The organism is Chryseobacterium sp. SC28 (assembly GCF_003932955.1).
Taxonomy (GTDB): domain Bacteria; phylum Bacteroidota; class Bacteroidia; order Flavobacteriales; family Weeksellaceae; genus Epilithonimonas.
This window is the reverse complement of sequence record NZ_QOVY01000010.1, coordinates 57,672-98,696: the sequence shown is the minus strand read 5'-3', so window position 1 is coordinate 98,696 and position 41,025 is coordinate 57,672. Positions and strand designations below refer to the sequence as shown.

Here is a 41,025-nt window from a genome sequence, read left to right as displayed (position 1 = left end):
ATATGTACTTTTGCTCATCGTTATTTGATTTTTGCAACTCAAAATTACGATAAGTTTTTAGAAGCCATTAATTTGGCTTCTTTTTTTATCTGGTTTTTATCGGACAACAGTGATTTTTTTTAATAATATTAATTTTGTATCTTCACTTCAATAATTTGAAATCGAGAATGAAGTTCGCTTCATTATTATCCGACAAAAATGTAATAATTTTTAAAGGTTCTAATTTGTATAACCTTCAATAAAATGCAAATTTAGCAAACAATATTAAAGGATGAACACAAAAGACATCAACTTATCCGCAGAACTTAAAAAATATTTTGGATTTTCTAAATTTAAAGGTCAGCAAGAGCAGATCATCACCGAACTTTTGAACGGCAAAGATATATTTGTGCTGATGCCCACCGGCGGCGGGAAATCGCTCTGTTACCAACTCCCCGCATTGATTTCGGACGGCACCGCCATCGTGGTTTCTCCTCTCATTGCCCTGATGAAAAATCAAGTCGATGCCGTAAACGGGCTCTCTTCGGACGAAGGTGTGGCACACGTCCTCAATTCGTCATTGAATAAAACGCAAACCAAACAAGTGATGGAAGACATCACCACCGGCAAAACCAAACTGCTCTATGTGGCGCCGGAATCCCTCATCAAAGAAGAATATGTAGAGTTCTTGAAAGACATCAAAATATCGTTCGTGGCCATAGATGAGGCGCATTGCATCTCGGAATGGGGACACGATTTCCGCCCGGAATACCGCAACCTCAAAGGCATCATCGATAAAATAGCTGATGTGCCTGTGATTGCGCTTACCGCCACCGCAACCCCGAAAGTACAAGACGACATCCAGAAAACCTTGGGGATGAATAATGCCTTGGTTTTCAAGGAAAGTTTCAACCGACCCAATTTATTCTACGAGGTTCGCCCGAAGGTAAACGTGGACAAAGAAATCGTGAGATTTATTCATCAGCACAAGGGGAAATCTGGCATCGTCTATTGCCTCAGCCGAAGAAAAGTGGAAGAGTTTTCGCAGCTTTTGCAGGTCAACGGGATTAATGCTTTGCCTTATCATGCCGGTCTGGATCAGAAAACCAGAGTGCTGCACCAAGATAAATTCCTGATGGAAGAAGCGGATGTGATTGTGGCGACCATCGCTTTTGGAATGGGTATTGACAAACCCGATGTGCGATTCGTGATTCATTACGATATTCCGAAGTCTTTGGAAAGCTATTACCAAGAAACCGGCCGCGCCGGAAGAGACGGCGGAGAAGGCTATTGCCTGGCTTTTTACGATCCGAAAGATATTGAAAAACTCGAAAAATTCCTCGCCCAGAAACCTGTTTCCGAAAGAGAAATCGGACTGCAGCTTCTGAATGAAGTCGTAGGCTATGCCGAAACATCGATGAGCAGAAGGCAATATTTGCTTTATTATTTTGGAGAAAAATTTGATCCCGTCAACGGAGAGGGTGCTTTGATGTGCGACAATTCTCAAAATCCGCCAGCTTTGAAAGATGCGACCAAAGATCTGAAAAAAGTTCTTGAAATGATCAAAGAGCTGGGTGAAAAATTCAAAACCAAAGATTTGATTTCCTTAATTACCGGAAAAGAATCTGCCGTTACCAAATCCTACAAACTGGAACAAACGAAATATTTCGGCTTCGGAAAATCGGAAACGGACAACTATTGGAAAACAATCATCAGGCAAGCCACCGTGCAGGATTATCTCAGAAAAGATATAGAAACATACGGCGTTCTCAAAATTTCGGAAAAAGGGCAGGAAATGATCGACGGGACATCCCCACACAGCTTCCTGATCGCAGAAGACAGAGAATATGACCTCGCACAATCCAAAGTAAAAGCAGATAATGAGCAAATCCAAATTCAAGCGGGCGCCGGGCTGGATGAGGCTCTATTTGCCCAATTGAAAGAACTTAGAAAAACGGTGGCAAAAAAACACGGAATCCCGCCGTACACGGTCTTCATGGATCCAAGCTTGGAAGATATGACGGTGCAATATCCCATTTCTGTGGAAGAAATCGCAAAAATCTATGGCGTTGGCGAAGGCAAGGCCAGAAAATATGGCAAAGACTTTGCCGAATTTATCAAAAAATATGTCGAAGAAAACGAGATAGAAAGAATGCAGGATACGGTCATCAAACAAGTGGCCAACAAATCCAGCCACAAAGTTTTCATCATTCAGAATACCGATAAAAAGATCGATCTCGAAGATATCGCACGGGCAAAAAACCTCTCGATGGGCGAGCTGCTCTCCGAAATGGAAAGCATCATCTATCAGGGAACCAAATTGAACATCGATTATTACGTCAACGAAAATTTTGACGAAGACATCGTAGAAGAATTTATGGACTTCATGAAAAATTCCGAAAGCGACAGCATGAAAACGCTTCTCGCAGAGTACGGCGATGACTTGACGGATGAAGAAGTGCGAATCTTGAGGATCAAATTCATCAGCGATGTTGCAAATTAATGTTGATAAGAATACGAATTTGCAAAAAAAAAATCAATTTTGTTGATGCTATTTTGAAAATCGCGCAAAGATTTCCCGGAACTATTATAAAATGAGAAAATCCATTCTTTTCATATTGCCCGATTTGGAAACCGGCGGTGCGGAACGCATCATTACAACTATTGCGAATCATCTTCCCAGAGACAAATTTTCACCGGCTCTCTTGCTATTAAGAAAGGAAGGTGCTTATTTGGATTTTTTGCAGTCTGATGTCGAAGTTATCGATATGAAAACGCCCAGAATTCGGCATTCAATAAAGCCAATTCTTCTGCAAATCAAAAGGCGGAAACCCGATATCGTATTTTCGGGATTTGGGGAAGTGAATGCTTATTTATCGATGTTTATCAAGCTTTTCCCGAAGACAAAATTCGTCGCACGAGAGACGAACGTAGTCTCGCAGCACGTGACAAGAAAAGAAATCAAGTTTTTTTACAATTTTTATAATAATTATGACAAAATTATCGCGCAAAGCAATGATATGCAGCGGGATTTGGTTGATAATTTTGGAATTAAGAATGCGAAATTGGTCAAGATTAATAATCCGGTGGATATAGATTTTATCGAGGAAAAGTTGGCAACCTCGGAAAGGCCTCCGGATTTCTTGCCGCAATACAAACATGTTGTCGCCATCGGAAACTTGTCTCCCAGAAAAGGATTCGACAATCTTCTAAAAGTATTTTCAAGGCTTGCGAATGAGAATATTTTGGTACATATTTTGGGCGACGGGAAAGATAGGGAAATGCTTGGGCAGATGAAAGAATTGCTGGGACTGGAGCACGTCCTGTTTCACGGCAGGCAAAACAATCCTTACCAATATCTGAAATTCGCCGATCTCTTTGTGCTTTGTTCCAGATATGAGGGTTTTCCCAATGTGCTTCTGGAAGCAGGCGCTTGCGGTGTTTATGCTCTGGCAAACCATTGCCCGGGCGGTATAGACGAAATTATTATAGACCAGATTAATGGTGAAATCTGCAACATTGAAGATTACGATAATTTTGCCGAAAAGGTGCAGCAATCCGTTCATACAGATCATAACAAAGATGAGATTAAAACATCGATAAAATCTCGTTTTTCTAAGGATATTATTATGAAAAAATATGAAGATCTACTATGGAACCTGTAGATCTTGGAAAAGTAAAAATAACCCATTGAAACGCCCGATAATGCCGAGAAATTAATTTAGTAATTTCTCTTTTGCCATTTCAAAAACACGCCTGTCTATCGGAAGTGGGAACGGATTTTCGCCCTCGAGAGAAAACCATTCGGTCTTTTCTATGCAAGGATCGAGAATCAGTAGATCTTCTTCATTCAGTATTTCCACCAGATAGTAGATGGTCAGGAGTTGCTCATTATCCCGAAATCGCGACACCAAAAAATCGTCTTGGGTGTAGAAATGCTCGATAACTTTAATCTCGAGATTCAGTTCTTCCCGGAATTCGCGTTTCAGGCATTCCAACGTGCCTTCACCAAATTCCAAACCGCCTCCGGGCAATTTGATCAAGAAGTCGCCTGCATATTCCTCGTGCAAGGCAAGAATCTTGTGACCCTTGATGCACAAGGCATATACCCGAATGTTAATCTTATCTATCATAATTGAGATTTGGAATGACTAAATTATGGAAAATTATTTTTTCCAAGCATTTATCATTTCTCTTTTTCCGGGAGGACCCTGTTTTTTTTCCACATCGAAGCCTAGGCTCATCAGGTTTCTTCGGACGCTTCCTTTTGAGGAGTAAGTAGTTAGCAGTGCTCCTGATCTCATTTTTGAAGCGACGATCTCGAGCAATTCCGTTTCCCAAAGATTGGGCTGGACTCGCGCACCAAAGCAGTCGAAATATACCAGATCAATAGGTGGCAGTGCGGTGAATTTTAGATCGAAAAAATCTTTTTTTAATTTGGTCAGAGAAAAATCAGGGCTCAATTTTTCGGCCATTTCCCAAGGAAGTTCGTGGATTTTTACAGCCAACTCTTTCACGACATCATTCGAAAATAATTCTGCATAGCATAATTCTGCTGCTTCGTGAGAAAAAATCGGATATTTTTCGACGCCAAAATAATTGATTTCTCGATTATTAATATTTCGCAAATATTCATCAATTGTTACCAAAACATTAAGACCTGTTCCAAAACCGAGTTCTAAAATATTAATTTCGCAATCTTGAATCAAATTAAATCCATTCTTAATAAAGACATGTTTTGCTTCTTGCAATGCCCCGTGAGTCGAATGGTAAGTTTCTGATAAATCATTGATTAATAATGTCTTACTACCATCATTGGTGGTGATTAATTTCCTTTCCAAAATATTTTTTCACAAATTTAAACTATATTTTGATTATTAAATAATTATTATATATTTGTAATACCTCAATTAAAATTTTAAAAATGATAATTCAAAAATCTACCAACCCTAGAATTTCCACCTTCGATCCGCAAAATTTTACATTTGGCACTACTTTCATAGATCATATGGTCATTTGCGAATATGAGAACGGGAAATGGGGGGATCTTCGCTTGATTCCGTATGGTCCCATCGGTTTTACCCCAGCGATGATGGGGGTCAATTACGGACAAGCGTGCTTTGAGGGCATGAAGGCATATAAGGACAATGATGGTCAGGTATTCCTTTTCCGGCCTGAAAAGAATTTTGAAAGGATTAACAAATCCGCAAAAAGATTAGCAATTCCCGAGATTTCCAGAGAAATGTTTATGGATGGGCTAAAGGCATTGGTAGATATCGACAGAGACTGGATACCGCAAGGAGAAGGAATGTCGCTCTACATAAGACCGGTTCTGTTCGCAACCGAAGAGGCGCTGAAAGCAAGAATCGCAAACAAATTTATGTTTGCCATTGTGGCGACGCCGGCCAACAGTTACTACACGGCTCCTGTTTCCGTAAAAATTTCCGATCATTACTCAAGAGCCGCAAACGGCGGAGTGGGTGCCGCGAAAGCTGCCGGAAATTACGCAGCTTCGTTCTATCCCACGAAATTGGCCATCGAAGAAGGCTATGATCAAATCATCTGGACAGACGACTGCACGCACCAATATTTCGAAGAAAGCGGTACGATGAATGTTTTTGTGAGAATAAACGACACGATTTATACGCCGAAAACTTCGGAAAAAATCTTGGACGGCGTTACGCGAGACAGCTTTATAAAACTTGCTGAAAGACGAGGTATCGAGGTTGTGGTTGGCGATATTAAAGTGGCAGACGTGATCGATGCTCAAAGAATTGGTACGCTGAAAGAAGTTTGGGGCGTTGGCACAGCCGTCGTCACAAGCATTTTCGCGGGTTTAGGTTATGGTGCAGAACATTTGGATTTGCCGCGTCTTTCGGATGAAGAGAGTTTTGCGGCTCTTCTGAAGAATGATCTGGTGAATATCCAGACCAATAAAGCCGAAGATCCTTTCGGATGGCGGGTCTTGGTAGAAGAAAATGTTTATAGCTTATAGAATTGCATAAATAGTAAAATTGAAAAGCAAAAACCGGAAATTTATCTTCCGGTTTTTATTTTGAATGCAATTAATTCTATGAAAATTCTTAGTTTTGCAAAAGTTTTTTTTGAATAATATCTCATTTATTCAAAATTTTAAAAAATATGAAAAGATTAATTTTTACTTGCTCATTGGCTCTGGCGACCGCTTGTGCTCAGCATAGCCCAACACAGCCCGATACAGATCAATTTATGACAGACAGCGACCTGGAAATTTCCAAAAACAGAACCAAAAATCTCAATACATTGGAACGGACACAAATTCAAGATTGGATGAAGTCGCAAGATGTAAAATACTATCCGATGGGGATGAACTATTGGGTCAACATCGCGGATTTGGACAAGTTGCCTCGCAAAAACAATGGTGACAAAGTGTCTTACCAATATGATATTTACGATTTTGACCGAACTAAATTATATCAAAATCCTCTTGGGAACGATAATGTAGAATTCGGACACTTCAAGGAGATGGATGCCGTAGAAGATGTGATCCGATATTTGCGAAAAGGGCAAGAAGCCGAGATTCTCGTGCCGTCGGTCTTAGCTTATGGCACCTATGGCGACGGCAAAAAAATCAGCAACGATATGCCGCTGATCATAAAAGTAAAAGTATTATAAATCAACGAGTACTGAATACTATGAAAAAAATTTTAGCATTTTCTATAACATTATTAACTTTATTAAATTGTAAAACATTGGAAATAGACAAAGAAGTTTATAAAAGTCTGCCCGACGGACTCTACGGAAATTTCGTAACCAGCAAAGGCGAAATTCTGGTAAAATTCGAAGATGAGAAATCTCCCGTCACAGTAGCTAATTTTGTGGGGCTAGCAGAAGGAAAAATTGAAAACAAAGCCAAGAAAAAAGGTGAGCCTTTCTACGACGGCACGATTTTCCACAGAGTCATCAAGGATTTTATGATCCAAGGAGGCGACCCAACAGGTACAGGAATGGGGGATCCCGGATATAAATTTGCTGATGAAAAGAACGATCTGAAACATACGGGAAAAGGGATTTTATCGATGGCGAATTCTGGACCGAATACCAACGGCTCGCAGTTCTTTATTACAGAAATTGCCACTCCGTGGCTCGACGGTAAACATACCATCTTCGGAAAAGTGGTGAAAGGGGATGCGGTAATCGATTCTATCGCCAACGTAGAAAAAGGACCTCAAGACAAACCAAAAACCGATGTTGTTTTGACAAAAGTGGCCATCTTCGGCAAAGGCGATGCCTACAAGCATTACGACGCTGCGAAAATATTCGCCGAAGGCAAAGGCAAAATCGAAGAAAGGAATAAAACATACCTTGCCAAAGCGGAAGCTGAGAAGGCCAAAAAACTGGCCGAATTTGCTGCAAACCAAGAAAAATTGGTGAACGAAATGAAAGCCGGAATGCAATCTACACCATCCGGATTGTTCTACAAAATTACCAAGACAAGTTCTGGCGCCAATCCAACGCCCGGCCAGACTGTGGCTGTTCATTACGCAGGAAAACTGATTAATGGAGAAGAGTTCGACAATTCCTTTAAAAGAAACGCGCCAATTGATTTTCCGGTTGGCGTTGGCCAAGTAATCAAAGGTTGGGACGAGGGCATTTTACTTTTGAAAGAAGGTGAAGCGGCTACTTTGCTCATTCCTCCAGCTTTAGCTTACGGCGAAAGAGGAGCCGGCGGCGTAATTCCGCCCAATGCCTGGTTGGTTTTCGACGTAGAGCTGGTGAAGATTGAAAAATAATATGGTAAAATAAAACCGAAGATAAACTTCGTCGTGATGCTGCGGTAAAAGCTTCTTTATGATTTCTTCATTAGAGATTTTGCCGCAGCTTCTGCGACGTTTGAATAATAATCTGCGGCTATAAAACCATCGATACAACTCAGCGAAATGTAATCAAAAAAAGCAGTTAAGCGTTATGCTTAGGCGTGTCACTCGTTTTCGCACGCATTATTTTTCGCGATATTGCGTAGGCGTCATCCCTACTCTTTTCTTGAAATAGGAACCGAAGAACGAAGCATTGGCAAATTCTAACTGAAGTGCGATCTGGGCAACCGTCATTTCCGAACTTTTCAGCATTGCCTTAGCAGCCATTATGACCATTTCGTCGATCCATTGCAGCACAGATTTTCCACTTGTTTCTTTGATGACTTTTGCAAAATATTTGGGTGTAAGGTACAATTCATCAGCATAGAATTTTACGCTGCGTTTGGTTTTGTAGTGTTCAAAAAGCAAGGTCATAAAGCGCAGATGGATATCCTCTTTCCTATTCTTGGCTTTTGCCGTTTCTGCTATATCGGTGGCGTAAAGCTGCAATATCTGGTAAATAAGTGCATACAGAAAATTCTTGATTACATCTTCTCGGTATGCAATATTCTTTTGATATTGATTGACTATAAGCCGATGGACCGTCAGCAAATCCTCAAATATTTCTCGATCCAGGTACAGACAACTTTGTTCTTCAACTGCCTTGATGATATAAACCAATTGGGTTGACAGCCTGATGTTGGAAATAAAATCAAAGGTAAAAAACAGAAACTCGACCTCCAAGTCCTCACTTTTTTCCAATATCTGTATAATACTGTTGTGCGCAGCAATAATGAGTGTATGCTCATAAACCTCGCGTTCGGTCAGGTTTATTTTGACCTTGGCTGTTCCTTTTACACAAAACACAATAGCAATTCCATCTAAAATATGGGGATAATCAAAATCAAACGAATGATCTTGCAAAACATTCGGATTTTTTGAAACAACGAAATCACTGGTTTCTGCAATGACATTTAAATGAAGCTGTCTGGCAAAGTGTTCTATGGAAATCCTATTGTAATCTTCCTTCTTCATTTCTGTTTCTTGGTATTGATAACTCCAAATATACAAAAAAACGACCTTTTAAACATCATTGAAGAAAAATTGATTTTAAAGATGGTGCTGGTTATTCGGAACTTCGTGCAAACAAATGTTTAATAGCAAAAAATATGAATAAAACAGCGTTTTCCTTAGCAAAAACCATCGGAATATTATCCTTTGCATTGATCCTCTTCTCCTGCTCTTCAAAAGAAGAAAAAAATGAAGTCAAAGCCGTTCCTGTAACTGTGCTGACCATTAAATCCGAAAACCGAATTTATCCACAGGAATACATCGGCATCGTAGAAAGCGAAAATGCAGTAGATGTGAGTTTTTTGGTGGTGGGTACTATTGAACAGCTCTATGCCAATGAAGGACAAAAAATTTCCAAAGGACAATTGTTGGGGCGGCTGAATACCGTTTCTTTCAAAAATGCACACGACCTGACGGTGGCCTCGCTCAAACAAGCAGAAGATGCTTTCAAAAGAATGTCGGCTATGTACAAAAGCAAGAGCTTGCCCGAAATTCAATACATCGATGCCCAAACCAAATTGCAACAAGCCCGATCTAGCGAGGCCATCGCCCGAAAAAATCTTCAGGATTGCAACCTTTATGCTCCGCAGTCGGGCGTCATTGGCAGGCGCTATCTGGAACCCGGAGCCAACGTGATGCCCGGAACACCTGTTTACAATATTATGGACATCAGCAGTGTAAAAATAAAAACAGCCATTCCTGAAGGTGAAATCTCAGGAATCCGCACAGGAAGCAGAAGCCAAGTAAAAATATCTGCTCTAAATAATGAAACATTTGAAGGACAAGTCATCGAAAAGGGAGTGGCCGCTAATCCTGTTTCTCATACTTACGATATAAAAATCAAAATCAACAATACTGCCGGGAAAATAATGCCTGGTATGGTATGCAAAACCTATTTGGATAATGGCAACAATTCTGAAAGGGGGAGCATCATTGTTCCAATAAAAGCGGTACAGGTTGATTTTTCAGGAAAGCGTTTCGTTTGGTTAAAAGATAAGCAAAACAGAGCATTTTATAGAGAAGTAACACTGGGGCATCTGGCGGATAACGGCGTACAAATCATCAGCGGTCTGCAGGAAGGCGACCAATTGATTACCTCTGGTTATCAAAATATTAGTAGAGGAACTTTGGTAAGCGTCAAAAAATAACACCAAGAAAATGGAACAAAAGAAAGAACATACAGGCTTCATAGCCCTCGCAATGAAGTACAACAAAATCGTGCTTCTGCTCGTTAGCACAATGGTAATTTGCGGTATTTTTGCGCTGTACAAAATGCCGAAACAAGAGTTCCCGGTTTTTACCATTCGTCAAGGCGTAGTAGTCGGCGTATATCCTGGTGCAACCTCCTCCGAAGTAGAAGAACAACTTACGAAGCCGTTAGAAAAATTCCTGTTTACATACAAAGAAGTCAAAAAAGCTAAGACATACTCTCAGTCTCGCGACGGCATCGTCTATGTATTTGTAGAACTGAATGATGAAGTAAATAACAAAGATGAAGTCTGGTCCAAAATAAAACACGGACTATCGACTTTTAAGATGCAGTTGCCCTCTGGCGTGTTGGCTTTGATTGCCAACGATGATTTCGGTGACACCTCAGCACTCCTCATTGCGTTGGAATCCGACACCAAAACTTATCGGCAGCTGAAAACCTATTTGGAAACCTTAGAAGACAAGCTCCGCACCGTAGAATCGGTTTCCAATGTACGCCGCTACGGAATGCAGAACGAACAGCTTAGCATTTATGTGGACAAAGAAAAAGTGGCAAGCTACGGCATCAATATTTACAGCCTATACCAAACCTTGTTGACCAAAGGAATGATTGGACCAGCGGGCAAGATCGATAATGATGAAATGGTGATTCCCATTCATATCGCACGGCCGTTTGCTTCCGAACGCGATTTGGAAGAACAAATCGTCTATTCCGATCCACAAGGCAATCACATCCGCCTTAAAGATGTGGCAAAAGTGGTTCGCGAATATCCCGAAGCCACCAGCTACACCATCAGCAATGGCAAAAAATGTGTGATCCTCTCTACCGAAATGCGCGAAGGCTACAACATCGTGCAATACGGTAAAGATGTGGAAGTAATAATGAAAGAATTTGAAAAAAACTTACCCAGCGATGTGAAGGTGTTCCGAATAGCAGACCAGCCGAAGGTGGTAGCGGATTCTATCGATACCTTTCTTAAAGAATTGGCAACAGCCATTATTGCAGTGGTTTTGGTAGTTATGTTCTTATTACCAATCCGAGTGGCAGGTGTAGCTGCTTCCACCATTCCTATTTCTATTTTTATCTCTCTGGCGGTGATGTACCTTTTCGGGATAGAGCTCAACACGGTTACCCTAGCTGCGTTGGTAGTAGTGCTCGGTATGATTGTGGACAATTCTATCGTCATTGTGGACAGCTACCTCGACATGTTGGATCAAGGAATTCCACGTTGGGATGCCGCCATCAGAAGTGCCAATATATATTTTAAGGCCATTCTGTCGGCTACACTGGCTATTGGGATTACGTTCTTCCCATTCCTTTTTACACTTACGGGTCAACTTTACGATTTCGTTTTGTCTTTTCCGTGGACGATACTTATCTCCCTGAGTACCTCCCTTGCTGTGGCCGTTCTGTTCGTTCCGTTCCTGCAATACAAGATTATTACCAAAGGCTTGCATTCCGAACACAACAAAAATCAAAAAAACAGATCGTTTCTCGATTATGTGCAAGATATTTATGATCATCTGTTGAAGAAAGTTTTTCAGTTTCCAAAGATTTCTCTTTCTCTTGGCATCCTATCGGTTTTGGTTGGCGCGGTAATGTTCCTTTTTCTGCCGCTGAAACTAATGCCAATTGCTGAGCGAAATCAGTTTGCTGTAGAGATTTATCTGCCCCAAGGAAGTTCTTTGCATCAAACCGAAAAAATCGCCAATGATTTGAGCCAAATATTGGGCAAAGACCAGCGAATAAAATCCATTACCAGTTTTATCGGCACTGGTTCTCCGCGTTTCCACACCTCTTATGCCCCAAAAATAGGCGGTCCTAACTTTGCACAGTTCATCGTCAATACAGAATCAAACGAAGCCACAGAAGAAATTCTCGATGAATACACTACTCAATATGCTCATTATTACCCCAACGCTTATGTAAAGTTCAAGCAATTGGACTACCAAATTGGGGTGGATGCCGATGTAGAAGTGCGGCTAAGCGGCGACAATATTTCCGATCTGAAAGAAATTGCAGGAAAAGTAGTATCTGAAGCAGGAAAAATGGACGAACCAATTCGTGTTTATACCAACTATGAAGAAATATTGCCTGATGTCCGCGTGGCTTTAGACCCTGTGGAATCTAATCGCTTAGGCATTAGCGAGGGCATCTTGGGCGTAGGATTGGCTTCGCGATTTGGCGGAATGCCCATTACCTCCGTTTGGGAAAATGATTACCAGCTTCCTGTGGTACTGAAATCCAAATGGGAACACAAGGATCCTGTAGCAGGCGATGTGGAAAAAGAATATATTTCGGGACTATTTTCTCCGGCTGTACCACTAAGGCAAGTTGCCAAAATCTCCACCGAATGGAACGAAGGGCAGATTGTTCGCCGCAATGGCGTACGCACCTTGTCGGTTTACATCGATTTGAAACGGGGAGAAAAAGTAAATAAAATGCAGGCCAGAATCGAGGATTTGATGAGCGGTATGGAAGACGAAATCAAAGCTAAAAACATCACAGTTTCTTACGGTGGCGTCAAAGATTCTAATAATGAAATCTTGCCAAAATTGGCAACTGCCTTGATGATGTCTATCGCTATTATATTTTTCATTCTTGTATTCCACTTCAAAAATATAACCTTAGCATCGCTCGTGTTTTCTTCTACTTTGTTCAGCATTTTCGGAACTGCTTTCGGAATCTGGGTGATGGGATTAGATTTCAGCGTCACAGCGATATTGGGCGTGGTAAGTTTGATTGGAATCATTGTCCGAAACGGAATCATTATGTACGATTATATCGAAGAACTGCGCAGCAAAGAAAATATTACCGTCCTTGATGCCTGTATAGATGCGGGAAAACGCAGAATGCGTCCTATATTATTGACTTGTCTGGCAGCATCTATGGGCGTTGTCCCAATGATTATCAGCAATAGTCCACTTTGGGCTCCGATGGGATCTGTTATCTTTTTCGGAACACTCATTTCTATGGTATTCATTCTCACAATGCTTCCGCTTATCTATTGGATGACTTATAAAAATGAAGACGAAAAGAACGTAGCTGTATGATTGCGAAAAACAAAATAGGCATCACCCTTTCGGGGGGTGGCTTCCGCGGCGTTGCTCACCTAGGAATATTGCAGTATATGCGGGAACTGGGCATAGAGCCTGAAGCGGTTTCTGGGGCAAGCGCCGGAGCATTGGTGGGAGCGTTCGTTGCTGCAGGCTATTTGCCCGAGGAGATTTACCATTTTGCCAAAAAAGAACAATTTTTCAATTATACAAGTATTTTGCGAGGCGGCGGATTGAGCACTGATATTTTTGAAAAAATTATTCGCAAGTATATTCCTCACGATAGTTTTGAGGGGCTAAAACTTCCTCTTTATGTGTCAGTTACAGACCTCACGAATGCTCAATCTCTGATTATCAATAGCGGAAGTCTTTCTTTTGCCGTCAAATCCTCTTGCAGTTTTCCCTTGGTTTTTCAGCCAGTTCTTTACGGCGAAGATACCTATCTGTGCGATGGTGGATTGATGAATAATTTTCCGGTGGAATCCATAAGGTCGAGCTGCCAGAAAGTGATTGGCATTAATGTCAATCCACTCAACAAACATCAGGGAAAATTCAGCTATACCGAGATTATAAACAGGATTATTCGCATCGCTACATCGGGTATCACCCGAGACCGAAAGGCAGATTGTGATATTTTCATACAACCCGATGAGTTAAATGACTATGGTCTTTTTGATGTCAGAAAGATAGACGAAATATATCAATTGGGATTCGCACACGCCCAAAAATTAAAGGAAGAATTTATAAACCTTAAAAAAGAGATAAAACAAGAATGAAAAAGATAATCTTAGCTACATTAATGTTCAGTTTTTCCGTTAATCTGTTTGCTCAGAGGCATCTCACGCTGCAACAAAGCAAATCCTTAGCTTTGGGAAACAATGCCAAGGTAAAAAACAGCGGATTGGAACTGGATGCAGCTCGCGAAATAAAGAAAGAAGCTTACACCAACTATTTTCCAAAAGTAAGTGCCACAGCGATGGGAATGCAAGCCTTAGACCCGCTTTTGGAAATGAAACTGCCAGGAGGCAACCTACCCGTGTACGACGGAAACCCCGCCCATTTGCTTACTGCTACGCAATTTGCCTATTTCCCGGCGGTGAATATCGGGTTGTTCAACCAATTGGCTTTGGGCTATCTCAATGTGCTGCAACCTGTCTATGCGGGTGGAAAAATTAAGACGGGCAACAAATTTACCGACTTGAATATAGAAGTGAAACAAAAGCTACAAAAATTGTCTGAGAATGAAGTGCTGCTGAAAACCGAACAACAATACTGGCAAGTCATAGCCATTCAGGAAAAGCAAAAAACACTGGACAGTTATATCAAATTTTTAGATACTCTTTATAATCAGGCCAATACGGCGTATAAAAATGGGATGATTATTAAAAATGACGTTTTGAAAGTAAGCATCAAGCAAAGTGAATTGCAGGTGAATAAAACCCAATTGGAAAACGGGAAAAAACTGTCTTTAATGCAGCTTTGCCAGACTATCGGGATAGATTATGACCCCAAAATCGTCCTTGATGATCAACTGAATGATCTTCCGGCGCCAGAAAGTTATTTTGTTTCTAATGAAGAGGTGCTGCCCAATCGTGCGGAATACCAATTGCTGGAAAAAGCCATTAGCGCTTCAAAACTGGAAACCCAAATGAAAAAAGGTGATTATCTGCCGACTTTGGGTGTGGGTCTGTCTGGCTACTATCTGGATCAGTTTGAGAGCAACCAGAAAGGTGTTTTCAACGGAATGGCCTATGCCTCTTTGTCTATCCCCATTTCCGATTGGTGGGGCGGAAAACACAAACTGAACGAATTGAAATATAAAGAAAAAATTGCGGAAAATAATCTGAATGATAACAAAGGATTGCTGCAACTCCAAATGGAAAAAGCGTGGACAGACTTGACGGAGGCAGATAAAAAAATACATTTGATTGAAGAAACTTTGGCTCAGACGAATGAAAACCTGAAAGTCAATCAAGATAGCTACAACAACGGATTGGTTCAGCTTTCGGATTTGCTGGAAGCACGAGCTCTGAAAGCAGAAACCGAGGACAAACTAATAGAAGCCAAAAGCCAATACAAAATAGCAATTACCAATTATCTGCTGCTAACGGGAAGATAAGGAACGAAAAGAAGAACGCCCAATCAGCCGCAAAAATAGTCCAAATTCCGAACGGAGGCTCAGTTCAAAGACAATCCCTTTACTTCATATCGTACATTACGAGCGCAGTAATCAGTTTCGGTTCTATGAGCGTACACTTTGGAGGCATTTTGATTTCCCTGTCCGAAATTTTCAGCAAATCGTTGAAACTGATCGGGTATATTCCAAAACCGATTTTATAGTTTCCGGAATCTACTTTTTCTTTGATTTCGATAATTCCTTGGACGTCGGAAGTGCCTTTCAGATAGGTTATTTTATCGGTATGCTTGGCATTGGTGATTCCGAATATTTTTTCGAAGATGAACTTGTCGACCATATAATGATCCAGATCATTCCCCTCTTTCAGCGCCTCGCGGATGTCGTGTTTCACATGCAGGCTGTAGAATTTGCCACCCAAATACATACTGATATGGAACTTTTGAGAAGGAAAATAAGGCTCCGTTCCTTTGTCGTGAATCTGGAAATCTTCTTTAAGTTTTTCCATAATTTGTTCTTCCGAGAGTCCGTTGAGGTCTTTTAGGAGACGGTTGTAGTCGTTGATTTTGATGGATTGGTTGGAAACTATGAAGCTGTAAACAAAATTGTAATGCTCTGTTCCGTGGGAGCGCTTATACTTGTCTCTTTGTTTTTTGGCATATTCTGCCACCGAACCTATTCTGTGATGTCCGTCAGCAATATAAAAGGAATCAATAGGATCCAGTACTTCTTTGAACTGCTGAAGTTTGAGCCGGTTATCAATTTTCCAAATTTTATGTTTCACGCCCTTCTCGTCTTTATAATTCATGATGGGCACATTTTTCTGCTCGTGGGTCATCAGCAATTCTACCTTGGAATTCGAATGATAAGTCAGCAGAACAGGTTCCGCTTGCAGATTGACTTTCTCCAGATAGTGCGCCATTTTCAGCCGGCGTTCCGTGATGGTCGATTCGTGCTTTTTGATTTTCCCATCCCAGAAATCATCGACGCTTACCAGTCCCAGCAGACCGCGGAACGTACTCTTGTCCGGCATGGTTTGTTCATAAAGATAATAAGAGGAATCGTCTTGAATCAGCTTTTTCTCTTCCAAAAGTTCTTCAAAATTGGATCGGATTTTTCTGAGATTTCTATCCACATCTTTGGATTTGCTCACAACCGCCGGCTTTATCATCTGGATATATGAATTCTCCAGATGCGCCTTTTTGTTGATCTCCTCTTGGGTAAAATTATCCAAAGAATAAGTCGGGAAGACATCTACATACTCGGGGGTTGGTCGGATTCCTTTAAAGGGTTTAAATACTGGCATATTTTATAATTGATCTTTCAGTTTAATAAGTTGTGTTGCGAGTTCTTTCCCAATCCTGTCTTGGGCATCCATTGTATTGGCGCCCACGTGCGGAGAAAGGGACATGCCGGGATGCATCAGGATCTCGACTTCCGGCGTGGGCTCTTTTTCGAAAACGTCCAATGCGGCTCCGGCTAATTTTCCGCTCTCCAGCGCATCGATCATAGCCACTTCGTTGACGACGCCGCCCCGCGCCGTATTAACGAGGAAAGCACCGTCTTTCACCATCGCAAACTCATCGGTGTCAATCAGATACCGATCCGTTTTGCCTGTGTTGAGGCTGATGAAATCTGCATTTTCCAAAACCTCATCTAAAGTTACTGATTTTATTTCGAAATTCAAAGTCTGCCCGTCGAAAAAGCTGAGGGCTACGGTACTGGTTTTCGGCGTTCTGTTGTACGCCAATATTTTCATTCCGAGAGAAATCCCGATTCTTATAACCTCCAGTCCGATATTTCCCATCCCGACGACGCCCAAGGTTTTACCGGAAAGTTCCGAAGCGTTGTGAAAGGATTTTTTCAGCGCGCTGAAGTGGGTTTCCCCTTCCAGCGGCATTAGCCTGTTGCTCTCGTGAAGAAATCGAGCCAAAGAAAAGAAATGCGCAAAAACCAATTCTGCCACAGATTTGCAGGAAGCAGTAGGCGTATTGATAACGTGCAGGCCCTTGTCTATCGCATATTCCACATCAATATTATCCATCCCGATGCCGCCTCGTCCAACAATCTTCAGACTGGGACATTCATCGATCAATTGTTGCCTTACCTGTGTGGCACTTCTCACGAGAAGCGCATCTACCTTATTTTCATTAATGAAATTGCTTAAATGCTCCGGCGAAACGCGACTGTCCAAAACCGTGATGCCGGCTTCTCTCAAAAGTTGAAATCCCGAGTCGGAAATCCCATCATTGGCTAATACGATCATGTTTTGATTCAAAAAAATGCTTTCTAATATTGAATTCCTTCAAATTTTTTTAGCTGAATTTAAAGTTCGCTAAGTTACGATATTTTCCCAAATTAACATTCATTTAACAAAAAAAAGTCTCCAAATCAAATTGAAGACCTTGTAGTTCTCATTTAAAAAATAAAATTTATTTTTTACCCGAAAAAGGGGGAATCAGAAAGTTGAAACTTAGATACTTTTCATTACATCCACCAAAACCTGAACGCTTTCTATCGGCATGGCGTTGTAGATGCTGGCTCTGTAGCCGCCAACGCTTCTGTGGCCATTGAGCCCGCTAATTCCGGCTGCTTTCCACGCGGCATCAAAAGCTTCCTGTTTAGATTCGTCTGTCAAAGTGAAAGTCACATTCATAAACGAACGATCTTCCGTTGCTGCCACACCTTGGAAATTCGGATTGCGGTCGATCTCATCGTAAAGCAACTTTGCTTTTGCATTGTTTCTAACTTCTGCAGCGGCGATACCGCCATTTTCTTCCAAATGCTTGAGTGTCAAATAGGAAGCATAGACTGCGAAGACCGGCGGCGTATTGAACATCGATTCTTTATCGATATGAACGGAATAATCTAAGTAACTCGGGATGGTCCTTCCGGTTTTGCCCAAGATGCTTTTCTTCACTACCACCAAAGTGGTTCCTGCGGGTCCCATATTTTTCTGAGCACCGGCGTAGATCAAATCAAACCGGGAAAAATCCAATTCTCTGCTGAAGATATCGGACGACATATCGCAGACCAGCAATGTATCCACTTTCGGGAATTCTTTTATCTGCGTTCCAAAGATGGTATTGTTGGAGGTGCAATGGAAGTAATCATACGCCGCATCAACGGTATAATTTTTGGGAATGTATGCGTAATTTGCTTCCTTGGAAGTGGCTACCACATCTACATTTCCGATCATTTTTGCTTCTTTTATGGCCGCCGCCGCCCAAGTTCCGGTATTGGTATAAGCCGCTTTTCCATCCACAGAAAGCAGGTTCATAGCCACCATCAGGAATTGCAAACTCGCGCCGCCTTGCAGATAAAGAACCTCATAATCGTCGCCCAGATTCATCAATCTTTTGACAATCGCTCGCGCTTCGTCCATTACCGCTACGAAGTCTTTGCTCCTGTGCGAGATTTCCAAAAGCGAAAGTCCGGAACCATTAAAATCCAAAATGGCTTCTGATGATTTTTGAAAAACCTCTTGTGGTAAAATGCTGGGACCGGCACTGAAATTATGTTTTTTCATTCGTTGAGAAAAATTAAGGGTATGATTTAGAATTGGGATATAAAATATTCGTATTCATTTAAAAAAAGAAACTTACGCCAAGGCTGCGCGGCAATTAGTCGTTGTGTAAGAAAGCTTTTTTTGCTAAAAGTTGCTCCTCCGTTTCCACGTGGTCTTCATCGGGAACGCAACAGTCCACGGGGCAGACGGCCGCACATTGAGGTTCTTCGTGGAAGCCCTTGCACTCGGTACATTTATCTGAAACGATGAAATAATAATCGTCGGAAATCGGGCGCTGTGGCGCATCGGCATCTACCTTAAGGCCGGACGGCAGCACCACCATCCCCTTCAAATCTGTTCCTTCAGATGCTTTCCAATCGACGGCTCCTTCATAGATGGCATTATTTGGACATTCCGGTTCACAAGCGCCACAATTGATACATTCGTCTGTTATCTTGATAGCCATTGCTATTTTATTTTTAATTTTGTGCAAAATTACAAAAAAAAAGCCAGCTATGCGGAGCGAAAACAAAATTTTGGGGCTCGAAAAATTAGGAAATTTCATCCACGGATTTCTCACAAAAGCAGAGATTGATTATGATGAAAAGGAAGCCCGTTTTGGCGCTTTAATTAGACGATCTGAAATCGAAAATCCTTGGTTTACCAGCGATTATCAACGGTACAACTTGCAACAATGGGCTGGACTTTTCACTCGGGAAAATGTAGAAAATTGGCTGTCGAAATATCCATTGTCGCGCACGCCAAAAAGAGTGGGTCTCATTCTGGCGGGCAATATCCCGCTGGTAGGTTTTCACGATGTTATTTCTGTGATCTTGAGTGGTCACATTCCGATTATTAAGCTGTCGTCCAAAGACCGCTTGGTACTGCCATTTCTTTTAGAATTATGGAATGGATTTTCGGATAAAGAACTGGTTTACGAAATCGTAGAAAGACTGGAAAACTTCGATGCCGTGATTGCGACGGGAAGCAATAATACAGCAAGGTATCTGGAATATTATTTCAAAAACCATCTCAGCATTATTCGGAAAAACAGAACCTCCATTGCCGTTTTGCGAGGCGATGAAACGGATGAGGAACTTCGGCTTTTGGCAGACGATATTTTCCTATATTTTGGATTGGGCTGCAGGAATGTCACCAAGCTTCTGATCCCCAACGATATGACGCTCGATAGGTTGTTCGAGAATTTCGTGAACTATCAAAACATCATCAATCATAACAAATATGCGAACAATTACGATTACAACCGCGCGGTTTACCTTCTGAACCAAGATCTCTTTTGGGATAATAATTTTGTGATGCTTCGCGAAGACGAAAAGCTGTTCAGTCCTTTATCCGTGGTTAATTTTTCCCGTTACCAGACGATGGAGGACGTGAATCGATTTATAGAAAATCACAAAAACGACATTCAAACCATCGTTGCAAAACCTGAGTTGGGATTAAAATCCATTGCCTTTGGCGAAGCGCAGCATCCCTCTTTGGACACTTACGCGGATGATGTGGATACTATGGCTTTTCTGAGCGTGATATAAGACTGGGTTCGCTATTCCAAAAAAAAAATCAGCAATAAATAAGATACTGCTGATATTTTTAAAGTCGATTTATCCGGATTCCTTTGAACGTTTGATATATTCTTGGAAAATTATTTCAATGCATTTACCGCTTCGGCATAATTCGGCTCCTGCCCTATTTCCGGCACTTGTTCGGTGTAGATTACTTTTCCGCTTTCGTCCAACGCAATGACAGCTCTGCTTAGCAAACCCTTAAAAGGAGAATCGGTAATCGTAACGCCATAATCTTCGCCAAAACTGCCTCGGAAATCGGAAAGCACCTCTACATTATCCAGTCCCTCAGCCGCGCAAAACCTGTTGAGCGCAAACGGCAGATCTCGTGAAACGTTGATTACAACTGTATTTTCCAGCGAGGCGGCTTCTTGATTGAATTGTCTGGCCGAAGCGGCGCAAACGCCGGTATCGATACTTGGAAAGATGTTGAGAAGTATTTTCTTTCCTTTGTAATCCGACAAATGCTTCTCGGAAAGATCGGCAGCAACCAATGTAAATTCCTTTGCGGTGGTGCCTACTTCCGGCAGCTGACCCACAGTATGAATTGGATTTCCTTTGAATGTAATTTCTGACATTTTAGATATGATTTATTTCTTCAAAGTTAATCGTTGATTTCTGAATACTCAAACAATTGATTCTAATTTAATAAAATTTAACTTTTGATGGTTTTTCAAAATAGAATTTTGTACCGATTGCAACAAAAATCATAGTGTTTGCGCTAAAACATCATGATAAAATACGTATTTTTGTGATCCGAAACGAAACCAAATCAAATAAATAATGTCAGAAAAAACAAAAATTATTTACACGCTTACGGACGAAGCACCGATGCTTGCAACCCACTCTTTTTTGCCTATCGTAAAGGCTTTCACATCGGTAGCAGCGATTAATGTGGTACCGAAGGACATTTCTCTTGCAGGTAGAATTCTTGCAAATTTCCCCGAATATCTTTCCGACGGGCAAAAGATGGGTGATGCTTTGGCAGAATTGGGAGAATTGGCCACGAAACCGGAAGCCAACATCATCAAATTGCCCAACATCTCGGCATCGGCACCGCAATTGGAGGAGGCCATCGCAGAACTGCAATCCAAAGGATATGCATTGCCTAATTATCCGGCAGAGCCGAAAAATGACGACGAAAAAGCGATCAAGGCCAAATACGCCAAGGTTCTGGGTTCGGCCGTAAATCCCGTTTTGAGAGAAGGAAACTCCGACAGACGCGCACCGAAAGCGGTGAAAAATTATGCAAAAGCAAATCCTCATAAAATGGGCGCTTGGTCTGCCGACAGCAAAACCGATGTTGCACATATGAACAGCAACGATTTCTACGGGACAGAAACTTCTACAACCTTAGAAAAAGATTCCCAATTCAAAATTGTGTTCTTTGGTAATGATGGAACTGAAAAAATCCTCAAAGACCTTGCACCGTTGAAATCCGGCGAAGTAATAGATTCTTCTGTCCTGAACATCCGTTCATTGAAAACTTTTGTGGAGAAGGCTATAGAAGAAGCCCAACAACGCGACGTTCTGCTTTCGGCGCATTTGAAAGCTACTATGATGAAGGTTTCGGATCCCATTATCTTTGGGGCAATCGTGGAGACTTACTTTAAAGATGTTTTCGAAAAATATAAAGACACCTTCCAAGAACTGGATGTGAATCCCAACAACGGCCTGCAAAATCTTTATGATAAAATCGCAGGCACGCCTCTGGAAGCAGATATCAAAGCAGATATCGATAAGGCATTTGCGGTCGGTCCCAAAGTCGCAATGGTGAATTCCGACAAAGGCATTACCAACTTCCACGTTCCTTCGGATGTCATCGTCGATGCGTCTATGGCGGCTCTCATCAGAAATGGGGGCAAAATGTGGAACAAAGAAGGCGCCGAAGAAGACTCGCTGGCCATGATTCCGGACCGTTCCTATGCCGGCTTCTACCAAGCGGCGATTGATGATATGAAGAAAAACGGGGCGTTGGATCCCCGAACTATGGGTTCTGTCCCAAATGTCGGATTGATGGCTCAGAAAGCGGAAGAATATGGATCGCACGACAAAACTTTTCAGGCAGAAGCCGACGGCGTGATCAAAGTTTTGGACGAACACGGAAATACTTTGTTGGAACAAAAAGTAGAAAAATTCGACATCTTCAGAATGTGCCAGACCAAAGATGCAGCCATCCAAGACTGGGTGAAACTGGCGGTAAAAAGAGCAAGATTGTCCGAAACACCGGCAATTTTCTGGTTAGACAAAGATAGAGCGCACGACAGAGAAATGATCAAAAAAGTGGAAAGATACCTGAAAGATCACGACACCTCGGGGCTCGACATCCGAATCCTTGATATAAAAGATGCGATGACGGAGACGCTGAAAAGAGCAAGAGAAGGCAAAGACACCATCTCGGTTTCCGGCAATGTATTGAGAGACTATTTGACCGACCTTTTCCCTATTCTGGAATTGGGAACTTCTGCCAAGATGTTATCTATCGTGCCATTGATGAATGGTGGCGGGCTTTTCGAAACCGGTGCAGGAGGATCTGCTCCCAAACATATCGAGCAGTTCATCGAGGAAGGCTATCTTCGTTGGGATTCTCTCGGCGAGTTTTTGGCTTTGCAAGCTTCTTTGGAACATCTGGCACAGACTCAGAACAATCCTAAAGCGCAAATCTTAGCCGACGCGCTGGACGAAGCGAATGCCAAATTCTTGGCGACCAACAAATCACCGGGAAGAAAATTGGGAACCATAGACAACCGAGGTTCGCATTTCTATCTGGCGATGTATTGGGCAGAAACTTTGGAAAATCAAAGCAAAGATGCGGAGATCGCGGCCAAATTTGCGCCCGTTGCAAAAGCCCTGCAAGAAAACGAAAAGCAAATCAACGAAGAATTGATCGGTGCGCAGGGCAAACCGCAGGATATCGATGGCTACTACAAACCGGATTTCGAAAAGACCGATGCCGCCATGAGACCATCCAAAACCTTGAATACCATTATCAACGCCATCTAAACGGTGTTAAATATTCTATAAAACCCTTGACAAATGTTGAGGGTTTTGCCTTTTAATTATATTTTTGGGCAGCTTAATCCGTCTTCTCTTCCCAACCCTAATGGTCTGCTTCAACGTCGTCCATCTTTTTATTGAGAAAAAAGATTTGCACTCCGGGCGAGTTGCGGTTTCGGTACATAACGTAACATTCAAAATGATAAGACGTAAATTTGTCATTCCGGAGGGAATCTCATTAAGTGCCAATCGTTGTATAAAAATTATTTTAAATAAAAAATTTTAATAAGCTTTGTGATATGAAAAAAATCCTCATTTTTTTTCTTTATGTCGTCGGGATGTCCCAGCTCAATGCGCAAGACCGCATAGATAAAGCCATCGAAAATCTGGAGCAGAATTATACTCAAGAAAAAGTGTATCTGCTTCTGGATAAAGATCGATATGTCGTGGGAGACAATCTCTACTTCAAAGCATTTGTCTTCAATGGATACGGCCGCTCCACGATTTCTAACACACTTTTCGTAGAACTCTATGATCACAACAAAAATCTGGTAGATAAAAAAACGGTTTTTCTGACAAAGGGCGAAGGCGACGGCACATTTACCCTGAATGAGTTTCTGAACGAAGATATTTATTTCATACGCGCTTATACCACTTGGATGGCAAATTTCCCCGAGGAATTTAATTTTATGAAACAGGTTCCGATTTATAATCCTAACTCGGATCAGAAATTAGTCCTCGACAAAAACACCAAATGGACCGCCAACGCCTTTCCCGAAAGTGGAACTTTTATTGACGGCGTCCCCACGAAAGTAGCTGTGAGGTTATATTCTCAAGGCATTCCACCGGCCAGTTGGAGTGGCTACGTCATCGATCCGGATAAACCAAATGAAAAAATAACCACTTTTAAAAATCTGGATGAAAATGTAAGTGCTTTTACCATGACGCCAAAAATTGGAAAAACCTACAAGGCAATTTTAGAAGATAGCAACGGCGCTAAACAAAGCATCACGTTACCGCCGGTGTCGGGCTCGGGCATTAATCTTCAGCTATCCGCCGATGCAAAAGGTATTGCTTACAAAATAAAAGGTGGTCAACTGGTAAATGGCCTGAAGGGCTACACAATCATCGGTACTATTAATAATCAATTGGTGTACAGAGCTAATATAAAAACCACCGAAAGCGAAGTTTCAAGCCTCATCCCAAACCAAGTCAGCAATGATGAAACCGTCATTATTAATCTTACCATTTTCGACGATAAACAAAATGCTGTTGCTCAAAGACTCTTCTTCGTCAATCCTAAAAATCTGAATATCGATCGGCCAACTTTGGCTTTTTCATTGAATAATGAGCCACGGGCTTTCAATAGTTTCGACATCGAACCCGATGGCGATTATGCAAGCTATACGGTCTTGGTAAAGGAAAAAAATCTCTCGGAGCCACAGAATGAAAACACATTGCTGAGCGCTAAATGGCTGACAGGCGATTTCATATCGCCGATTTTCAATCCCGGACAATATTTCGAAAAGACAGCCAATCCGGAAGCACTCGATGCCATCTTAATTTCGGAAAAATGGAATCGATACGATTGGGATGCGCTCTTAGCAGGCAAGAGTCCTGAAATAAAATACAAACCTCAAAAGAACCTTTCTTTCCGAGGGAAAGTGACCAACAACGGCCGTTTCATACCAAACAAAACCATCAACCTGATGCTTCAGACCGCGCATTCGGACAAAAATTTTGTACCCTTGGTGACGGATGACAACGGTTTTATCTATTTGGATAATATCTATTTTGACGAGCCTTTGACCGTGTCTTATTACCTTAATAAAGACAAAAACCAGACGAGCGAATCCGACAATCTCAATATCACATTTCAGCCATTGGTAAGCAATGTTGCTTATAAAAATCCGCTACCGGCCACAAACTATCGCTTGGTAAAAGATAAAAATGCGGCGCAAGATCCCGCGATTGCGAAAGCACTCCAGAACAAAAAAAACCGGCAAAGCATCGAGGACTTCAATCGGGAAACGCTAATCCAAGAAGTGAATGTAACAAAGAAGGTGGATAAAAAGGCCGAACTCGACAAAGAATTGTCAAGCGGGAAATTTAGCAGTTCGAATGCAACGATATTTGATTTGGTCAATGAAAACAAAGACGCCCAAAGCTCCCAAAACATCTTGCAATGGCTGCAGGGGCGAGCCGCGGGGCTCACTTTTACGATAGACAGTTCCGGGAATTACATCCCGAGCATTCGGGGTTCGCAAGCGAGTCTTTATCTGGACGAGATACCCGTGGACGCCGGCATGATCAGCTCTTTGCCCATCAGTTCTATTGCAATGGTAAAAATCTTGAAAGAGGGTGGCTTGGTTTCGAACGCGATTGCTATTTACACCAAAAAAGGTAATATGATTGCCGAGGAAGAAAGAAATACAGAGAAGACTAACAAGTTGGTTTTGAGGGGCTATGACCGATCCGTCGAATTCGAACTGCCAGACATTACCAGCGATGCCTACAAAAAAATAAGCAAAGATACCCGCGAAACCTTGTATTGGAATCCGAATCTTTCCGAAGATGGCGGTCTGGCACCCCGGGTGAAATTCTTCAACAACGACGAGGCCAAAAACCGACAAATCATCATCATCAGTTTTGATCCCAATGAGCGATTGCTCTATTACAACGAGATTATCAAGTAGATATTCACACTTCTAAAAGAGTTTTAATTTTTATTTTAGATAAATCTTTTTTATGGTCTGATGTTTGGAGAAAAATAATCATTATTAAAAAATCTACCATTATGCCTTACATCACCAAAGAAATTGATCCCGATTACAGCATTTATTACGAAGATTTCGGAGACGGACAACCTGTTATCTTAATTCACGGTTGGCCACTCAGCAGCAAATCCTGGGAACCTCAGGTTGGCGCTTTGTTAGACGCCGGCTACCGTGTCGTCACCTACGACCGACGAGGATTTGGGAAATCTCAGCCCACGCCCGGCGGATACGATTACAACAGTCTTTCGGACGATCTTCTGGAAGTTATCAGCTATTTGGATCTCCAAAATGTGGTTCTGGTCGGGTTCTCGATGGGCGGCGGAGAAGTCGTTCGGTTTCTTACCAACCACGGCTCAGAAAAAGTAAATAAAGTGGCTTTGATCTCCTCCATCATTCCGCTCGTTAAGCAGAAAGAAGACAATCCAGACGGCGTTCCTGAAAGCGCTTTGAACGAGATTCTGGAAAATCTGAAAAAGGATCGTGTCACTTTCCTCGAAGGTTTTCATAAAAATTTCTATGGTTATGGATTTCTGTCGCAGACCGTAAGCCAAGCACAGCTGAACTACGATTGGAGCGTGGCTTCACAAGCTTCGCCATTGGCGACGATAAAATGTGCAGAAAGCTGGGCAAATACGGATTTCCGTCCGGAACTTAAAAACGTGACAGTTCCTACGTTGATCGTCCACGGAGATGCTGACAAAGTGGTTCCTATAAAAACTGCGGGCGAACAAGCGGCGAAAGGAATTGCCAATAACCAATTTGTTGTTGTCGAAGGCGGACCTCACGGACTGAATGTGACCCACGCAGAGGAGTTGAATGAAATTTTGCTTAATTTTCTAAGGAGTTAGCAAAAAATAGATTACAAAAAAAGGCTGAATTCGTCCAGCCTTTCTATTTTTTACAACATTTTCAGGTTGTTCACTTCTTGTTCCGTAAGAATCCGCCAGTGGCCTCTTTTGATGTTTTTCTTGGTAAGTCCCGCAAACATCACTCTATCCAGAGCTTCTACTTCGTAACCCAACTTTTGGAAAATTCTGCGGACTACTCTGTTCCAGCCGATATGGATTTCGATCCCAACTTCATTTTTCGGTTTTCCTTCGATGAAAGAGATGCTGTCAACTTCGGCAACACCTTCTTCCAGACGGATGCCTTCCGCAATGAGTTTCATATCATCATTAGTCAATTTCCTGTCCAGTGTCACGTGATAGATTTTTTGGATGGAAAATGACGGATGTGTTAGTTTTTTCGTAATATGACCATCGTTGGTCAGTAGGATCACACCAGTCGTCTGTCTGTCTAACCTTCCAACCGGTAAAATTCTGTATGGAGAAGCATTTGCCGTCAAATCCATCACGGTTTTTCTTGCTTTTTCGTCTTTGGTGGTCGAGATGTAGCCTTTCGGTTTGTTCAATAATACATAAACCGGCTTTTCTGGTGTAATATTCTGATTATCAAAGACTACGCGATCGGTTTTCTGAACCTGATAGCCCATTTCTGTCACCACTTTTCCATTGACTTCCACAAGACCTTGCGCAATGAGCTCGTCTGCTTCTCGCCTGCTGCAGATGCCGGAATTGGCGATGTATTTATTGAGTCTTACGGTATCTTTATGAACTTCTTTGCTGATTTTTTCCAATCTTCTTTTTTGGATGAAGGATTTGGTTTTGTCTTCGGAAGTTTCCGGTTTTACGTAAGGTTTTTTGTTAAAGGGCTTTTTGTCGCCTTTTTCATATTTGTCCCGGCTGTCAAAGTTGCGTTCGCCGCCCCGGGTCGTTTTAGGTTTACGAGCATTGCTGGAAGGGCGGTTGCCGGCAGAGCTTGGTCCTTTCTCCCCAGAGTAGCGGGAACTACCGGAAGGTTTGCTGCTGCCTGCGCTTCTTGGTTTCTTGTCTCGTTCAGGTCTTTTGCCTTCTCCGCTCATTTTGAAAAAATTTTTGCAAAGATAGTGAATTAGTTAGCAGTGATGGATTCTGAGTTTAAGAATTCTGAAATTGAAAACAATGTAATTTCAAATTTAATTAAAGTCTTTTATAAAAGATATAATCTGTATTGATGGGTTCGAGTCCCGCTTGTCTCATCAGCATTGCAATTTGTCCACGATGATACGTCGAATGGTTGACCAAATGAAAAAAAATTTCTTGAATCGAATTTTCAAATGAGGCGCCTTTGGAGTTGTTGTAGCTTAGGATTTCTGAAAGTTCCCTTTCCTCGAGAATTTTGATGCTATCGGCGAGATTTGCAGAATTAATATTCACTAATAATTGATCAGGATTAATTTGCCATACCTCAAATTTGTCTTCATTAAGGATTCTCGCATTCCAAATCTGATGCGCATTGAGAATATGATTCAGAATATGCTTACTTTTCTCGCACCAGAAAGAAGAATTTGTAAAAAAATTTTCTATCAGCAGGTGGTTGAAGTGCTGATTATATTTCAGAAGATCGTGGAAATGTGCTTTCATTATTCAAACATTTCTGCCAAACGAACCGGTTTTATTTCAGAAGAATTATAAAGGTCTGAAACCGATTTCTTAACTTCCAGTTTCGGATAAAGGTTGACACCAACGATTTTAATTTTCCCTTCTTCTACCCAGCTTTGTTCTTTGATAGCTTGTTCGAAAATCATTTTTTGGATTTCTCCGGATTTCAATAATTCCAAATAACCTCCTTTTTCCTCGATATCAAGGAATGATTTCCAAGATTTTTCGGCCAATTGTTGCGTAATATCTTCCACGAAATAGCTGCCGGCAGTCGCATCTTCAAAAACATTGATGATGCTTTCATAAGCCAACACAATTTGCTGTTTGAATGAGATTTCTTTGGAAAGTTCGGTCGGATTTTCTACCTTGTAATTGTTGCTATAGACCGCATCTGCACCGCCAATCATCGCCGAAGCCAATTCTAAAGTGGAACGGATTAGATTATTTTCCTGATCATTTTTCGCCTTGTTTCGGAACGAAGTTTCCACAAAAATATAAGGAATCAAATCTTTCCCAAATTCCTTAGAAAACTGATTGAAAAGATATTTGAAAGCCCTGATTTTTGCAATTTCAAAAAAATATTGGCTTCCTACTGCAAAGCGGAAAATCAATTGATTTAAAACTCCGGAACCAAATTTCTCAACCAGTTCTTTAGATTTAGCTAAAGCAAAACTTAACTGATGAATGATGGAAGCGCCGGAATTCTGATGAAAACTGACATCAATACAAATATTTCTATCGAAGTTTTTGGATAATAATTCCCCGGCAAGATGTTCATTAATTAAAGCTTTTTGGTCATCAGAAAAAACATCAATCAATGAAAAATAACGGTTGGAATCTTCCGTCAAAATATGTTCTGCTAAATCGGCATTATTGATGAAAACCGCTTTTTCTTCCAGATTATCAACATTTTCGTTGATGAGGAATGCGAACGCCTGCTCATCCAAGCCTTTCTGATAATCTGCTACCAAGTGCGTGCTTTCTTCGATTTTTGGAACGTGTTGATAGTCCGACTGGTTGTAATAAAAAGGTTTTACAACAATGTTTTCCAAGTTCTCCTTTTGCAGAATCTCGTAGATATTGTCGGTTTTGAGTTGCTTTTTTACGAGCGCTTCCCACTCTTCCAATGTATTCATTCTGTGAGTTTTATGTTACTTCTTAGCCATTTTGGAACTATCGACTACTAGGATGAAAATTTCTTCATTGGGTTTTTTCATAAAGTAATTTTCTCGCGCATACTTTTCCTTTTCGGCTTTATCGTTCATCAGTTTACGGTAAAATTTGTCATTCTTTTCGTATTCTGTTTTATAAAAATTAAGCTGTTTTTCGTAGCGTTTGATCTCGCCATTCAGTTCATTGATGACCAAAAAAGAAGTGCTGTCGAAGAAGATCATCCAGATCAAAAAACCTACAAGCGTCAGCAAATATTTGTTGAAAACATACCTTTGGAAAAACCTGCGTGTCGGAGATTTTTTCTTGATGTCTTTGATTAATTCTTTCATATTGAAAATATATTATTTCTAAGGCAAAATGATATCGCAAAGCGACTTCATAATTAATGAACTTTTTTAAGCGAATTATTGATAACAGTCGTCAGAAAATCAATGGCAACCGAGTTTTGTTTCATATTTGGGACAATCAAATCGGCTTCGTTTTTGGAAGGCTCGATGAATTCCTGATGCATCGGTTTGAGAGTCGTCTGATACCTATGGAGGACTTCTTGCAAATCGCGCCCTCTTTCCTGCGTGTCGCGTCGGATTCTTCGGATCAGTCTCTCGTCGGAATCGGCATGAACAAAGACTTTCAAGTCAAATTCCTTCAGTAGTTCTTTATTGGTCAAAACCAAAATACCTTCTACAATCAAAACATTTCTCGGCTCTACGGTTACGTGATCTCCGGTTCTGGAGTGCGTCACGAAAGAATAAACCGGCTGCTCTATGCTTTGATGATTTTTCAATGCTTTCACGTGGCGCAGCAGCAAGTCGAAATCGATGGATTTCGGATGATCATAGTTCAGGACTTCCCTCTCCGAAAGCGTCAGATTGGGATTGTCGTGATAATAATTGTCCTGAGACAACACGTTGACTCCTTCTACATTCAGCTGTTGGAGAATTTTGTTGACCACCGTCGTTTTTCCGGAACCGGTGCCTCCGGCAATTCCTATCACGAGCATCCTTTTCATTTTTTACAAAAATAATATAATTTTATTTGCCGTCGGTTTATAAAATTGAAAAGTTGAAGATTCAATCCAAAAAGAAAGACCAGTGAAAACTGGTCTTTATCTATCGCGATCCGCTTCTTCGGGAGTTATCTTGAGGCGCGGCTGGCTGAGCAGGATTATTTTGCGGAGCAGATTTTGGCGGATTCTGCGGCCGGATGCGCACATTATTTTGAGGCTGAGTTCTTGTTCCGCTATTAGCCCTGGGCTGCATTCGAACCGTATTTGGAGATGGGTTTCGCGTGGCACTATTTACCTTCTGTGGTGCCTCAACACTCTTTTGGGTTCGCGTTGCATTTTGTTGCGTTCTTGTGGTGGACGGTATTCTTGCATTATTCGGAATCTGATTTTGCAAATAATTTCTTTTCGGAGATACAATCACAGTAGTTCGGTTTCTGTTTTTCGGGACATAAACAACGCCATTTTGGTAGTAATTGTTATTATAATCCAGATAAACCACGTTGGGAGCGTACCAAAAGCCATCCGGCGACTGGTAATATCCGGCTCTGTAACCATCCGAGAATCCCTGAGAATAGGGATCAGCAGCCGCATATCCGCCGCCGCTTGTAGTACAAGAGAACACAACGAAGCTGAGAAGAGACAGAGCTACCATTTTTGTTATATTTTTCATTTTATTTCTCATTATAATCATTTTATTTGGAATCTTATATAGTCACAAAGAATCTGCCAAATCTAAATTCAGCAACTTTTTATTTAAATTAAAAAATTCATTCTTCCGGAGAAATGCCCAAAATATAATAAAAAACGGCAAGATCGCGCGCGAGAAATTCCCGGGTGTGATTCCTATAAAAACTTTCATTTTTGGTCACATCTTGCGCATCAAATCCCAAGGCATTCATCCCGTTGTTTCTGGCAAAAAACAAAGCGCGCATATTGTGGAAACCCTGCGAGACGATGATGACGTTTTTCTGCTTATAGATATTTTTGCAGTTCAGGATGCTTCTGTGCGTGTTGAAGCCTTTTGGATCTTTGATAATAATCTCCTCCGGGACGCCTTCATTATAAACCAAAAAATTCTTCATCGCTTCGGGCTCATCATAATTTTCACTTTTCTCTCCGCTCACGATGATTTTTTTGATTTTTCCGTGATGATAAAGTGTGCCGACTGCATCCATTCTTGCTGTAAAATAGGGATTGGCAACGCCGGAACGCATCTTGGGCGAGGTTCCCAGCACCAAGGCACAATCTCTCGGTGGCACTTGGCTGATCTTGGTATAGGTGCGGCCGCTCGTCAAGGCATACACCCAAAAATTGGCCAGAATCATCAGCAAAATTCCCAATTCCAAAAGCCGAAAAGCGATTTTCAAAATATTGAGTGCTCTACCCATACTCAAATTATATCAAAATCCAAAAATATCTCCTTACTCATTGCAATTGCCGTACAAGGTAAGATTTTTCCCTGATCTTTTTCGTGATCGGTGAGATATTCGTCTTCGGTCATATCCACTTTGCCCGCTCTCAAATAGCAAAGACAGCTGCCGCAAACACCGGATTTGCAAGAATATGGGAGATTGTACCCCAGATCCAATAGCTGATGCAGGATCTTTCTTTCGTTATTTTTCAGGATAATGCCGTCTTTTTCAATGTGATTGAATTTGATTTTGACTTTCACATTTTCTATCAGTGGAAACTCCTTTTCGCGCGGATAGATATCCTCGTTGTAAGCTTCAAACAGTTCAAAATGAATATTTTTTTTTGGGATTCCGTGGTTGTAGCAGGCGTTTGCGACAGATTTTATCATTGGCCCGGGACCGCAGATCAGGACTTCATCGGTATTATCCCAGATTGTGGATTCCTCATCGTCTTCATCCAGATGCAAAAGTTGATTGATAATCAGCGAAACTTTCTTTTCATCGATTCTCCCCTCGAACAGCTTGTCTTTCACCGATTCCTGGGAAAGAAAATAAAAACATGCCAGCCGGCCTGCATATTGTTTTTGAAGATTTGTCAATTCATCTTTCAGGATGATGTCTTCCTCGCTTTTGTTTCCGTAGAAGAGAAAGATCCGCGTCGATTTTTCTTCATAAAGAATATTTTTGATGTGACTGATAATGGGCGTAATGCCGATGCCGGAAGCAAATGCGATGATGGTTCGTTTTTCATTGGGCTTGGAGCGCAGAAAGAAACGGCCTTGAGGTTCGCTCACAGAAATCTCATCTCCGACGTCATAATTTTCGAAAAGAAATTTTGTGGAGCTGCTATCGCCATTGATCTTGATGGCCAAAGCTATTTTTTCTTCAAAAGGTGCCGACGTAAAGGAATAATCGTTCCGGATTTCCCTTTCTTGGAAGTGATATTTCAACGTGACACATTGGCCCGCTTTGTAATCATATCGCGATTTCAGCTCAGGTGGAACTTCCAACTCCAGCGCAAATGCATGTTTGGTCAGTTGTTGTTTTTTAGCTATTTTTAGCCTGTGAAACTGAGGCTGATTGGCTACTGTTAATAGATTCTCCATTGTCAAGAACCAAATTTAATGAAATTTGACAGAAGAAAAAATCTAAATTTGCCGAATACTGTTTAATATGAACTATAGACCTACCGAGTTTTTTTTGACGCTGCATTTTTAGTTTTACAAAGTTGTGAAACTTATAAGAAAATGAAAAAAATTCTTATCTAAGCAAAGCGGCTTTGCGAAGCTCAAACATTTATTAATAAACGATCTCAATAAACTTTGTCTTCAAATTATTATAGAATTAAAATTATGAAAAAAATTATCATCTACTCCATCTTGTCAATGAGCTTGTTAGCTTGTAAAAAGAATAATGAAAAAGTAGCTGAAACTCAGGCCAAAGAAGACTCTATACAAGTTGAACCTTCAAAATCCGAAGCTGACGTTGCAGAATTGGCGGAGTTTTCTCCGGAAAAAATATCCAATTACCTTCAGAATAATCATCCCGATACTTTGTATGTGACCAATTTTTTCGCCACTTGGTGCGGACCGTGCGTGCGCGAAATTCCTTTTTTTCGCAAGAAAATGAATGAATTAAAAGGCCAGCCCGTCAAGTTCACCTTTGTAAGTCTGGACAACAAGAGCGATTGGAATAGTGCAGTGCCTAATTTTGTAGATGAACAAAACATCAGAAAACAAGTAGTTCTGTTAGACGGAAGTCTTTTGAAACCTGAGTTTTTCAAGCAAAATTTCAAAACTTGGACAGGCGAAGCAATTCCTTTTACTTTGATGAAAAAAGGCGATAAATCTGATGAAACCATCGGATCGATGAGTGAAGAAGCCCTTGACCGCAAGATAAAACAGCTGCTAAATTAATTATGTGAAAATCTGCACAATATATAACAGAATTAATGCTTGATAACCGATGAAACGCTTTCCCGTCATAGTTTTCTTGCTTGTGATGTGCAGCATTCTGGCTTTTGTTATCAATTTGAATACAGGTTTTGCAAAACTCACGTTTTCCGATTTTTTGAATTCAAATAAAGAAAATTTTCAAATCGCGGGATTCCGAATCAATCGCGCTTTAGCAATGATTTTGGCCGGAATTGCAATCCCGACGAGTGGTTTTCTTTTGCAGGAATATTTCAAAAATCCTTTGGCCGGACCGGATGTTTTGGGAATCACGTCGGTTTCCGGTTTGTTTGTCGCGTTTTACATTTTCTTTTCGCAGGATATTCCGATTCCGGATTTTCTGCAGAACAGTTTCATCAGCTTGTCATCAATTCTTGGAAGTGTAGTTCTGATGTTGGTTTTGCTTTTATTTTCCAATCGATTTCGCGACAAAAGTTTCATCATAATTTTCGGTTTTCTGATTTCTGCTTTGGCTGGCGCCATTGTTTCTTTTCTTCAATTTTATGTCGAAAGTCAAAGTTTGAAAAACTATATTTTATGGACTTTCGGAGCGAATAACCAAGCCAATTTTTCTCAAATTTCCATCTTAACCATTTTAATAATTATCGGATTCTTTTTCACTTTCAAATCTATCAAACCGTTGATTGGTAATGCTTTGGGATCGGCTTATGCTCAGAGTTTTGGTGTCAGCCAATCGAAATTGAAAATCAGTATTATTCTCGCTTCTTCTATTCTATCGGCTTCTGTGACGGCTTTTTTGGGGCCGATTTTATTCATTGGCGTTGTGGTGCCGCATTTTTGCAGAATGCTTTGGAATCCCGCTCAGCTTTGGCATCAATGGATTTTGAATATCGTTTTGGGAATTTTGATAATGCAGGTTTTTTCGATTATTTCAGAACTCAGTCAGTTTCCGATTAATATTATTACGACGTTTTTTGGGATTCCGGTGATATTGTTGATGCTAATTAAAAAGAAATGATGATGAATTTTCTCAAAATAATTAACGCATCCATCGGATATTCAGAACCATTAATTTCTGACATCAATACTTCCTTAGAATTAGGCGAAGTCTGTCTTTTGATGGGCAATAACGGCATTGGAAAAACGACTTTAATCAAATCAATTCTCGGACAGAATAAACTTTTGAACGGCGAAATTTCAATCAACGGAAAATCAATTCAAACACTAAATCCAAACGAAATAGCTTCCAAAATTGCCATCGTCTTTTCAAAATCCGAAATACCTGAAAATTATACCGTTACAGATTTAATTTCACTTGGAAAATACATTCACTATCCTTATTATTTTAAATTGAATGAAAAGGATAAAACTGAAATCGATGAAATAATTGATCAGCTAAATCTTACCCAATTTAGAAGTAAAAAATTAGCAGAACTTTCGGATGGAAATCTTCAAAAAGCTTTTATTGGAAGAGCTTTGGCGCAAAATTCTCCTTTCATTATTTTGGACGAACCCACCACGCATTTGGACGAAGAAAACAAATTGATGATTCTTTCTTTAATTCGAAATTTAGCAAAAAATGAAAATAAACTGATTCTTTTTTCGTCCCACGATTGGCGATTGGCAAAGGAATTTTCGGATAAAATCTGGTGGTTGAAAAACAGAAAACTCACCAGCGGCATTGCGGAAGAAGTCATCCTCAGCAATCCTGAATTAATAACCCCAAAAATCCTCGAATTCAACCCAAATTTTCGACCGCCGGAAATAGATGCGCCAAATTTGGAAAAAGAAATGATGTTTTCGTTTCTTCAAAAAAACTTTTCTGCAGATCTGCAAAAATTCAAACTGACCTTCCAAAATGATCAATGGGAACTGAAAATGGGTAATTTTTGTGACAATTATCATACTTTCTCAGATGTGAAACAATCGCTACAATTCCTTATCAATAGTGGCGATACCGAACATTGAAAGAATTACAATTTTTTAATTATTAAGTTTTGCATAACAATTAAGTCGCAACAAATCAAATAGTTACATATTCTATCACGGAAATACTATGCATGCATAGTATTTTTTTTATATTTGTAAAAAGCACTCAATATGATCACTATGGAAAAGAAAACTTCCGAAAAAGTCGAAAGCGTGGACTTGATGCTCAAGTCTGCTTGGTTGGCAGTCTCGAAAATGTATTCCGATCAGGCCTCATTGTACAATTCCACTGCGGTTCAGGCACTTACATTACTAAAAATCGATCCGAAAGAAGGAACGAGAAGTACCAATCTGGGTCCTAAAATGGCGATCGAACCTACTTCTCTCACAAGAATCATCAAACTTCTGGAAGACAACGGCTACATCTACAAAGAAAAAACCACCACTGATAAACGTGAAGTTATCATCAAGTTGACGGAAAAGGGAATCCATTCCAGAAACTTATCAAAGGAAGTGGTGCTCAATTTTAATAAAAAAGTGCTGGAAAGGGTTCAGCCGGAGAAATACGAGATCTTCAAAGAAGTGATGAACGAAATTCTCAAAATTGCTAATGAACGTAATTATAGAAACAAATAATAAATCTCAATAAATGAACAGAAAAATAAAACACGTAACGGTTCTCGGCTCCGGCGTGATGGGCTCCGGAATTGCCTGCCACTTAGCTGGCAACGGGATTCAGGTTTTGATGTTGGATATGCCTCCCAAAGAATTGTCGGACAAAGACAAAGCAGCGGGCGCAAATCCAGAAAGTAAAAAGTTCAGAAACAGCGTGGCGCAAGGGCATCTTGATAACGCCCTGAAAAGCAACCCCTCGCCGATCTACGACAAATCCTTCGCTTCCCGAATTACGGTTGGAAACTTCGAAGATGATTTGGAAAAAATCAAAAATTCGGATTGGGTAATCGAGGTTATCGTGGAAAGATTGGACATCAAGCAATCGATGTTCGAGAAAGTGGACAAGCTTCGCAAACCCGGCACTTTGATCACCTCCAACACCTCTGGAATTCCGATTCACCTGATGTCGGAAGGAAGGTCAGAAGATTTTCAGAAGTATTTCTGCGGAACGCATTTCTTCAATCCGCCACGATATTTGAAATTATTCGAAGTGATTCCGGGACCGAAAACCGACAAATCGGTCGTTGATTTCTTGATGTCGTATGCGGAAAAATTCCTTGGGAAAACCACGGTGCTTTGCAAAGACACGCCGGGCTTCATCGGAAACCGAATCGGCGTTTACTCTATGGCCAAAATTATGGAACTCACGGAGGAAATCGGCTTGACCATTGAGGAAGCCGATGCTCTGACGGGCGATTTGCTGAACCGCCCAAAAACCGGAACTTTCAAATTGGGAGATTTGGTTGGTCTCGACACCGCCGTCAGTGTTACAAAAGGCTTGCAAGCCAATCTAAAAGATGACGAAATGGTGCAGGCGCTTAAGGATTCTAAAACTCTGAATTATCTGATCGAAAATAAATTCTTTGGAGATAAAAGTAAAAAAGGATTCTATTATAAAGAAAAAGATGCCGGCGGAAACGTCAATCGTTTTGTGCTTAATTATCAGACACTTGGCTACGAACCTACGAAACAACCGAAACTTCCTATCGTGCAAGCAGCTAAGGAAGCCGGAAGTCTGAAAAACCGTTTGCCGATTTTGCTGAAAGATGAAACCAAAGCAGGCGAACTGATTAGAAAACATTATGCTTCGCTTTTTGCCTACGTTTCGCAACGCGTTCCGGAAATCACCGACGTATTCTACTCCATCGATGATGCGATGAAAACCGGCTATGCGTGGAAATACGGACCTTTCGAAAACTGGGATTTTCTAGGCGTGCAGAAAGGAATCGACTTGGTGGAAAGCGAAGGTTACAAAGTGGCCGATTGGGTGAAAGAGATGCTGGCAAACGGCAATGACTCTTTCTACAAATTGGAAAACGGAAACCAACTATTCTATAACCAAAATTCAAAAGCATACGAACCTATTCCCGGGAAAGATACCTTTATAATTCTAGATTATATCAGAAAAGAAAAGACCGTTTGGTCCAATTCTGAATCTGCATTGATTGACCTTGGTGACGGCATTTTGAACTTCGAATTCCGTTCAAAAATGAACACGTTGGGCGGCGGTGTTTTGGAAGGCATTAGCAAATCTATAGAGATCGCAGAGAAGGATTATCGCGGTTTGGTCATTGGCAATCAAGCCGAGAATTTCTCAGTGGGCGCCAATCTTGCGATGATTATGATGATGGCCGCTGAGCAGGATTGGTATGAGCTCAATATGGCCGTTGCTCTGTTCCAATCAACTTCTATGAAACTGAGATATTCATCCATTCCGGTAATAGCAGCACCGTTCGGTATGACGCTGGGCGGCGGCTGCGAATTCTCAATGCATTCAGACAAAATCGTAGCAGCAGCGGAGACGTACATCGGTTTGGTAGAAGTTGGCGTTGGTCTCATTCCGGGCGGCGGCGGTACCAAAGAGTTTGCCCTAAGGGCTTTGAAAGGAACCCTTCCAGACGATGTCAAAACCAATCATTTGAGAAATTACTTTATGAACATTGCAACCGCAAAAGTAGCGACTTCTGCGCACGAAGCCCGGCAAATGGGGATTTTGACCGACAAAGACATCATTGTTGTCAATAGAGATCGTCAGATAGCCGAAGCGAAACGTCAAGCAATTGTGTTGGACGAATTGGGATATACACCGCCAGTTCCGGAGAAGGTAAAAGTGCTCGGCAGCGAAGCAATGGGAATGTTCTACGTTGGAACCGACCAAATGGTTGCCGGCGGTTATGCCTCAGAACACGACCGACTCATCGCAAACAAAATCGGCTACGTGATGACGGGCGGAAATCTTTCCGAACCAACGGAAGTTTCAGAACAATATCTTTTGGATTTGGAAAGAGAAGCCTTTCTCTCCCTTTGCGGCGAGAAAAAAACTTTGGAAAGAATCGCCGGAATGCTGAAGACAGGTAAGCCGGTGAGAAACTAGATGTTTTGTAAAATGTAAAAAGTATTAATGTATTAACGATGCACAATTTTAGAGATTTAGAAGTTTGGACAAAATCGATGAAACTTTGTAAAACCTTTTACTTGTCTTCTAATAATTTTCCACAAGAAGAATTGTTCGGATTGACTTCTCAGGCAAGAAGAAGTGTAATTTCAATTCCGTCTAATTTTGCTGAAGGTGCTGGTCGTGATACAAATGCTCAATTTTCTCATTTTCTGAATATTGCATTAGGCTCATCATTCGAATTTGAAACCCAAATATTAATTGCTAAAGATTTGCAATTCTTTAAAAATGATGATTTTAATATCATTTACTCCGAAATCAAACACATACAAAATATGTTAGCAAAATTGAAGCAGAATTTTAATACTCAAACATTTTAAAATCGTAAATACATTTTACATTAATACCTAAATACAACAAAATAAAAATGGAAGCATACATAGTAACAGGATACAGAACAGCAGTGGGCAAAGCGCCGAAAGGTTCTTTGCGTTTTACCCGCCCCGATGATATGGCGGCAACTGTGATAGAACGTCTGATGAAAGATGTTCCAAACCTAGACCCCGCCCGCATCGACGATTTGATTGTCGGTTGCGCGATGCCGGAGGCAGAACAAGGACTCAACGTCGCAAGGCTGATTTCATTAATGGGATTGGACACCGACAAAGTGCCGGGCGTGACGGTAAACAGATATTGCGCATCAGGATCGGAATCGATTGCGATTGCATCAGCGAAAATCAAAGCCGGAATGGCAGAATGCATCATCGCTGGTGGTGCAGAAAGTATGTCGTACATCCCAATGGGCGGCTACAAACCAATTCCTGACACCGATTTGGCAAAGAAACATCCCGATTATTATTGGGGAATGGGACTGACGGCAGAAGCCGTAGCCAACGAATTCAAAGTCAGCCGAGAGGAGCAAGATCAGTTCTCCTTCAACTCTCATCAAAAAGCCATTAAAGCCATTAAAGAAGGAAAATTTGAGCGTCAGATTGTTCCAATTGATGTAAAATATAATTTCCTGGACGACAAGGAAAAAGTGCAGACCAAGGAATATGCGTTTGAGCAAGATGAAGGCCCAAGAGCGGATACTTCCTTGGAAGCTTTGGCGAAATTGCGGCCTGTGTTTGCAGCCAATGGCTCTGTGACGGCAGGAAATTCTTCTCAAACTTCCGACGGCGCTGCTTTTACGATGATAATGTCCGAAAAAATGGTAAAAGAATTAAACCTGACACCGGTAGCGCGGCTGGTCTCCTATTCCACCGTTGGCGTTCCGCCAAGAATTATGGGAATCGGACCGATGTACGCCATTCCAAAAGCGTTGGAACAAGCTGGGCTCAAACAATCCGACATCGATTTGTTTGAATTGAATGAAGCTTTTGCTTCTCAATCTGTAGCTATCGTACGAGAATTAGGATTGAATCCGGACATCGTGAACGTGAACGGCGGCGCCATCGCACTTGGGCATCCACTTGGCTGCACCGGCACAAAATTAACCGTCCAACTTCTCGACGAAATGAAACGCAGAAACAGCAAATACGGCGTCGTGACAATGTGCGTGGGAACAGGTCAGGGAGCGGCGAGTGTGTTTGAGTTGCTATAGACAAGGAGAAAAAAGAATAAAGAGAAAAGACTTTTATTAATGAAACATAACTTTAAGAATCTGAATGTTTGGAAATTATCCCTCGAATTAGCAGATGAAATTTATGCAATTACAGAAAGTTTTCCTAAAAATGAAGAATTCGGTTTGAAATCTCAAATAAGAAGATGTACAATTTCGGTTGCTTCCAATATTGCAGAAGGTTCAAGCAGAACTTCACAAAAGGACTTTAATAGATTTTTAGAAATCAGTTTGGGCTCTCTTTATGAATTACAAACGCAGATAATAATTTCTT

37 protein-coding genes (1 of these 37 cut by a window edge) are annotated in these 41,025 nt (G+C 41.2%); 21 read left to right on the top strand and 16 right to left on the bottom strand.

What is annotated here, in order from left to right; all coding sequences use genetic code 11:
- Positions 1-271: 271 nt before the first annotated feature.
- A complete protein-coding gene (gene recQ, locus DTW91_RS07755) occupies positions 272-2,482 on the top strand; it encodes a DNA helicase RecQ (RefSeq protein WP_125202817.1) in 2,211 nt (736 codons plus the stop codon).
- 91 nt (positions 2,483-2,573) lie between these two features.
- Positions 2,574-3,644, top strand: coding sequence for a glycosyltransferase (locus DTW91_RS07750; protein ID WP_125202816.1), 1,071 nt, complete (start codon positions 2,574-2,576; stop codon positions 3,642-3,644).
- 51 nt (positions 3,645-3,695) lie between these two features.
- Here the strand turns inward: DTW91_RS07750 and DTW91_RS07745 are convergent, their stop codons facing one another.
- On the bottom strand, positions 3,696-4,112 hold the full coding sequence (locus DTW91_RS07745; RefSeq protein WP_125202815.1) for an NUDIX domain-containing protein: 417 nt from the start codon (positions 4,110-4,112) through the stop codon (positions 3,696-3,698).
- A 33-nt stretch (positions 4,113-4,145) separates the two neighbouring features.
- Complete coding sequence (gene mnmD, locus DTW91_RS07740; RefSeq protein ID WP_125202814.1) at positions 4,146-4,820, bottom strand: tRNA (5-methylaminomethyl-2-thiouridine)(34)-methyltransferase MnmD; 675 nt, start codon at positions 4,818-4,820, stop codon at positions 4,146-4,148.
- An 83-nt stretch (positions 4,821-4,903) separates the two neighbouring features.
- Here mnmD and DTW91_RS07735 point away from each other — a divergent pair, with 83 nt between their 5' ends.
- From DTW91_RS07735 to DTW91_RS07725, 3 genes are all read left to right on the top strand, one after another.
- On the top strand, positions 4,904-5,974 hold the full coding sequence (locus DTW91_RS07735; protein WP_125202813.1) for a branched-chain amino acid aminotransferase: 1,071 nt from the start codon (positions 4,904-4,906) through the stop codon (positions 5,972-5,974).
- Between the two features lie 146 nt (positions 5,975-6,120).
- Positions 6,121-6,633 (top strand): FKBP-type peptidyl-prolyl cis-trans isomerase, encoded by a 513-nt coding sequence (locus tag DTW91_RS07730; RefSeq protein ID WP_125202812.1) that lies wholly within the window; start codon positions 6,121-6,123, stop codon positions 6,631-6,633.
- A 20-nt stretch (positions 6,634-6,653) separates the two neighbouring features.
- Positions 6,654-7,751 carry a peptidylprolyl isomerase gene (locus tag DTW91_RS07725; RefSeq protein WP_125202811.1) on the top strand — a complete coding sequence of 366 codons (1,098 nt, stop codon included), beginning with the start codon at positions 6,654-6,656 and terminating at the stop codon, positions 7,749-7,751.
- Positions 7,752-7,958: 207 nt separating this feature from the next.
- On the opposite strand, the gene DTW91_RS07720 is transcribed toward DTW91_RS07725, so the two are convergent.
- Entirely contained in the window at positions 7,959-8,849 is an 891-nt protein-coding gene (locus DTW91_RS07720; RefSeq protein WP_125202810.1) for a helix-turn-helix domain-containing protein, read from the bottom strand.
- 134 nt (positions 8,850-8,983) lie between these two features.
- On the opposite strand from DTW91_RS07720, the gene DTW91_RS07715 reads away from it, so the two are divergent.
- From DTW91_RS07715 to DTW91_RS07700, 4 genes are read left to right on the top strand one after another with little or no spacing between them, the layout of a single operon-like run.
- Complete coding sequence (locus DTW91_RS07715; RefSeq protein ID WP_125202809.1) at positions 8,984-10,033, top strand: efflux RND transporter periplasmic adaptor subunit; 1,050 nt, start codon at positions 8,984-8,986, stop codon at positions 10,031-10,033.
- Between the two features lie 10 nt (positions 10,034-10,043).
- Positions 10,044-13,148, top strand: coding sequence for an efflux RND transporter permease subunit (locus DTW91_RS07710; protein WP_125202808.1), 3,105 nt, complete (start codon positions 10,044-10,046; stop codon positions 13,146-13,148).
- The gene (locus DTW91_RS07705) at positions 13,145-13,927 is read left to right on the top strand and encodes a patatin-like phospholipase family protein (protein WP_125202807.1); all 783 of its coding nucleotides are present in this window, start codon (positions 13,145-13,147) and stop codon (positions 13,925-13,927) included. Before DTW91_RS07710 ends, DTW91_RS07705 begins: the two co-directional genes overlap by 4 nt.
- A complete protein-coding gene (locus tag DTW91_RS07700; RefSeq protein WP_125202806.1) occupies positions 13,924-15,270 on the top strand; it encodes a TolC family protein in 1,347 nt (448 codons plus the stop codon). The genes DTW91_RS07705 and DTW91_RS07700 overlap by 4 nt, the downstream gene beginning before the upstream one ends.
- A 79-nt stretch (positions 15,271-15,349) precedes the next feature.
- Here the strand turns inward: DTW91_RS07700 and DTW91_RS07695 are convergent, their stop codons facing one another.
- From DTW91_RS07695 to DTW91_RS07680, 4 genes are all read right to left on the bottom strand, one after another.
- Positions 15,350-16,591 (bottom strand): DUF1015 domain-containing protein, encoded by a 1,242-nt coding sequence (locus DTW91_RS07695; RefSeq protein ID WP_125202805.1) that lies wholly within the window; start codon positions 16,589-16,591, stop codon positions 15,350-15,352.
- A 3-nt stretch (positions 16,592-16,594) separates the two neighbouring features.
- The gene (locus DTW91_RS07690; RefSeq protein ID WP_125202804.1) at positions 16,595-17,551 is read right to left on the bottom strand and encodes a D-2-hydroxyacid dehydrogenase; all 957 of its coding nucleotides are present in this window, start codon (positions 17,549-17,551) and stop codon (positions 16,595-16,597) included.
- A gap of 207 nt (positions 17,552-17,758) precedes the next feature.
- Complete coding sequence (gene serC / locus DTW91_RS07685) at positions 17,759-18,814, bottom strand: 3-phosphoserine/phosphohydroxythreonine transaminase (protein ID WP_125202803.1); 1,056 nt, start codon at positions 18,812-18,814, stop codon at positions 17,759-17,761.
- A gap of 94 nt (positions 18,815-18,908) precedes the next feature.
- The gene (locus tag DTW91_RS07680) at positions 18,909-19,259 is read right to left on the bottom strand and encodes a 4Fe-4S dicluster domain-containing protein (protein WP_125202802.1); all 351 of its coding nucleotides are present in this window, start codon (positions 19,257-19,259) and stop codon (positions 18,909-18,911) included.
- 49 nt (positions 19,260-19,308) lie between these two features.
- On the opposite strand from DTW91_RS07680, the gene DTW91_RS07675 reads away from it, so the two are divergent.
- Entirely contained in the window at positions 19,309-20,343 is a 1,035-nt protein-coding gene (locus DTW91_RS07675; protein WP_125202801.1) for an acyl-CoA reductase, read from the top strand.
- 110 nt (positions 20,344-20,453) lie between these two features.
- Here the strand turns inward: DTW91_RS07675 and tpx are convergent, their stop codons facing one another.
- Positions 20,454-20,951 carry a thiol peroxidase gene (gene tpx, locus DTW91_RS07670; RefSeq protein ID WP_125202800.1) on the bottom strand — a complete coding sequence of 166 codons (498 nt, stop codon included), beginning with the start codon at positions 20,949-20,951 and terminating at the stop codon, positions 20,454-20,456.
- 205 nt (positions 20,952-21,156) lie between these two features.
- On the opposite strand from tpx, the gene DTW91_RS07665 reads away from it, so the two are divergent.
- The 3 genes from DTW91_RS07665 to DTW91_RS07655 all read left to right on the top strand — a co-directional run bounded on the left by DTW91_RS07665 (position 21,157) and on the right by DTW91_RS07655 (position 26,995).
- The gene (locus DTW91_RS07665; RefSeq protein WP_125202799.1) at positions 21,157-23,376 is read left to right on the top strand and encodes an NADP-dependent isocitrate dehydrogenase; all 2,220 of its coding nucleotides are present in this window, start codon (positions 21,157-21,159) and stop codon (positions 23,374-23,376) included.
- A 293-nt stretch (positions 23,377-23,669) separates the two neighbouring features.
- Positions 23,670-26,066, top strand: coding sequence for a hypothetical protein (locus DTW91_RS07660; RefSeq protein WP_125202798.1), 2,397 nt, complete (start codon positions 23,670-23,672; stop codon positions 26,064-26,066).
- 101 nt (positions 26,067-26,167) lie between these two features.
- Entirely contained in the window at positions 26,168-26,995 is an 828-nt protein-coding gene (locus DTW91_RS07655; protein WP_125202797.1) for an alpha/beta fold hydrolase, read from the top strand.
- Positions 26,996-27,045: 50 nt separating this feature from the next.
- Here the strand turns inward: DTW91_RS07655 and DTW91_RS07650 are convergent, their stop codons facing one another.
- From DTW91_RS07650 to DTW91_RS07615, 8 genes are all read right to left on the bottom strand, one after another.
- On the bottom strand, positions 27,046-28,068 hold the full coding sequence (locus DTW91_RS07650) for a pseudouridine synthase (RefSeq protein WP_125202796.1): 1,023 nt from the start codon (positions 28,066-28,068) through the stop codon (positions 27,046-27,048).
- Positions 28,069-28,165: 97 nt separating this feature from the next.
- The gene (locus DTW91_RS07645; RefSeq protein ID WP_125202795.1) at positions 28,166-28,609 is read right to left on the bottom strand and encodes a DinB family protein; all 444 of its coding nucleotides are present in this window, start codon (positions 28,607-28,609) and stop codon (positions 28,166-28,168) included.
- On the bottom strand, positions 28,609-29,763 hold the full coding sequence (locus tag DTW91_RS07640) for a methylmalonyl-CoA mutase family protein (protein ID WP_125202794.1): 1,155 nt from the start codon (positions 29,761-29,763) through the stop codon (positions 28,609-28,611). Before DTW91_RS07640 ends, DTW91_RS07645 begins: the two co-directional genes overlap by 1 nt.
- A gap of 15 nt (positions 29,764-29,778) precedes the next feature.
- On the bottom strand, positions 29,779-30,129 hold the full coding sequence (locus DTW91_RS07635; RefSeq protein WP_125202793.1) for an FtsB family cell division protein: 351 nt from the start codon (positions 30,127-30,129) through the stop codon (positions 29,779-29,781).
- A gap of 53 nt (positions 30,130-30,182) precedes the next feature.
- Complete coding sequence (gene udk / locus DTW91_RS07630; RefSeq protein ID WP_125202822.1) at positions 30,183-30,800, bottom strand: uridine kinase; 618 nt, start codon at positions 30,798-30,800, stop codon at positions 30,183-30,185.
- 109 nt (positions 30,801-30,909) lie between these two features.
- On the bottom strand, positions 30,910-31,476 hold the full coding sequence (locus DTW91_RS07625) for a hypothetical protein (RefSeq protein ID WP_125202792.1): 567 nt from the start codon (positions 31,474-31,476) through the stop codon (positions 30,910-30,912).
- A 97-nt stretch (positions 31,477-31,573) separates the two neighbouring features.
- Positions 31,574-32,131 (bottom strand): vancomycin high temperature exclusion protein, encoded by a 558-nt coding sequence (locus tag DTW91_RS07620; protein ID WP_125202821.1) that lies wholly within the window; start codon positions 32,129-32,131, stop codon positions 31,574-31,576.
- Positions 32,132-32,196: 65 nt separating this feature from the next.
- Positions 32,197-33,324: a 2Fe-2S iron-sulfur cluster-binding protein gene (locus DTW91_RS07615; RefSeq protein WP_125202791.1), complete on the bottom strand. Its 1,128-nt coding sequence runs from the start codon at positions 33,322-33,324 to the stop codon at positions 32,197-32,199.
- Between the two features lie 246 nt (positions 33,325-33,570).
- On the opposite strand from DTW91_RS07615, the gene DTW91_RS07610 reads away from it, so the two are divergent.
- The 8 genes from DTW91_RS07610 to DTW91_RS07575 all read left to right on the top strand — a co-directional run.
- Positions 33,571-34,134: a TlpA family protein disulfide reductase gene (locus DTW91_RS07610; protein WP_125202790.1), complete on the top strand. Its 564-nt coding sequence runs from the start codon at positions 33,571-33,573 to the stop codon at positions 34,132-34,134.
- 49 nt (positions 34,135-34,183) lie between these two features.
- A complete protein-coding gene (locus tag DTW91_RS07605; protein ID WP_125202789.1) occupies positions 34,184-35,149 on the top strand; it encodes a FecCD family ABC transporter permease in 966 nt (321 codons plus the stop codon).
- The gene (locus tag DTW91_RS07600) at positions 35,149-36,099 is read left to right on the top strand and encodes an ABC transporter ATP-binding protein (RefSeq protein ID WP_228412685.1); all 951 of its coding nucleotides are present in this window, start codon (positions 35,149-35,151) and stop codon (positions 36,097-36,099) included. The genes DTW91_RS07605 and DTW91_RS07600 overlap by 1 nt, the downstream gene beginning before the upstream one ends.
- Before the next feature lie 141 nt (positions 36,100-36,240).
- Complete coding sequence (locus DTW91_RS07595) at positions 36,241-36,696, top strand: MarR family winged helix-turn-helix transcriptional regulator (RefSeq protein WP_125202788.1); 456 nt, start codon at positions 36,241-36,243, stop codon at positions 36,694-36,696.
- A gap of 13 nt (positions 36,697-36,709) precedes the next feature.
- Positions 36,710-39,109 (top strand): 3-hydroxyacyl-CoA dehydrogenase/enoyl-CoA hydratase family protein, encoded by a 2,400-nt coding sequence (locus DTW91_RS07590; protein ID WP_125202787.1) that lies wholly within the window; start codon positions 36,710-36,712, stop codon positions 39,107-39,109.
- A gap of 38 nt (positions 39,110-39,147) precedes the next feature.
- Complete coding sequence (locus tag DTW91_RS07585) at positions 39,148-39,510, top strand: four helix bundle protein (protein WP_125202786.1); 363 nt, start codon at positions 39,148-39,150, stop codon at positions 39,508-39,510.
- A 47-nt stretch (positions 39,511-39,557) separates the two neighbouring features.
- Positions 39,558-40,733 (top strand): acetyl-CoA C-acyltransferase, encoded by a 1,176-nt coding sequence (locus DTW91_RS07580; protein ID WP_125202785.1) that lies wholly within the window; start codon positions 39,558-39,560, stop codon positions 40,731-40,733.
- A 39-nt stretch (positions 40,734-40,772) separates the two neighbouring features.
- On the top strand, positions 40,773-41,025 hold the 5' portion of the coding sequence (locus tag DTW91_RS07575) for a four helix bundle protein (protein WP_125202784.1). Its footprint extends 104 nt past the window's final position; the window shows 253 of its 357 coding nt (coding positions 1-253); the start codon lies at positions 40,773-40,775; its stop codon lies beyond the right edge, outside the window.

Coding starts and splice junctions, on each gene's coding strand:
- DTW91_RS07635 (WP_125202793.1), bottom strand. CDS start 30,129: ATGAAAGAATTAATCAAAGACATCAAGAAAAAATCTCCGACACGCAGG.
- udk (WP_125202822.1), bottom strand. CDS start 30,800: ATGCTCGTGATAGGAATTGCCGGAGGCACCGGTTCCGGAAAAACGACG.
- DTW91_RS07645 (WP_125202795.1), bottom strand. CDS start 28,609: ATGAAAGCACATTTCCACGATCTTCTGAAATATAATCAGCACTTCAAC.
- DTW91_RS07695 (WP_125202805.1), bottom strand. CDS start 16,591: ATGCCAGTATTTAAACCCTTTAAAGGAATCCGACCAACCCCCGAGTAT.
- DTW91_RS07735 (WP_125202813.1), top strand. CDS start 4,904: ATGATAATTCAAAAATCTACCAACCCTAGAATTTCCACCTTCGATCCG.
- DTW91_RS07650 (WP_125202796.1), bottom strand. CDS start 28,068: ATGAGCGGAGAAGGCAAAAGACCTGAACGAGACAAGAAACCAAGAAGC.
- DTW91_RS07610 (WP_125202790.1), top strand. CDS start 33,571: ATGAAAAAAATTATCATCTACTCCATCTTGTCAATGAGCTTGTTAGCT.
- DTW91_RS07710 (WP_125202808.1), top strand. CDS start 10,044: ATGGAACAAAAGAAAGAACATACAGGCTTCATAGCCCTCGCAATGAAG.
- DTW91_RS07625 (WP_125202792.1), bottom strand. CDS start 31,476: ATGAAAAATATAACAAAAATGGTAGCTCTGTCTCTTCTCAGCTTCGTT.
- DTW91_RS07660 (WP_125202798.1), top strand. CDS start 23,670: ATGAAAAAAATCCTCATTTTTTTTCTTTATGTCGTCGGGATGTCCCAG.
- DTW91_RS07600 (WP_228412685.1), top strand. CDS start 35,149: ATGATGAATTTTCTCAAAATAATTAACGCATCCATCGGATATTCAGAA.
- DTW91_RS07680 (WP_125202802.1), bottom strand. CDS start 19,259: ATGGCTATCAAGATAACAGACGAATGTATCAATTGTGGCGCTTGTGAA.
- DTW91_RS07690 (WP_125202804.1), bottom strand. CDS start 17,551: ATGATCGTATTAGCCAATGATGGGATTTCCGACTCGGGATTTCAACTT.
- DTW91_RS07725 (WP_125202811.1), top strand. CDS start 6,654: ATGAAAAAAATTTTAGCATTTTCTATAACATTATTAACTTTATTAAAT.
- DTW91_RS07745 (WP_125202815.1), bottom strand. CDS start 4,112: ATGATAGATAAGATTAACATTCGGGTATATGCCTTGTGCATCAAGGGT.
- tpx (WP_125202800.1), bottom strand. CDS start 20,951: ATGTCAGAAATTACATTCAAAGGAAATCCAATTCATACTGTGGGTCAG.
- DTW91_RS07655 (WP_125202797.1), top strand. CDS start 26,168: ATGCCTTACATCACCAAAGAAATTGATCCCGATTACAGCATTTATTAC.
- DTW91_RS07590 (WP_125202787.1), top strand. CDS start 36,710: ATGAACAGAAAAATAAAACACGTAACGGTTCTCGGCTCCGGCGTGATG.
- DTW91_RS07580 (WP_125202785.1), top strand. CDS start 39,558: ATGGAAGCATACATAGTAACAGGATACAGAACAGCAGTGGGCAAAGCG.
- DTW91_RS07585 (WP_125202786.1), top strand. CDS start 39,148: ATGCACAATTTTAGAGATTTAGAAGTTTGGACAAAATCGATGAAACTT.
- DTW91_RS07615 (WP_125202791.1), bottom strand. CDS start 33,324: ATGGAGAATCTATTAACAGTAGCCAATCAGCCTCAGTTTCACAGGCTA.
- DTW91_RS07620 (WP_125202821.1), bottom strand. CDS start 32,131: ATGATTCTGGCCAATTTTTGGGTGTATGCCTTGACGAGCGGCCGCACC.
- DTW91_RS07605 (WP_125202789.1), top strand. CDS start 34,184: ATGAAACGCTTTCCCGTCATAGTTTTCTTGCTTGTGATGTGCAGCATT.
- DTW91_RS07705 (WP_125202807.1), top strand. CDS start 13,145: ATGATTGCGAAAAACAAAATAGGCATCACCCTTTCGGGGGGTGGCTTC.
- serC (WP_125202803.1), bottom strand. CDS start 18,814: ATGAAAAAACATAATTTCAGTGCCGGTCCCAGCATTTTACCACAAGAG.
- DTW91_RS07595 (WP_125202788.1), top strand. CDS start 36,241: ATGGAAAAGAAAACTTCCGAAAAAGTCGAAAGCGTGGACTTGATGCTC.
- DTW91_RS07750 (WP_125202816.1), top strand. CDS start 2,574: ATGAGAAAATCCATTCTTTTCATATTGCCCGATTTGGAAACCGGCGGT.
- DTW91_RS07720 (WP_125202810.1), bottom strand. CDS start 8,849: ATGAAGAAGGAAGATTACAATAGGATTTCCATAGAACACTTTGCCAGA.
- recQ (WP_125202817.1), top strand. CDS start 272: ATGAACACAAAAGACATCAACTTATCCGCAGAACTTAAAAAATATTTT.
- DTW91_RS07715 (WP_125202809.1), top strand. CDS start 8,984: ATGAATAAAACAGCGTTTTCCTTAGCAAAAACCATCGGAATATTATCC.
- DTW91_RS07640 (WP_125202794.1), bottom strand. CDS start 29,763: ATGAATACATTGGAAGAGTGGGAAGCGCTCGTAAAAAAGCAACTCAAA.
- DTW91_RS07665 (WP_125202799.1), top strand. CDS start 21,157: ATGTCAGAAAAAACAAAAATTATTTACACGCTTACGGACGAAGCACCG.
- DTW91_RS07730 (WP_125202812.1), top strand. CDS start 6,121: ATGAAAAGATTAATTTTTACTTGCTCATTGGCTCTGGCGACCGCTTGT.
- DTW91_RS07700 (WP_125202806.1), top strand. CDS start 13,924: ATGAAAAAGATAATCTTAGCTACATTAATGTTCAGTTTTTCCGTTAAT.
- DTW91_RS07675 (WP_125202801.1), top strand. CDS start 19,309: ATGCGGAGCGAAAACAAAATTTTGGGGCTCGAAAAATTAGGAAATTTC.